The 52,590-nt window shown below is 59.3% G+C and carries 41 protein-coding genes and 1 pseudogene; 14 read left to right on the forward strand and 28 right to left on the reverse strand.

From position 1 onward, the window contains the following. Positions 1 to 73 precede the first annotated feature (73 nt). The 5 genes from ACFVSI_RS18950 to ACFVSI_RS18970 all read right to left on the reverse strand — a co-directional run bounded on the left by ACFVSI_RS18950 (position 74) and on the right by ACFVSI_RS18970 (position 5,808). A complete protein-coding gene (locus ACFVSI_RS18950; RefSeq protein ID WP_387827076.1) occupies positions 74 to 1,693 on the reverse strand; it encodes a tannase/feruloyl esterase family alpha/beta hydrolase in 1,620 nt (539 codons plus the stop codon). 946 nt (positions 1,694 to 2,639) lie between these two features. Next, the gene (locus ACFVSI_RS18955; RefSeq protein ID WP_387827078.1) at positions 2,640 to 3,401 is read right to left on the reverse strand and encodes an SDR family NAD(P)-dependent oxidoreductase; all 762 of its coding nucleotides are present in this window, start codon (positions 3,399 to 3,401) and stop codon (positions 2,640 to 2,642) included. A gap of 4 nt (positions 3,402 to 3,405) precedes the next feature. Beyond that, on the reverse strand, positions 3,406 to 3,894 hold the full coding sequence (locus ACFVSI_RS18960) for a hypothetical protein (RefSeq protein ID WP_387827080.1): 489 nt from the start codon (positions 3,892 to 3,894) through the stop codon (positions 3,406 to 3,408). An 85-nt stretch (positions 3,895 to 3,979) separates the two neighbouring features. Next, positions 3,980 to 4,147 (reverse strand): hypothetical protein, encoded by a 168-nt coding sequence (locus tag ACFVSI_RS18965; RefSeq protein WP_387827083.1) that lies wholly within the window; start codon positions 4,145 to 4,147, stop codon positions 3,980 to 3,982. Continuing rightward, a complete protein-coding gene (locus ACFVSI_RS18970; RefSeq protein ID WP_387827086.1) occupies positions 4,144 to 5,808 on the reverse strand; it encodes an AMP-binding protein in 1,665 nt (554 codons plus the stop codon). Before ACFVSI_RS18970 ends, ACFVSI_RS18965 begins: the two co-directional genes overlap by 4 nt. 408 nt (positions 5,809 to 6,216) lie before the next feature. On the opposite strand from ACFVSI_RS18970, the gene ACFVSI_RS18975 reads away from it, so the two are divergent. Beyond that, a complete protein-coding gene (locus ACFVSI_RS18975; protein ID WP_387827089.1) occupies positions 6,217 to 7,077 on the forward strand; it encodes a LuxR C-terminal-related transcriptional regulator in 861 nt (286 codons plus the stop codon). 322 nt (positions 7,078 to 7,399) lie between these two features. Here the strand turns inward: ACFVSI_RS18975 and ACFVSI_RS18980 are convergent, their stop codons facing one another. Then, the gene (locus tag ACFVSI_RS18980; RefSeq protein ID WP_387827092.1) at positions 7,400 to 8,014 is read right to left on the reverse strand and encodes a TetR/AcrR family transcriptional regulator; all 615 of its coding nucleotides are present in this window, start codon (positions 8,012 to 8,014) and stop codon (positions 7,400 to 7,402) included. A 105-nt stretch (positions 8,015 to 8,119) separates the two neighbouring features. Between ACFVSI_RS18980 and ACFVSI_RS18985 the strand changes: the two genes are divergently transcribed. The 6 genes from ACFVSI_RS18985 to ACFVSI_RS19010 all read left to right on the forward strand — a co-directional run bounded on the left by ACFVSI_RS18985 (position 8,120) and on the right by ACFVSI_RS19010 (position 15,681). Next, positions 8,120 to 9,079 carry an alpha/beta hydrolase gene (locus tag ACFVSI_RS18985; protein WP_387827094.1) on the forward strand — a complete coding sequence of 320 codons (960 nt, stop codon included), beginning with the start codon at positions 8,120 to 8,122 and terminating at the stop codon, positions 9,077 to 9,079. Between the two features lie 299 nt (positions 9,080 to 9,378). After that, complete coding sequence (locus ACFVSI_RS18990) at positions 9,379 to 10,944, forward strand: alpha/beta hydrolase domain-containing protein (RefSeq protein WP_387827097.1); 1,566 nt, start codon at positions 9,379 to 9,381, stop codon at positions 10,942 to 10,944. 4 nt (positions 10,945 to 10,948) lie between these two features. Beyond that, positions 10,949 to 11,938 carry a hypothetical protein gene (locus ACFVSI_RS18995; protein WP_387827099.1) on the forward strand — a complete coding sequence of 330 codons (990 nt, stop codon included), beginning with the start codon at positions 10,949 to 10,951 and terminating at the stop codon, positions 11,936 to 11,938. Positions 11,939 to 12,438: 500 nt separating this feature from the next. Continuing rightward, positions 12,439 to 13,464 (forward strand): hypothetical protein, encoded by a 1,026-nt coding sequence (locus ACFVSI_RS19000; RefSeq protein WP_387827102.1) that lies wholly within the window; start codon positions 12,439 to 12,441, stop codon positions 13,462 to 13,464. A gap of 354 nt (positions 13,465 to 13,818) precedes the next feature. Then, on the forward strand, positions 13,819 to 14,718 hold the full coding sequence (locus ACFVSI_RS19005) for an SMP-30/gluconolactonase/LRE family protein (RefSeq protein ID WP_387827105.1): 900 nt from the start codon (positions 13,819 to 13,821) through the stop codon (positions 14,716 to 14,718). Between the two features lie 165 nt (positions 14,719 to 14,883). Then, positions 14,884 to 15,681 (forward strand): SDR family NAD(P)-dependent oxidoreductase, encoded by a 798-nt coding sequence (locus ACFVSI_RS19010; RefSeq protein ID WP_387827108.1) that lies wholly within the window; start codon positions 14,884 to 14,886, stop codon positions 15,679 to 15,681. Between the two features lie 223 nt (positions 15,682 to 15,904). Here ACFVSI_RS19010 and ACFVSI_RS19015 read toward each other — a convergent pair. From ACFVSI_RS19015 to ACFVSI_RS19055, 9 genes and pseudogenes are all read right to left on the reverse strand, one after another. Continuing rightward, a pseudogene (locus ACFVSI_RS19015) lies at positions 15,905 to 16,412 on the reverse strand (putative PEP-binding protein); the annotation flags it as partial. Between the two features lie 166 nt (positions 16,413 to 16,578). After that, positions 16,579 to 17,580 (reverse strand): muconolactone Delta-isomerase family protein, encoded by a 1,002-nt coding sequence (locus tag ACFVSI_RS19020; RefSeq protein WP_387827111.1) that lies wholly within the window; start codon positions 17,578 to 17,580, stop codon positions 16,579 to 16,581. Beyond that, positions 17,577 to 19,580 (reverse strand): thiamine pyrophosphate-dependent enzyme, encoded by a 2,004-nt coding sequence (locus ACFVSI_RS19025; protein WP_387827113.1) that lies wholly within the window; start codon positions 19,578 to 19,580, stop codon positions 17,577 to 17,579. Before ACFVSI_RS19025 ends, ACFVSI_RS19020 begins: the two co-directional genes overlap by 4 nt. Before the next feature lie 553 nt (positions 19,581 to 20,133). Next, positions 20,134 to 20,991, reverse strand: a complete 858-nt coding sequence (locus ACFVSI_RS19030; protein ID WP_387827116.1) for a carbohydrate ABC transporter permease — start codon at positions 20,989 to 20,991, stop codon at positions 20,134 to 20,136. Next, positions 20,988 to 21,815 (reverse strand): carbohydrate ABC transporter permease, encoded by an 828-nt coding sequence (locus tag ACFVSI_RS19035; RefSeq protein WP_387827179.1) that lies wholly within the window; start codon positions 21,813 to 21,815, stop codon positions 20,988 to 20,990. The genes ACFVSI_RS19030 and ACFVSI_RS19035 overlap by 4 nt, the downstream gene beginning before the upstream one ends. Before the next feature lie 239 nt (positions 21,816 to 22,054). Continuing rightward, positions 22,055 to 23,221, reverse strand: coding sequence for an ABC transporter substrate-binding protein (locus ACFVSI_RS19040; RefSeq protein ID WP_387827119.1), 1,167 nt, complete (start codon positions 23,219 to 23,221; stop codon positions 22,055 to 22,057). Positions 23,222 to 23,962: 741 nt separating this feature from the next. After that, positions 23,963 to 24,739 carry an IclR family transcriptional regulator gene (locus ACFVSI_RS19045; RefSeq protein ID WP_387827122.1) on the reverse strand — a complete coding sequence of 259 codons (777 nt, stop codon included), beginning with the start codon at positions 24,737 to 24,739 and terminating at the stop codon, positions 23,963 to 23,965. 268 nt (positions 24,740 to 25,007) lie between these two features. Further along, the gene (locus ACFVSI_RS19050) at positions 25,008 to 26,078 is read right to left on the reverse strand and encodes a hypothetical protein (protein ID WP_387827125.1); all 1,071 of its coding nucleotides are present in this window, start codon (positions 26,076 to 26,078) and stop codon (positions 25,008 to 25,010) included. Positions 26,079 to 26,173: 95 nt separating this feature from the next. After that, positions 26,174 to 26,950, reverse strand: a complete 777-nt coding sequence (locus tag ACFVSI_RS19055) for an SDR family NAD(P)-dependent oxidoreductase (RefSeq protein ID WP_387827128.1) — start codon at positions 26,948 to 26,950, stop codon at positions 26,174 to 26,176. Between the two features lie 661 nt (positions 26,951 to 27,611). Here ACFVSI_RS19055 and ACFVSI_RS19060 point away from each other — a divergent pair. Continuing rightward, on the forward strand, positions 27,612 to 27,974 hold the full coding sequence (locus ACFVSI_RS19060; protein ID WP_387827130.1) for a hypothetical protein: 363 nt from the start codon (positions 27,612 to 27,614) through the stop codon (positions 27,972 to 27,974). 104 nt (positions 27,975 to 28,078) lie between these two features. Here ACFVSI_RS19060 and ACFVSI_RS19065 read toward each other — a convergent pair whose 3' ends face one another. Then, entirely contained in the window at positions 28,079 to 29,251 is a 1,173-nt protein-coding gene (locus ACFVSI_RS19065) for a mandelate racemase/muconate lactonizing enzyme family protein (RefSeq protein ID WP_387827133.1), read from the reverse strand. A 132-nt stretch (positions 29,252 to 29,383) separates the two neighbouring features. Here ACFVSI_RS19065 and ACFVSI_RS19070 point away from each other — a divergent pair, with 132 nt between their 5' ends. Together ACFVSI_RS19070 and ACFVSI_RS19075 are read left to right on the forward strand one after the other, a co-directional pair. After that, positions 29,384 to 29,818 (forward strand): VOC family protein, encoded by a 435-nt coding sequence (locus ACFVSI_RS19070; protein ID WP_387827135.1) that lies wholly within the window; start codon positions 29,384 to 29,386, stop codon positions 29,816 to 29,818. Continuing rightward, entirely contained in the window at positions 29,815 to 30,621 is an 807-nt protein-coding gene (locus ACFVSI_RS19075; RefSeq protein WP_387827137.1) for an SDR family NAD(P)-dependent oxidoreductase, read from the forward strand. Before ACFVSI_RS19070 ends, ACFVSI_RS19075 begins: the two co-directional genes overlap by 4 nt. A gap of 509 nt (positions 30,622 to 31,130) precedes the next feature. Here ACFVSI_RS19075 and ACFVSI_RS19080 read toward each other — a convergent pair. The 8 genes from ACFVSI_RS19080 to ACFVSI_RS19115 form a co-directional block, all read right to left on the reverse strand. Beyond that, positions 31,131 to 32,018, reverse strand: a complete 888-nt coding sequence (locus tag ACFVSI_RS19080; protein WP_387827140.1) for an SMP-30/gluconolactonase/LRE family protein — start codon at positions 32,016 to 32,018, stop codon at positions 31,131 to 31,133. Between the two features lie 191 nt (positions 32,019 to 32,209). Then, positions 32,210 to 33,715 (reverse strand): ABC transporter substrate-binding protein, encoded by a 1,506-nt coding sequence (locus ACFVSI_RS19085; RefSeq protein WP_387827143.1) that lies wholly within the window; start codon positions 33,713 to 33,715, stop codon positions 32,210 to 32,212. Between the two features lie 183 nt (positions 33,716 to 33,898). Continuing rightward, complete coding sequence (locus ACFVSI_RS19090) at positions 33,899 to 34,756, reverse strand: ATP-binding cassette domain-containing protein (protein ID WP_387827146.1); 858 nt, start codon at positions 34,754 to 34,756, stop codon at positions 33,899 to 33,901. Positions 34,757 to 34,758: 2 nt separating this feature from the next. Continuing rightward, positions 34,759 to 36,543: an ATP-binding cassette domain-containing protein gene (locus ACFVSI_RS19095; RefSeq protein ID WP_387827149.1), complete on the reverse strand. Its 1,785-nt coding sequence runs from the start codon at positions 36,541 to 36,543 to the stop codon at positions 34,759 to 34,761. Further along, positions 36,543 to 37,481 carry an ABC transporter permease gene (locus tag ACFVSI_RS19100; RefSeq protein ID WP_387827151.1) on the reverse strand — a complete coding sequence of 313 codons (939 nt, stop codon included), beginning with the start codon at positions 37,479 to 37,481 and terminating at the stop codon, positions 36,543 to 36,545. Before ACFVSI_RS19100 ends, ACFVSI_RS19095 begins: the two co-directional genes overlap by 1 nt. 813 nt (positions 37,482 to 38,294) lie before the next feature. After that, positions 38,295 to 39,047, reverse strand: a complete 753-nt coding sequence (locus ACFVSI_RS19105; RefSeq protein WP_387827153.1) for an SDR family NAD(P)-dependent oxidoreductase — start codon at positions 39,045 to 39,047, stop codon at positions 38,295 to 38,297. A 32-nt stretch (positions 39,048 to 39,079) separates the two neighbouring features. Then, the gene (locus ACFVSI_RS19110; protein ID WP_387827155.1) at positions 39,080 to 39,940 is read right to left on the reverse strand and encodes a fumarylacetoacetate hydrolase family protein; all 861 of its coding nucleotides are present in this window, start codon (positions 39,938 to 39,940) and stop codon (positions 39,080 to 39,082) included. Between the two features lie 53 nt (positions 39,941 to 39,993). Further along, positions 39,994 to 40,833 (reverse strand): IclR family transcriptional regulator, encoded by an 840-nt coding sequence (locus ACFVSI_RS19115; RefSeq protein ID WP_387827157.1) that lies wholly within the window; start codon positions 40,831 to 40,833, stop codon positions 39,994 to 39,996. 190 nt (positions 40,834 to 41,023) lie between these two features. On the opposite strand from ACFVSI_RS19115, the gene ACFVSI_RS19120 reads away from it, so the two are divergent. Beyond that, the gene (locus tag ACFVSI_RS19120; protein WP_387827181.1) at positions 41,024 to 43,711 is read left to right on the forward strand and encodes an FAD-binding and (Fe-S)-binding domain-containing protein; all 2,688 of its coding nucleotides are present in this window, start codon (positions 41,024 to 41,026) and stop codon (positions 43,709 to 43,711) included. Positions 43,712 to 43,782: 71 nt separating this feature from the next. On the opposite strand, the gene ACFVSI_RS19125 is transcribed toward ACFVSI_RS19120, so the two are convergent. Then, on the reverse strand, positions 43,783 to 44,715 hold the full coding sequence (locus ACFVSI_RS19125) for a LysR family transcriptional regulator (protein WP_387827160.1): 933 nt from the start codon (positions 44,713 to 44,715) through the stop codon (positions 43,783 to 43,785). A gap of 299 nt (positions 44,716 to 45,014) precedes the next feature. Here ACFVSI_RS19125 and ACFVSI_RS19130 point away from each other — a divergent pair, with 299 nt between their 5' ends. The 3 genes from ACFVSI_RS19130 to pntB all read left to right on the forward strand — a co-directional run bounded on the left by ACFVSI_RS19130 (position 45,015) and on the right by pntB (position 49,722). After that, positions 45,015 to 46,199 (forward strand): mandelate racemase/muconate lactonizing enzyme family protein, encoded by a 1,185-nt coding sequence (locus ACFVSI_RS19130; RefSeq protein WP_387827163.1) that lies wholly within the window; start codon positions 45,015 to 45,017, stop codon positions 46,197 to 46,199. A gap of 491 nt (positions 46,200 to 46,690) precedes the next feature. Then, a complete protein-coding gene (locus ACFVSI_RS19135) occupies positions 46,691 to 48,253 on the forward strand; it encodes a Re/Si-specific NAD(P)(+) transhydrogenase subunit alpha (RefSeq protein ID WP_387827165.1) in 1,563 nt (520 codons plus the stop codon). A gap of 29 nt (positions 48,254 to 48,282) precedes the next feature. Then, the gene (gene pntB / locus ACFVSI_RS19140) at positions 48,283 to 49,722 is read left to right on the forward strand and encodes a Re/Si-specific NAD(P)(+) transhydrogenase subunit beta (RefSeq protein ID WP_387827168.1); all 1,440 of its coding nucleotides are present in this window, start codon (positions 48,283 to 48,285) and stop codon (positions 49,720 to 49,722) included. Positions 49,723 to 50,398: 676 nt separating this feature from the next. Here pntB and ACFVSI_RS19145 read toward each other — a convergent pair. The 3 genes from ACFVSI_RS19145 to ACFVSI_RS19155 all read right to left on the reverse strand — a co-directional run. Continuing rightward, positions 50,399 to 51,481, reverse strand: coding sequence for an NADH:flavin oxidoreductase/NADH oxidase (locus ACFVSI_RS19145; RefSeq protein ID WP_387827171.1), 1,083 nt, complete (start codon positions 51,479 to 51,481; stop codon positions 50,399 to 50,401). Between the two features lie 48 nt (positions 51,482 to 51,529). Then, positions 51,530 to 52,195 carry a 3-oxoacid CoA-transferase subunit B gene (locus tag ACFVSI_RS19150; RefSeq protein ID WP_387827174.1) on the reverse strand — a complete coding sequence of 222 codons (666 nt, stop codon included), beginning with the start codon at positions 52,193 to 52,195 and terminating at the stop codon, positions 51,530 to 51,532. Positions 52,196 to 52,197: 2 nt separating this feature from the next. Continuing rightward, the coding region (locus ACFVSI_RS19155) for a 3-oxoacid CoA-transferase subunit A (RefSeq protein WP_387827176.1) at positions 52,198 to 52,590 on the reverse strand (393 nt) is incomplete at its 5' end.

The following is a 52,590-nucleotide window of genomic DNA, read 5'->3' on the forward strand; positions in this document are numbered from 1 at the left end:
GTAATCGGGGGCTTCTTTACTCAGCGCGAGTTCCCCTGTGTCATTGTCCCCAAGAGCCGAATCGCTCTCGGCGTCACTGGCTGGCGATATCAACTTGAACGTGGCCAGGGACTTTTCGACCCGTTGGGTCGTACTCACGCACGGTGAAGGTCTCCATTAACTCTCCGTTGCCGGCAAATCGTCGCGCAACGAGGGATTCTGGGCCGATTGCATGCTCGACCCAGTTCATCAAGGCCGCCATGCCCGTTGCGAGGTCCGGTCCGACACCGTGGTAGGCAGCAGCACCGTGTCCGTCTCCAGGGAACAAGAAAAGCCGTGCGAACTGCCTGGTCTCCTCGCGGCCGCCGTTGCTTGCTGTGACTCGGTTGTAGTAGTGCTGGATCCCCTCGGGGAAGACGAGTTCGTCGTCGAGGCCCTGGGTGAAGAGGATCTTTCCGCCTTCAGTCGAAAACGGTTGGAGGTCGGGGTTGTCCATCGAGATATGTCCGAACTTCTCCTTTCCGATCTCAAATAGTCGTGCGAAATCGGCGCGGTCCAGAACGGTCCAGTCCCATTCAGGGTCCTGCAGGATCCATGTCTGAAACCAGGAAAGGGCGACAGGACTGATGATGGGGCGCAAACGGCCCTCCTCGTCGTACGCGGTTAGGCACGCGCCCATTCCGGCCCCGTTGTGGCCCCAGCTCTCGGCGCCGGGACGCAATCCATACCAGAGCCTCTCACCGCTCGGGCTGTGCGGCCCCTCCCAGATAAGCTGCATCACTTTCGCGTCTCGCGATGTGATCACGCCTGATTCGGTCATGGTGCCGACGACCCGCGAAGCCTCGAACTCGTGTGCTTCCTCGTGCGTGATGTATGTGCGGGAGCCGCCTTCTTGTTCATTGAAATCTGCGATCGCTGCACGCCGGAATGCCTCAAGCTTCGAGGGCGCGAGAGAGCCGAGCTCGTTCATAACGACCGCTGCCCAGCCCATGGAGGGGATGAAGCGTGTCCAGTTGATCGCGGGAGCATCAGACCAGATTCCGTCATAGTCCTGCGGGTGATACATCGCCTCCGCCAGTGCCTGGCGCCCGCCTCCCGAACAGCCCTGAAAATAGGAGAATCGAGGCTCCTGCCCGTAGAGGGCAGCGGTTACGGCCTTCCCGATGAGTGTCATCTGGTGGGTGCTGCGGTGCGCCCAATTCTCTATAAGCTCGGCGTCTAGTTCGCGCGTGGTGGGGTCTAGCTGCCAATCGCAGAACCGCGGATCCGCCCCGTAGCCTCCGTCGGTACTTGCAGTGGCGAATCCGTTACGCATCGCTGTGGCGATGGTTGATGATCGAAAGGACGGAAAGCCTAGTACTCCCACGGTGAGACGATTGCCGCCTCCACCGGTACCCATGAATCGACCGTTCCAGGCGAGTGGAACCCACACCCGCACCTCGGCGACCTGTCCCCCGTCCCCGTGCTGGTGAAGTACCACGTCACAAAAGTGAGGGAGATCCTCCACACGATGCGGCGGCATGCCAAAGACTGGGTCAGCTGGGACATCCAGATAGCTGTCTCGCCGGATTGCTACCGACTCGACCGTCACACCAGAGAGATGCGACAGAGCGGACGTCAGGAAATCCACGCTGCATCGGCTCTCATCCTGGAGGTGGTAAGCCAACTCCTCGTCGGGAACCCACCGATTTGCCACTATCCGTTCAAATGCCATCTCGCTCCTTTGCGTAGTTGCCGACCGGCACCGACTTCTGCGTTCGCCTGTGTCAGCGGTGCTGGCACGAGCCACGGTACCAAGGTCGAATGGCTGCCCATACCCTCCTGAGAGGGGGCGGGTGACTGCCTGTGCTCATCCCGTCGAGCAGGGTAAACGCACTCTTCGTTCCGAGCAGCTGCGTGGTTTCAGTTCACGAAGTCGGCGGTGGAATGTCGTGCACGTTGCCGTGGAGACGTTTGTATAGTGCCAGCGTACCTAGCCCAAAGTCGCCAGCTTGAGGTCCTCGAGTTCTTCCATCGCGTCCGCCCACGCCACTGTGGTAGCTGTCGCCACCGGTGATGATGAGAAGTTGTCGATATAGAGATGGAGGGGGACGACTTGAATATCGCGTCAGCTTCCCGGGGAGAGCTTCCGCACTAGTATTCTCGGGGACGCGGATAATTCACCACCCAGTCAAGGGGTCGCTTTTCGGCGAATGCGGCAGCACCTTCGGCGGCCTCCTTGCTCAAAACACTTGCCGCCCCGCTGCGCGGATACGTTCCCAAGCGTGCTGGCCCCAGCTGTCGTCGTGCACTGTTGGTGCGCGAGCCGTTTCGTGGTGCACACGCCGAGTGGAGCATTTTGGGCGATCTGCGTACCGATCAGGATGGCATCTTACAGCGAAGCCCCGGGTTCGCTGACTTCATTGATCAGTCCCCCAGGCCTTTGCCTCCTGAGCGGAGAAAAGCTGTGCCGGTGAGCAGCTTTTCCCCGCGCAGAATGCGCAGCCCGCGCCGGTGAGGATGATCACCCGTGTTCCAAGATGTTGCTCAGCGTGGGCAACCGCTTCGGCTATGCCGTTGCCAAATCATCGTCGATGGCGTTGAGCGCATCCGGACAGTTCAGTGTGATGACTTGGACGTAGCCCCCTGTTTGGTCAGGACGAGAGATTTGTCGTCAGCAATCACCGTGGTGCCATTCTGATCGCACCATCGAGACGAATGACCTCACCGTTGAGCATCGGATTCTCAACGATGTGCTGGACAAGCGCTGCGAATTCCGCGGGCCTCCCCAACCGACTAGGGTGCGGCACCTGAGCGCCGAGTGAGGACCGGACGTCCTCACTCATAGCCGTCGTCATCGGAGTTTCGAAGAAGCCTGGAGCGATTGCCACGACTCGGATGCGAGACTCTGCGAGTTCTCTTGCCGCAGGCAGGGTGAGCCCGGCAACCGCGGCCTTCGAGGAGGCGTAGGCGGTTTGGCCGATCTGTCCGTCGAAGGCTGCCACCGAAGCGGTGTTCACTATGACGCCCCGTTCCTCGCTGTCGATAGGCTTGCAATGTATCGCCTCGGCAGCCAGCCGCATCACGTTGACAGTGCCGAGGAGGTTGATTCCAACGACCCGTTCGAAGTCCTGCAGTGGGATCGGGCCGCTTCGGCCAATGAGCTTCTTGCCGATCACGACTCCGGCACAGTTCACGACTATACGGAGGTCTCCGAACGACTGGGCGACGTCGATGGCGGCGCGAATATCGCCCTCGCTGGTGACGTCGGCTGGTGCGAATCGTGCTCCTCCACCAAGAATGGCGGCAGCTTGGAGCCCGTCAGACTGTGAAAGATCGACGAGCACCACTTTCGCGCCCGCTGCCACAAACTGTGTTGCGGTCGCCAGTCCAAGCCCGGAGGCCCCGCCAGTGACCAGAGCGACCTTTCCTTCTATGTTCATAATTTCATAGCCTTTCGATGATGAGTGCGTTTGCCATCCCTTGGCCTTCACAGATCGTCTCGAGTCCGTATCGGCCGCCGGATTCTTCGAGTTGGCTGAGCAGGGTGGCCAGAAGTCGGGTTCCAGATGAACCAAGGGGCGATTGCCCCTCCTCGCTGGTTGAGCAGTGAGGGTAAGCGTTTGTCTCTCGCGTCCACGCGATTGGGACCGGGCGAACACCTGGTATGAGGACATGTCCTTTATCTCTAGGCCGGCGCGTGCCAACACGCATTGTGTGGCCGGTGTTTTGATCGAGGTCCCATCGCTGTGCGACGATCTCTGCTGAGATGCGTTGGCCGACGAGGCCGGCGGGGAACCGTTCAGCAATCGTCTGCCCAAAGGGATCGCGACCGAGAACGGCTTGGTTAATCGGAACCTTGCTCATCATCTCAACGCCGCCGGCGATTACGACGTCGTAAAGACCCGCCGCCACACCCGCTGCGGCGAAGCTCACAGCCTGGAGGCTGGAGCCGCGCTGCCTGTCGATTGTCGCACCGGGGGTCGTGACCGGAGTCCGGCCGCGAGGGCCGCATTGCGCGCTACATCAGGACATCCTCGACCAGCACAGGGTCGAAACCGTTGCGGGACACGAGCGCAGCTATTGTCTCTACCAGCAGCTCGACCGGGTGGAAGGTAGAGAGAGCTCCTCCAGTCTTACCCTTTCCTGAAACCGTTCGGACGATGTCGACGACGACGGGAACGCTCATCGGCCGCCGCCTCCAACCGTTGAAATTGACGAGGTCCCGAGATCGAACTCGGGCGAGCGTAAGATGAAACGCTGGACTTTGCCGCTCGGGGTCTTGGGAAGGTTTTCAATGAAGTGCACCCGGCGGGGGTATGCGTGCGCACCATACTGCTCTCGGACGAGTTGTTGCAACGCCGTAGCCAGCTGGTTCGTGCCCTGTCTGCCGGCCCGGAGAACGACAAACGCCTCAACGATTTCACCACGGATCGTGTCGGGACGGCCTACAACAACCGCCTCGACAACGTCAGGGTGCTGGGTGAGAATGCTCTCGATGTCGAACGGTCCGATCCTATAGCCGGCCGCGAGGATGACGTCGTCGTCTCGGGATGCGAAATAGAAACGCCCGTCCTCCTGGCGACCGATGTCGCCGGTGAAGTACCAGGCACCGTCTCCGGTAAAGCGTTCCCTGTTCTTCTCTGGGGCGTTGAGATAGCCGGTGAACCACATCAGCGGGCTGCGGTCGACCGATAGCGCGATTCGAGGTCCGACGGTTCCGGCGACATAGCCGGGCAGTCCCTGCCCCATCGAGCCGGGCCGCACTTCGGTCTGCAAGAGCGGATGCCACGAGTTGCAGATCACCATGCCCTGTTCGGTCTGCCCGAAGTGGTCACGGACCTCGCATCCCAGCGCTTCTGGTGCCCAGGAGCTGATGTCAGGGGTAAGTGGCTCACCGGCTGAGGAGGCCCTGCGAAGCGGTAAATCAAGACGCACACCGTTGGCTTTCAGGCTCCGGTAGACGGTTGGCGCGGCAGCGAAGTTGGTCACGCCGATGCGCCTTATTACTCGCTCGGTGAGTTCAGCGGAGAATCCCGCTCTCAGCAGGACATTCGGTCGACCGATCGCAAGCGGTCCAACGACACCGAAGAAAAGCCCATATGCCCAGCCAGGATCCGCGGCGTTCCACAGCACGTCGTCGTCACGGACATCGAGGCCATAGCGCATGTAGGAGATGAAGGCGCCGATGGCCCGCGCCGGAACGACGACGGCTTTCGGTATGCCGGTCGTACCCGATGTGTAGAGCTGAATGATCGGGCCGTCACCGCCGACCGAGACAGCGGGCTCGAAAACTGAGGGGCCGATAACTAGGGAGTCGAATTCCTCCCCGGCTTCCAGGACGTCGATGTCGAGTCCTTCCGTCTTCGCGCGCTGGGCCGGTTCGGTGATAATCAACTTCGCCCTCGCATCCCGGACCCGCATCTCCACAGCGGGGCCAGCGAAGGCAGTGAACAGCGGGACGTAGACCGCCCCGAGTCGCCAGATCGCCAGCATTGCCACAGGCAGTTCCAACCGTTTGCTAAGCAGCACCGCGACGCGATCCCCTGCGCCGATTCCACGGGCGCTGAGGGACGCTGCGAGGCGCCTCGAAGCGTATGCAAGCTCTCCGAAAGTAAGCGGGACCGCTTCCGTGTTGCCATCGACGAGGGTGAACGCAACACACTCAGCCGGATGTTCGTCGCAGAGCACAGCCGCCACGTTCAACGACGAATTGGTGAAGTCCTCTTGGAGTTTCTCGATGTCGGCGACGATTGATGGCACTCGCGTCCACGGCGCATCCGCCACGAGGGCGGCATCCGCATTAGAGACGGCGAGCGTATACGTGCTCGCGACTCGTTCTGTTTCCATTGCGATCTCTCCTTTGAGTTGGCGTCTCGGTCTGCCGTTTGAAAGCAGCCGATCGGGAGACAGGCTGCCACCATCAAGGGCTTGACTCTCCAGAATCCTGCCCTGACCAGGCCGGGGAGGATACCCGCCAATGAGGGGTCTGGAACTAGAGATGTTCCACGATGATTTCCGATGCAATTCGAAGGAGTGAGAGCGTGCGACGCTAGGCCTTCACCTAGCTTCCACAACGCTCGGCGTTTTCAACCCATCAGCCCAGCGCCACCCTCGTTGCCGGCACACAGAACTGATGAGTAAAGGGCTGTTTTCCTAGACGTCCATTGACATGCCTAGATACTGTATCCACACCGCCTAGGTCCAGTCGGAGGTCCGAAGACGCGCCTCCGACGTCACGTACAAGGAAGTACATTCATGACGCCCACTCAGTCTGGCGATTTTCGATTAGCAGCGCACGCACTCCATCAACCGATGAAACGTGCCCTCGAGCAGATCCGATCCGAGGCCGGGGTGTCGTTGGCTTTCGGTGGCCCTGTCAATGAGCGGGGGGCGGTCATCCTCTCATCCTTCGCCGGTCCAACTGTCGGCGCGTTGCCGGGTACCGAACTTGCCGCAGGAGAGGGACTCGGAGGCAAAGCCGCCGCGCTTCAACGAGGAATCACCCTCAACGACTACTTTGACGCGCAGGTCATCACCCACAGATACGACGCGATCATCCGGGCTGAAGGTCTAAAGTCACTCGTTGCCGTACCGGTGATCGTGCAGCGGCAGGTGGTCGCGATTATTTACGGGGCTTTTCGAAACAGTGAGGTAATCGGTGGCCGGATTGAGCGCGCCGTGGAGCTTGAGGCTCGTGCGTTGGAGCAGGCGATCGTGGTCCGAGAGTTCGCCGCGCCCGCAGTGACTGACGGGGCGCTGGAATCGACGCGTCTCCGTGAGCAACTTCGTGATGCCTGTCGCACGATCCGAACTGTTGCGGGTCGGACTTCAGAACCGGAGACTCGCGAGACACTGACACGCGTCGCGGAGCGGATGCTCACTGCCGAAGAGTCGGCACACGGATTTGTTGTGGCGCCCCTTTATTCGCTTACAACTAGAGAAAAGGACGTTCTGGGTCTCGCTGGCGCGGGTCTATCGAACCGCGCCATCGCTGACACGCTTGGCCTAACCGTGTACACGGTGAAAGGCTATATGAAATCAGCGATGGCCAAGGTTGGCGGTCGCACGCGGCTGGAGGCCGTGGTTACCGCACGCTCCAAGGGACTGATTCCCTAGGCATCAGCTCAGTTCGCGCTGCGGATGAACTAGTCTTCCTCTTGTCCATCAGGGTCGCGGATCCGAGTTGGCACTGCGATCAGTGCGTTGTGAGCCCTCCACGATGGTGATAAATAAGCGCAAGTCACCGGAAGTCTCTTGGCTCAGACGCCCGAGGACCCAAATCTGGGCGACTTCAGCTTGCGCAACTGGCGACCAGTTGGAGCGGTGCTGTGTGCAAGACGACGGACGCAGATCAGGAGTGGACAGATCTGCGATTCCGGAGGCACCTCGCCGTTCATTGCTTGCTTTGGGTCTTGAGGCCGGCTGTAAGGCTTGGTCCTTAGGTACATTCATCCGTCCCCGCAGCTCTGCGAAGTATCTCCACTATGGCTGGAATGCGTTCCGGGTTGGCGCGGGTTGTGCCGATGAACACAATCATCGCCCAGGCAATGTCAACTATCGGTTCGAGTGCCGCACCCGGTTGCACGTCTCCTTTAGCAATGCCCCGTCGCAGGTAGGACAGTAGGACTTGTCTGGCCGGCTCAGAATAGGCCACCAGGATTTCTTCGCCGAGCACAGCGTCCGTCGCAATAATTGCGGTGGTTGCACGCATCAACTCGCCGTAAGGCCCACTGATGCGTTCGGCCAGGATCCGCAGCCAACGCTCAATACCGTCCCACGTGCCATTCGCTTGCTCGTCTAGCTCGATCTGCGGTGAGGCTAGGAATCCGCTAAGCAGTGCGTCGGTAATCACCGCAGCTTTGTTCGGCCACCATCGATAGATGGTGGGCTTCCCAACACCTGCCTCGGCGGCCAGTCCCTCAAGTGTGATCCGGTCAAATCCCGTGTCGTAGAGCTGGCGGGCCGCTGTCTTCAGCACCGCCTCCCGCAGTTTGGGGTCGCGGGGACGACCGCGTCCCTTCGGCGATGTGGGGGCCCAGTCCGATGATTTCACTTTGCCAGACTAACAAGGCATCCACGATTCGAACTTTTATATATTCCGTTACGGAACGTAAACATATAAAATAATGCGATATTACCCACCGCACGAAGGAGTGCCATGTCTCAGGAATCAATCCTCATCGTCCCGCCACCCGCGCCAGCATTCCTTAGCGAAGTCGCAGCAACCAACGCAGCCCAATCGAGCGCGCCCCTACCCGTCTCATCACTTAACGGCATTAATGAGTGGGAACAGCACATAGACGAATTCAACGCAGTCATTCGAACCAGCATCATCGACAACCTCCACAGAGGGAACCACGACGTAACGACGGCTCGGCGCGAGATCAACGGTGTGCAGGCATTCGTAGTCACCCCCGACGGGGTGGATGAAAAAGGTCCTGTACTTTTCGAGGTACACGGCGGCGGCCTAGTCTACTGCGGCGGCGATATCACGCGAGCAATGTCGGAGGTGAAGGCCTCACATACAGGTTGGATTCATTGGGCCACTGACTATCGCATGCCGCCACGCTACCCATTCCCTGTTGCTCTTGACGACCTGGTCTCCACGTACCGTGCCTTGCTGGAAGAGCGAGAGCCCGAGCGAATCGTGGTAGGAGGCGAGTCGGCGGGTGGCAACCTGGCGGCGGCCTTAATGCTTCGTCTCAAACAAGAGGGACTTCCCCTGCCGGCGGGGCTACTGTTGTTGACTCCCGAAGTCGACCTTACGGAGTCGGGCGACACGTTTGCCACGCTCGCCCACGCAAGCCCGGGACTACAGAGTCTCATGAAGATCAACCTGCTGTACGCAGCTGGGCGCGATTTGTCCGACCCCCTGATCTCGCCGCTGTTCGGTAACCTTGAAGGCCTTCCCCCTACGTTGCTGATCGCGGGTACTCGCGATCTCTTCCTCTCCAACACCGTCCGAATGCATAGAGCGTTGCGGGAGGCGGAAGTAGCCGCCGATCTGCACATCTTCGATGCGCGACCGCACGCCGGGTATGGCAATGCACCGGAAGAAGAAGCGGTTCACCAGCTCATTCGGGACTTCCTGAATGAGCGGGTACCTGTGACCTTATAACCGCCGCCGCGTGCGTCGAGAGTTAGGCGCGACTTCGCGGTCGAAAACTGACAAGTGTTGATGGTGTCCTTAACGGCAACCGCGTCCACTGAAGGCACCGCGTGCACTTGCGGCCTTCGTTAAAGGCTACATCCTAGTTTGGTGCTCGGAACGAGTGCAAACCTCGGGTCCGCACCCGAGGTCTTGCGCATAGTTCAAATAGGACTCCATTCGACGTGGACGATCCGCGTCCTGGCTCTATTGAATGCCTGCTGATATTGCACGTCATGCTACCCTCGCATTCATAGTATGAAATCTACTTGCACAATGTTGTGGACGGTGATTTGACGATGGCTTTGACGCCGAATGGTTTAGATGCTCCAAGGCAGGGAATGATGGACTCATCGGCGGAGTTGGTAGCAGGTTCGGTGAACCCGATCTCGGCAGTTGCCTGGGAGCGACGCACCGCCACGCCTCCGCTGATCACCGCCCTGCCGGGCAATCCGGTGTTGCCGCTGGGTGAATTTGACTACGAAAAGCGCGACTATCAAGTCGACGAGTTTATCGTCTCAGGCGCGGCGACGTCGTTCACCTTGTGTAAGCCGGCCAGGGCGGACGGCCAGCTTGTGGCAGCCGCCAATGACAGCGCCAAGTACGTCACGCGATATGTGGTGGTACGCCCTAGTGCTTCTGAGTCCTTCAACGGCACGGTGTTCGTTGAATGGCTCAATGTAACCTCCGGGGCGGACGCCCCTGTTACTTGGATGGGCGCCCATCGAGAGATCCTGCGGAGTGGGTCTGCTTGGGTCGGGGTTTCAGCGCAGAAGGCTGGGATCGTCGGTGACGAGTCGGTACCAGGCATGGCCTTGCCGCTGACAAAAGTCGATTCTGGGCGTTACGGCAAGCTGTTGCATCCTGGTGACAGCTTCGCATTCGATATGTTTTCGCAGGCCGCCGAGGCGCTGAAGTCCGACGACCTGAGTAATCAGCTGCTCGGCGATCTGGTTGCACAGCGAGTGATTGGAGTTGGACAATCTCAGTCGGCTGTGTATCTCACGACGTACGTCAATGCCGTAGATCCACGGGCATGTGCTTACGACGGGTTTCTCGTCCACTCGCGCATGGGGCCGGGAGCGTCACTATCGGCGAATCAGCAAAGCGATGCACTGAAGTTCATGCCGAAGTACATGCCCTTTCGGGCGGACCTTAGAGTCCCGGTGCTATGCCTCGTGACGGAGACGGACCTTGTTGGTTCAACGCTCTCAGGCTACGCAGGGGCCCGACGGTCGGACACACCCACCTTGCGCGTATGGGAGGTGCCCGGAACGGCCCATGTCGATGGGTATCTTCTAAATGGAGCCCTTGTTGATAACGGCAAGGTGCCATATGAACAGTTCGCTCGGCTCTTCCGGCCTTCGACGACTGTGCCATCCATCGGTGTGGATTTAGCTAAACCCTACAACTCTGGCGAAGCACACCATTATGTGCTCCAGGCGGGCGTGCGAGCCATTGACTTGTGGTTGCGTACAGGCCAGGCTCCAGTGTCGACGCTTCCGATTAAATTGACCCACGATGGTGGGGAATTCACCTTCGACGCCGATGACATTGGCATCGCCAAAGGCGGGGTTCGCACCCCGTGGACGGACGTACCGACAACGCGGCTATCCGGCGTGGGCAACTCGGGCGGATTTATTGGCTCACTCGTTGGTGTAAGCGAGCTCTTGACGTCAGTCGAACTTGAGGCGCTATATCCAGGCGGTAAGGCGGACTACCTTATGCGGTTCACCGCGAGCACGCACACGGCGATCACTATGGGGCATCTCTTGGTCGAGGATCGCGCCGAAATTTTGGCTATTGCGGACATAAATTATCAAGGAGTCCCGTAACGAGATGCTTGAAATATCAGACGAAGCATTATCAGTCACCATCAACGTTGAGCGTGGGGGTGAGATCGTAGGACTTCGCCGGCAGGGCGAGGAAGTCAATGCCCTTGCGTATGAAAACTGGAGCAGCCCGCTTCCGGCAGGAGGCATGACGAACTACTACGACCCCACGCTGGACTGGCTGTCCGGGTACCGGGGCGGATGGCAGGAAACCCTTCCTAACGCAGGCGTAGCATCCGAGCTGGACGGAATGCCTCTGCCCATGCACGGAGAAGGCTCGGTTATTCCTTGGCGGATACTCGACGTGGATGGTAGCTATTGCGTGCTCGAAACGAACCTCCGACCAACACTTCGGGCAACCCGCAGGATGACGTTGAATGGAGGAGTGCTGCAGCTGGAGAGTGCAGTGACAAACACGGGCATTCTGCCGGTGCCCATGGTTTGGGGGCACCATCCGGCCTTTGCGGCCAATTCCGAAACTTTGCTGCATTTGCCGGAGACAAGTTATGTGGTCGAAGAGTCGATGAGCGACAGGATCGATTCGCAGAAGGGCACCTGGCCAGCGGCAACCGCCGATGGCTTGGAAGTAAACCTGTCCCAGTTTGGTTCGGACGCGGGCCAGAGGCTTGTGTACTGCAGTGGACACGCTGAAGGCTGGGCAGTTATCCAGCAGGGTGCCGGGTTGCCGCACGTTGCAATGTCTTGGGACGCTAACGCCTACCCTGCTATATGGGTTTGGCAGAATCGTGGGGAGCCTGGTTTTCCCTGGTTTGGCCGCCTTCAATGTCTGGGCGTCGAACCTCAGCGAGCGTGGCCCTTTGACGGGCTTGCCGGAGCGCGGTCGCGCGGACAGGAATTGGTTGTACAGCCTGGTGCAACGGAAAAGGCGTGGCTGACACTGGCACTCCCCCTCACGGTCCCGGCACGCGTTCGTGGCGTTAGTCGTGCTGGGCAGGTCTCAGGGGACGAAGCTGGAGGGTCCACGGAACCACCTTAGGCTCAGGGGAAATGAGTCGACCCCAACGCCCAGACGGCCCTTCGCGGCACACCAGTAGCGCGGTCCGATGGTCGTAGTCGCTGGTAGCACAACTATCATCATATGGAAAACCTTTCATAAAATGAAAAAAATCCGAAGAAACTGTTGCTTCGTTCCACCCACTCTGGGATGCTCCATAGTATGTCGTATGCCGTACCTGGTGGCTTCAAGGAAGAGGCCCTGACCCCGCCGGGGGCATTCTGCGAGTGGGCCGCAAGGCTGGGAACTGCTGTATCTCGGGTGTCTCCAAGACGGGGCCAGTCTCGGAGGACGGTACTGCTGGCTCGCCACGAGTCGACGTCACCAGCCCTGCTCACGACTCCCAGACCACTGTCGTGTGGTCTGCCAAACCAGCGCACTGGTCGGCACTCCCCCAAGCGCTCGTTGTTCGCGGTACCTGACGCAGTCAACTGCGTGCAGCATCCAAGCTTGAAAACACTCAGATTGAGAGGATCTAATAAATGTTCAAAATCCCTGTTGGCCAAGTTCGCGGCTTCTACTATGCCGGCTCTTGGGGAACGAGCGGCCTCGATCTCTGGCAACATCACGACCGTGATGCTATGGCCGTGGAGATCGCGCGCGGAAAAGAATACTTCCCGGGGTGGAACGTCGCACGTTGGTTCCTGTCCCATGAGGCCTACAAGAGGGATCCAGAGAAGTTCCTGGCCAACTTCGAAGCTGGCGTGGCGACTTTCGACCGGCATGGAATCCAGGTCCAGCCAACTCTCTTCAACCGTTGGAGGGACCCGATCTGTGATTTCGGCGGGGTGTCCCTCGAACACATCATTCCTGGAGTGGGCAACTGTCAGCCTGACTTCTTCACGTCCACGGAATGGGCGGATCCGGACCCGTACAGTGTCCAGCAGCTCTTTGGCGACTTCATCAACGCAGTCGTCGGCACCTACGCAACAGACGACCGAATTCACTCCTGGGACATCTGCAACGAGCCACTCATGATCGTTGCAGACCCTGAAAGCCCCCTCCGCCAAGCCGAATTGCGATGGCTTTCCTGGTGTGCAGACATGTGCCGGGCCGCCGGCGCCACCCAACCACTCACTATCGGGTGCAACCCCAACCTGAGCAACATGGAAGCAACAGAACCTTTCGTCGATTTCCTCACGTTCCACCCCTACTACATCCCGACACCCCGGCCCGGGCGGCCAGTAGTTCGTGTCGGCACAAGAGAAGGCTTCGAAGGTTTCCTCGACGAAGCAGTTGAACTCGCCCAGCGAACCGGAAAGGATCTGCTGGCAAACGAAACTGTCTGGGGAGCCACCGAGGATGCTGAACATGTTGAAATCATGCGTTACACACTCGGTGAGCTCACCAAACGAGGTCTCGGCTTCCTCTGCGTGGGTCTTCACCATAGTCTGACCGCCGATCTGCACTCCTCCGAATACGGACCGGTCGGGTGGCCGGGACGGCTCGAATTCATCAACGCGGATGGCTCTCTGCGAAAGGGCCACGAGGCGTTCAACGAGTTCTAATGAGCCATTCACCTGTATCAGTTCCAGCCCCGGGCAAACTGCCTGAGCACGTGAGCGCTAATCGTTTGACGCGCTTGCCTGCACTCTTGAAGGTCCCATGTTCCAGCCGGTACAGGACGTCGGCGTGGGCAACCCACTTTCGCCGGATTGCGGCCACAAACCTGAAGCGCTGGTCGCAAGTCCGGCGATACGGTGCAAGTATCGCCTGCGTTACTCGCACCATTCCGCAAGATCATATGAGGAGTTCAGCAATGACCAATGCCTGGCTTGCAGGGAGTCATGAAAGTGCCGGCGCACCAGCGTACAAGCGGGCAGGAAACACAACCTCACCCGGGCCGAAAGAAGGCGACGTCCATGCGTGATGTCAAGAGTTGGCATGTACGCCAGGTGACCGCTCCTGTCGCCGACCACGGCGAAGGACCTGTTTGGGACGAAGAACGTGGACGGCTGCTTTGGGTCGACATGCTCGCAGGTGACCTATTGGATACAAATCCTTTGACCGGCGAAACTGTGCGTCACCAGGGCCCTGAAGACGTAGCCGCGATCCTTTGCCGAGATGAGAAAGAGTGGCTGCTCACGGGAAGACATCACATCTGGCGAGGCGATCTGGACAACTGGGACAAGTGTGCCAGCCTGCCCCTTTCCCGTGACGAACGAGCCAATGAGGGAGGGTGTTCAGAAAAGGGAGAACTCTACATTGGAACCATGCGTGAAGACGAGGCTACTGGAACAGGAGCCATTTACCGCTATGACGGTCAAACGGTGACAGCCTCCCTGGCCGGCACGACCATCAGCAATGGTGTGGCTTTCACTGCCGGCGGCTGTTGGTTCATAGATTCGCCGACGCGGAGCATTCGCTGGTACAAGATCTCTGAGGACGGTCGATGGGAAGCGTCCGAAAAGGCTTTTTCTACAGAAGAGTTCCCTGGCATCCCCGACGGCATGTGCCGCGACTCCGAGGGCGGATTTTGGGTTGCCATGTACGGGGGCGGATCAGTTATCCGCTTCACCGCCTCCGGTGAACCTGATGCAGTCATCAAAATTCCCGCAGAGTGCCCGACATCGTGCTGTTTCGGTGGAGACGGTGGCGCCGAGCTGTTTGTGACCACCTCCCGCTATAAGCGCGATCAAAGCCTAGACCCGCAGGCAGGATCTCTCTTCGCTGTGACAACTGGTTTCCAAGGAGCGAAACGTCATGCTTTCGCTCCCGTGGAATTCGCCCAGGAGATACCATCTGCGGATCATTCGCTGTAACCCACATCTCGTTTAGCAACTCGGGACCGACGGAGTGGAAGGAAAAGGCAGGTCTTCTCGATTCCAGTATCGGTAGAGTCGCCGAAGCCCTTCAACACAAGGAATCAAGATTGGCCTGTACCCCGGCCACGACTTGGGGCTACCAAACAAAGATTAGGAGAAGTTTTGACGGATTTCATTGAGCCCGTTGCATACGACGCTGTTCAACGGTTTGATCTTCGCGATCGCGTCGCGCTGGTCACCGGCGGAGCTCACGGACTTGGGCTGGCTATTGTTACGGCCTTTCTGGGCGCTGGCGCTAAAGTCGGGGTCTTAGACTTGGACGGCGAGGCTCTCGAAGCTCGAATGCCTGAAATGGCAGCCCGCGGAAAAGTGGTGGCCCGCGCAGTCGACACACGTGATGACGACGCTGTGCGTGCCGCGATTGACGACATCGCTCGGGAACTAGGTGGCATCGACATCCTTGTCAACGATGCAGCAACCTTCCCCAGCGCACCTCTGGCAGAAACCGACTCAAAAACGCTGACCGCTGCCTTGGACGTCAACGTCGTGGGTTACTTGCGGACAGTGACGGCCGCGTTGCCATACCTTCGAGCCAGCGGTCGCGGCCGCATCATCAATTTCGGCTCGGTTACCTTCTTCCTCGGCCACCCAGACGGACTCGGAGCCTACATTGCAACCAAGGGAGCAGTCACAGGACTCACAAGGGCCCTCGCCCGAGAGGTTGGAGTGGACGGCATTACAGCCAACATCCTGGCACCTGGCGCCTTCCCGACCAGAGCGGAATACGGCCTTTATGAAGACCAAGCAGCCTTCGACCGGCAGGTCATTGAAGTACAGTCAGTGAAAAGGCGCGGCGATGTCAGCGACATTGCATCCGCAGCCCTATTCCTTGCCAGCGACGCGGCCTCTTTCATCACTGGGCAAACTCTCCTCGTTGATGGAGGATGGACGTTCAACTAACCGATCCACACGGGACCGGTTCGGACGCGCAGCTGCGAACGGCCCAACCCCGCCTAGCGGCGCGGTTGGGCCATTCGCTTTCGCTGGCCTCGAAAATTCCTAAAACCAGATACGCTGCCCATTTTCTCCCGCGGCATGACCACGTCAATTGACCGCCGGGCGTCGTCAGTTTTGATGGAACGATCCGTAACCTTAGAAAACCCGGGACTATCTGCCGGACAGGTTAGTGCTCATAAGCCAGGATCTCGGGCTGCACGTGCTGGATCGTAAGAACGCTACGGGGCAGGAGTGCCGTCGGTCCCCACAGCGACACAGCAGTGTTAGAGACACCACTAAGGCTGCCGGTGCCAGGCAGGCGCAGCCAGGTTTCCGTCACAGCGTCCGGGTTCAGTGAGATGGAGCTGATCCCATGCGCCAGGAGCCCTGCGGCGAAGTCCGGGGGTTGCTGGGGTCTTGGCCGCAGATGCCGACGTAGCGGCCCTTGCGCGGCATGCGGTGATGGCCATTTCCAGCAGCTTGGTCACGGCAGGGTTGCGCTCATCGAAGCCCTCGGCAACCAGTGCCGAGTCACGGTCCAGGCCCAGGGTGAGCTGGGTGAGGTCGTTGGAACCGTTCGAGAACCCGTCAAAGTACTCCAGGAACTCATCAGCGAGGAGCGCGTTCGCGGGGAGTTCGCACATCATGACGATCTCCAGACCGCTCTTACCCCGGCGCAGACCGTTATTAGAGATTGCCGCTGCGATCTCTGGTCAGCGTACTTCCAGTCAACTGCCCGTTTCCTTAGCCGTGATCGCTTGCGGCGGCGTGATTCCACAACTTGCAGGCATTCATTAGACACAGTCCGGTCGTGTATTTCAGTGGGCCACTCTCCCACCGAATAGGGGCAAGCGGCGCAGTCTAATCAGAAGCAGGCAGATGGGAGACTTTGGCGGCGAGTGACGACAGGAAAGCGCTGGCGATCATTGGCGACGCCGAAGCAGCCCTGGCGCTGAGGACCAAACGGGTCAGCGTGCGTATCTGTATCCCTTCGCCACCAGTGGGCAGGTTTTTGACTACAGGAGTTCGCAGGAGCGGCCCCACATCAAGCTGGATTGGCACGTCACACGCTCCGGCTACATACCCACCGATCCCCAACGAACCTGAGTCGGTGATGTTGACAACAGACGCAGTGGTGTCGGACGTTGAAAGCGGATCGGCGACTATACTCCCAATTTGGAATTGCTGGCCTTTACCGCGGACCAAGCGTAGGCCTGTCTCACCAGGTGCCGTCCAACCAAGGAGTGCGGGCCACTCCTCTAGAGTCGATAACGTAAGTGAAGATATGGAATCCCTGATTGATTCCTGTGCAGACTCAACGGATCCCTTAGCGAAGCTCGTCACGTCAGCATCGACCCAAATGGTGAAGTCGTGACGATCCCTCTCTTGAGTGCCGGCGTCCTCGGGCAGGGGTCGCCTTTGGACATTCAGCCCAGGAAGTGGGGCCAATTCATGTTGGGGGTGTCGGGCAACACGCGCTGGCCGCGGTCGGCCTCGGAGTTTGAGTTCAGCTAGAGGTGAAAGGACGTGGAGACTTCCACCTTGATCCGCTCGGTCCAGAGGTGACGGAGTTCCGCCGCCCGGGCTGCTTGGGTGGGACTCCAAGGACTTCACTTGGACGGACATGTACGGCCGAAGGGGAAGGCTGTTGATAAGTTCCAGAAGGGCAGGTTCGCTCGGCGCCTTCCATACTCCCACGTTCGCCCAACGCCCTGACACCCTCCATAACGACACGATGCAGCCCAGATTGATGAGTTCACGGGCCCGTTCGGCCTCTGCCGACCGCAAAGCCTGGACAACAGCCGTCTCGAGATCACCCGTATCGATCTCAATTTCGACTAGGAACTCGGACGATTCGCTCATCGCCCGACCACGCGCCTGACCCCATCCACAATGTGGTCGGCCGAGGGAAGTACACTGGCTTGGAGCGCTGGAGCCGAAGGCATCCTGATGTCCGGAGTGCCCACTCGAACTACCGGATTAGCCAACTGATCAAAATGGCGCTCTGTGATTCGGGCGGACACTTCGGCGCCGAATCCGCCATTGGTAAACGCTTCGTGGGCGATGACGATCCGACCGCCACTTGCAGCAACCACTTTTGCAATAGCGGCCTCGTCCAAGGGACGCAGCCACCGCAGGTCAAGGACAGCCACATCAAGGCCCTCTGCTGCAAGCCGATCAGCAGCTGCAATGGACTCGGAGACCATCGAACCCCACGTTATGATTGCCGCGTCTTTGCCGGTGCGGCGCTCTGTTGCGCCGCCGACGATTTCTGAGACTCCCTCCAACCGCACCGGACCTGAGTCCTGGTACATCGAACGGTGTTCGATCAGTACAACTGGATCCGGATCTTCGATGGCCGCAAGCGTCATCGCATATGCGTCTTGCGGCGTTGCGGGCATGCCAACCTTAATACCAGGGATGTGGGCGAGGATAGCCTCAATACTCTGCGAATGCTGGGCGCAGGAGCCCGGCGTGACACCTTGTTGCATTCTGATCACAAGGGGGGCATGCAGTTTGGAACGGTTGATGTACCGCACGTTGGAGGCTTGGTTGATGATCTGGTCCAAAGCGACAAATACGAAGTCAGCCCACATGATTTCAACGACAGGGCGCATTCCGCCTATTGCTGCTCCGACTGCCGACCCGAGGATGGCTGCCTCCGCAATTGGAGTATCGAAAACCCTGGCTTCGCCGAATTCCTTCTGCAGACCGCGTGTGACGCCGAAAATACCGCCTGCATAACCGACATCTTCACCGTAGACCAGAACCTCCTCACGCCGACGAAGAGAGTCCTTCAGCGCCTCGTTGATCGCCCTGAAGAAGGGAATCTCCTTGATTTCACCTTCCTCGTGTACGGTTGGCTGTGAAAGCTCCTGAGCATAAAGGTGCTCGAAAACGCCCTCGGTGGTGGGTGCCGGCAACTGCCGCACCCGATCCGCAAGAGCGCCGATTTCCTCACTGACTTCGGACTCGACCCGACGAACAAAGTTCTCACTCAGGTCTTCAAGTTCACGGAAGCGCAGCAACGGGTCGGCGACGCTGGCCGCTTCGATATCTTCAGCTGGGCGGTAATGCTGAATGTCCTTGTTGTAGTGACCGGACAGACGCGTCGTTTTGAACTCAAGAAGGACGGGTCCATCACCGGAACGGCACACGGCGGCTGCCTCGCCAATTGCGGCGGCGACTGCCACGGGATCGCCGCCGTCAACAACGTGGCTCTCAATGCCCAATCCCTGGCCCCGTCGGGCGAGGTGCTCTCCCCGAGTAGTGGCCGAGATAGGAGTCATCTCGGACCAGCCGTTGTTTTCGCATACGAAGATGACCGGTAGACGTCGAGCGGCTGCGAACACCATGGCCTCTGTTGTTGCACCTTGATTCATTGCACCGTCTCCGAGAGACACAAGGACGATATTGCCGCTTTCGCTGGCTAGCTCGGACATCGCGACGCCTGCGGCGTGGGGAAGGCCGGCGCCAATGATGGAATTCTCACCGAGGAAGTTCACCTCCGGAGCGCTGAGCATCGGAGATCCGGCCCGCCCGCCGTTAGTCCCATCAGCGCGTTGGGCGATCTCAGCCATGAGCGCGAGAGGATCCGCGCCGCAGGCGAGTGCCCAACCGTGCCCGCGGTAGGTTCCCAAAACCTTGTCGCCTGGTTGAAGGGCCGAAAGCGCACCGACCGGGATCGCTTCCTGGCCAAGGCACAAGTGCACAGACCCTGCGACGTGTCCTTCGCGTCCAAGTTCGAGCACTTGCTCCTCGAACTTCCGAATAAATACCATGCGGCGGTACATTTCGGCAGGGCTCTGTGCCTCCCGTACTCCGTCAAGTGCGAGTGCGGCCGTGCTTGTTGAATTGGTCATGGTTACTCCAGTTTTCGGTGACATCAGGCGGCCGCTTCTCGGGTCGGCTTCCACCGCGAGAAGAGCACCTCGCTCTCAAAGCTAAATTATATGAAAAACTATTCATATAGTACAAGCACGGAGCTTGTAGATGGGATGGCGTTGGTTTCAGACACTGCCAAGTTCGTGGCGTACGGGTTGCTACTTCCGGGTGGTTCAGATTCGTCAGTGCATACCGATATTTCCGATGCCAAAGTAGACAGGTTCACCACGACGTCGGCCACCATGCCCGGTAGAGGACTGTGTTCTGCTGGCGCTCCGCCAACTGGAACGGCAATTGCGCTCTGTCGGAGAAGGTTCCTGGTCCAAAAGAGTGCTGGCCTTCCTGGCCAACCACTGAGCAGCGCTCCCATAAGAAGTGGACCAAGCCACCAGGTTTCGTGACCTGTTTAATATCCGACGGAGTAGCGGGAACAGCAACAGGACTCCGTGGTGTGAGGACTCCTAGGAGTAGGAATTTGTAGAGGCCGCTCCAGGTGCCCCCTGTACGTTGGAGCGGGCCCTACAAGAATGCCTAGCGGCCAGCCAAAGACCCGCCGATTCCGCCGACGCTGAAGTACTTGTTCAGGAAGATGAAGAGCAGAATAGGAGGCGCCATCATGACAACAGCGACCGCCATCACTGGCCCCCACTCTGTCGAGTTTTGCTGGAAGAAGGTCTGCAGTCCCACGGGCAGCGTGTAGTTGGAGGCGCCCCGGAGGAAGATGACGGCGATAAGGTAGTCGTTCCAAGCAACGATGAAAGCAAAGATCGAAGTTGAAAGTATTCCTGGCAAGGAATTGCGAAGGACGATGCGCGTAAAGCTCCCGAATACGCTGGCACCATCGACCCACGCCGCTTCTTCGAGGGCAATTGGTATGGAATCGAAGTACGCGGCCAGCATCCAGATCGCCACCGACATCGTTGCACCGACATAGATGATTCCTACGCCCAGAAGGTTGTCCACGAGGTTGAGGCCGGCAAAGAGGATGAACAGCGGGATCACAGCAGTGATGACGGGCAGAGACTGGATCACAAACAGTGTCAAGGAAAAAGCCGATACCAGCCGGTTGCGCCCACGCGAGAGCACGTAGGCTGCGGGCGCCGCGACGGTTACGGAGAAGATGACCGTACCTACGGTGACCACGAGGCTGTTTGTCAGCCAGGTGGAGACGCCCGTTTCACTGAATACGCGCGTGAAGTTTTCGAAGCTGAAACCCGAGCCTGAGCTGTCCGTCGTGGCGAGGACGAAGACCGCACCAATCGGGATAAGTACTACCGCGGAGGCGATGAGCAAGGCGGCGAAGCGCCACCATTGATTGCGGTTCTCGGCTTCCTGTGGACGTTGCTTTGCGTTTACGCGCCCGGGAGCTCCTGTGATTTTCAAGCTCATTGGAAGTCCACCTTCTTGATCTGCCGAAATAGTGCTGTTGCCACAATGACGAGCACCACCGTCATGAGGAAGGCGATGGCTATGCCGGGGCCTGTCTGGAAATTCTGAAATACGGTTTGGTACGCCAGAACGATGAGAGTGGTAGTTGAGTTCAAGGGTCCGCCCTGGGTGAGGAGGAACACTGTGGGGAAGTCGTTCACACAGAAAATCGTCATCAGGATCCAGCTCACGTACGTGGGACGGGCAATGAGCGGAAGGGTGATGCTGCGGAATGTTTGCCATTTGGTAGCCCCGTCCATCTTCGCCGCTTCATACACATTGACGTCTACTGAAGCCAGCGCCGAGGAGGTCATCATCATCATGAACGGAAAACTAACCCAGACCTTGAACACGCAAACCAGGACTTGAGCAGTAGCCGGGTCAGCCAAGAAGTAGGTGTTGGGAAAGCCCAAGGCGCTGGCGATAGTGGGAAGGATGCTCTGCGGCGTGGCCACAAGGAAGTTCCACGATGTGGTGGAGACGACGATCGGGACAACCCATGGAAGCAACAGCAGCGTCTTGAATGCCGCACCTCCGGGGACCTTCCCGTTCAGGAGCAAAGCGAAGCCAAGCCCGACGAGCCAACTTCCGAACACACCCACGACCGTAAAGACGAGGGTGAAGGAGGCGGCCTGCCAGAACACCGGGTCCGAGAGCACGTTTACATAGTTCGCCAGCCCGACGAAAATGCCTGGACTGATCAGGTCGCCGTCGCGGATCGACTGCATGCCGGCGTAGCCCAGCGGGTAAAGATTAATGAGCAACAGCAGCACTACGGCCGGCAGGGCGAACCATAGGAAGTAGGTTTTCCTCGACTGGTCTCGCCTAACGCTGTCCGTCGGCCTGGGGTCCGAAGACCGGCGGGCCCTCGGGGGCCTGGCATCGACAACACCAAGGCCTTGTTGCGGTCTCGAGCTCTGGCCATCAAGGTCATTGGTGCTGCCCTCGATGGTCTCAAGGCTCAGGTCTCCGTGTCTGCGTTTCCCTGACACGATTGCCTCCTCACGCAGGTCGTTACTTGCACTCACGATGCTTTAGGAAGCGTGGACTTCAGCTCACTCTGAAGGGCCGTGAGGGCATCTTTCGCATTCGTCTGATTGCTGAGAATCTTCTGTGCGAAATTATTCATTGCCTTGGTTCCGTCGGAGGCGACGACGTTAAGGAAGACGCCCTTGGCAGGAGCACCCTGCGTCTTCGCGATGGGCAGCCACTTCTCGAGCGCCCGTGTCGCGTACTTATTGGCTTGATACTCCTTGGTCGCGGCAATGGACTTCAGAACGGGGAGGAGGCCGATGCCAGTATCCTGGGTCCACAATTTGGACATGTTCTGGAGATAGTAGGTGAGGAACGCTTCGCTGTTTTCCTGGCTGGGCGTGTTCTTGTACATCATGAGGTTTGCGATGAACATGATGGTTCCCTTATCCCCCCGGGCGCCGGTGAGGGGCTCGCCGATTTCAAGCGCCCGTCCCACGTCCGTGTTCACGTCGTTGACCACGCCGCCCGGCAGGCAAACGAACCAGCCCATGCCGAACCGGCCCGCGGCCCATTGCGATTTCACGTTCTCAGTGGTGTAGCTGATGCTGGCCGGATCGGCGTAGCCCTTGCTGACAAGCTCAAGTACAAAATCGACAGCTTCGATATTTTCCTGTGTTACGCAGTTCGGCTGCTGCTCGTCATCGAAAAGTCCGCCGCTGTTGTTGATCAGCAGGCTATGGATGGTTTGTGCCGCCAACGAACTGCCGGCACCACCTCCGGTGCCGAAGCCGTAAACGTCGATTTTCTTGAGTGCCTGGCACGCATTCAGGTATGACTGCCAGTCCGTCGGAGTCTCAGCGCCGGCCTTCTCCATGAGCTGCTTGTTCTGCCAAAGCAAACGCATATCGATCATGTAAGGAACCGCGGCATATCCCTCCTTGACTTTCAGGGCCTCCACCAGGCCAGGCTGAAAATCGTCATAGAGGCCGTTGCTCTTCATGCTTTCAACAAGGCGGTCAGCATAGGCAATCTTTCCCTGAGCGGCGTACTGAAATGCCTGCGTGCCGCTGCCGGATGACACGGCCGGGCCCGTGTTCGAAGAGATTGCTGTGGCGAAGGTTTGAGTGAACGTAGCCCATTGCACGTTCTGGTAGGCGGCCTTTCCCATGCCGTTTGCGGGCTGATAGCTCTCAGCGAGCTTCTGATCAGCAGCCATGAAGGCGGGACCGCCCCAGGGCATGTTCCAGAACTTTAGGGGACCGCTGTTATTGGCGGTCGTTGACTGCTGGGGAGAACACCCGGCAACGGCTGCGGCTGCAGCTGCTCCGGCTCCGAGCGCTAGGAATGACCGGCGGCTGAGTGATGAGCCGATGGGGAGCGGGGTCATTGGAAATCCTTCCGAAAAGACATCGTTGTCGTGCGTAGTCAGTGTGGCTGAAATCACGACAACAGTCAACATATGAAGGAAATTCAGGACTATGAAAGTCGGGTATCTTTCGGCAGTGGTAGACGAGCGCCTGAGGGAGGGGGGCGCGATCGTCCACACGTCGGCCCCGCAGAAGGCTGGGAACTGCTGAACGCTCAATGTCCGATCGCGAGGCTGTCTTGTGCGGGCTCCTACCCCTGCAGGGTATCGGCCGGGCTTCGGATGCCCTGGCTATCATGCCGGTGGTGAACGGGCGGAATGTCCAGAAGTTGGGCATCGTTGCTTGTAAATGAAGTAAAGCCCGGGAACTTGTCCCGGGCTTTGCGTTGGTTCCTTGAATCAAGGCTCCGGCACCCTATTCAAGAATTCACTCGCAGGAGTTGGGAGGACTGCCGTCGACGTCAACTCTCTTCAGTTAAGCCGTGGAGATTTGTCCGGCCGAAAGGGCGCGCTGAAGACCAATCGCCTTAGGTGGCAGCGCGGTGGCCCGACCGGCGGAACTGGTCGCTTGTCCCGTCGAGCCCTGTACGTTTACGCGTTGCCGGAAGAACCTGTTGCCAGCGACAGCGCGCGGATGATGCTGTCTTCATTGTCAACGTATCGATGGGTCGGGGCTGAAATGGTGAGACAGGCCGCCACCGTATCGCCACGCCAAATCGGCGCGCTGACGCATGTTACGCCGACTTGGAACTCTTCTCGATCAAATGCGAGTTTGGACTCCCTGACCTCGGAGAGCTCCGACAGGAGGTCGTTTTTCCTGGTTATGGTGTTTGGCGTCAGTCGGCGAAGGCGCATCCCTTCGAGAACTGCGGCCCGCAGGTCCTCTGGAGCGAAAGCAAGAAAAAGTTTGGCGCTTGCTCTGGCGTGCATATCTTCGGCGAATCCGACATCCAGTCCAACTACGCGGACTGCGTGGGAACCCTCCGCCCTATCGATCACCTGAACTCCGCCGTTGCGCCATACGCCTAAGTAGGCGGTTTCTCCTGTTTCCCGTGCGACCGTCTGCAAAGCGTGCCGATAGGCTGCCGGTACGGAGTCCAGTTGCTGAAAGGCGTCTGCCAATATGCCGATCCGAGGGCCAAGGCGAAAGACCCGCAGGTCGTCCTTCGTTAGCATGCCGTCGGCCCAAAGTGTGGTCAGAAGGTGGTATGCCGTAGCCAGCGGTAGTTGGGCGCGGGTGGCCAGACGTTTGGCCGTGTCACCGTCCGGACTTTCAGCGACGGCCAAGAGGAGCGCGACCGCACGGCTGACCGATTGAATACGGGTCTGGCTCCGGGGTTCCTCGGCATTCAAATCCAGATCCTTCATGGCGATATCCTAGCATTCAGTATTTGAAATACGCTGTAGTTTTTTCATCAACCCAGCTTGAACGATTGATCGGGCCGGGTTCGGTTCAGCGGGCCAAGGGAGCCGCCTGCAGCTGCTCCGCCGGCGTCCCGCCAGGTGCCGGAACCCGGGTTCAGGCACTTCAGAACCGAGAGGAAGCCCGCACCCATCCAGAGCAAAACCCTGAGGCAGAGACGTCAACGGACGCGATGGCTCATCCTCCATCTCTGCCTCAGGTCACAGGGCGGGGCTAGTGCACTCGTGCGGATTGCTTCGAGAAAAAGTCAGCCGCGCTGTAGAAGGCCTCTTTACGCTCCCAGGGCGGCATCGCCTCTGAACGGGGGTCTTCAGCCGGCGGGAACTTGACAAGGCCGAACGCCACCATGTCCAGGTCCTTCGCCCCCTCGCCTGCCGGGTACGCCGGGTGATTGAACTGGTAAACGAAGGCGTGGTCGAATCCGGCCTGATCGAGGAGTTCAAGCTGTTCGGCGACGTAATCAGCTTGTTCCTTCTCTTTACGGACCGGTACGACGTCGTCCACGAAGTTGCCGCTGCCGTCCGGGTTTCGGCCAAGCAGAACGGCGAAACCAGCATCCCCCTTCGCTGCAGCGCCTTCATATGCGCAGCTGCCGAACTCCAGGGCTCCGATGGGCTTGCCTTCCTCCTTGAAACGCTTGAGCGTGGCTACGTACTGATCAGCCGGCTCGCCCCGCCGGTATGCGTCCAGGCCGATGAAATCGAACGGCGTCCAGTCCACCCCTTCCCAGGTACCTGCCGAATAGGTGACGGGTCCAGAAAATTCCGCACGGACGGCCGCCACGAACTTCCGGAGGGCTTCGTTCAGGACAACGGATTTTTCCTTAAGAGTGTCCGGCATCACATGTGCGGACATCGCTTCCAAGGGCATGCTGGCAAACTGCGAGCCGAGCCATGCACCGCGCTCAAAGTAGGTCTCACCGGGATAAACACCGTGAGTGAATATCGAGATCTCGCAGCTGGTGACGAAGACGAGGTCGACGCCTTCTTGGCGAAGCTGCTCGGCTATCTTCGCTGCCTCCGCCATGTACGTGGTGGTTTCCTCCACATTGGCTTCCATCTTCCAAGGGTTGAACCAAACCGCCAGACCATTGGCATGCGCGATACGTGTGGCCGCTGTCAGCCGCTCCAGGTCTTCGCCCTCGATGCGAACCGCATTGGCGCGCATCTCTTCGGAAATGACCTTCATGTCATACTCCACGAGCTGAGGGTCAAAGGGATCGATAGTGTTCCGGCCTGGAATGTAGGGCAGTCCGGTATCGTAAACGACGCCAAAGTAGCGCATGTGTCTCCTTATTGTTTGTGGGCATTTTTATTGGATGTTCGCCCTGGGGTCCAGGAACATAACGGTTGGTCGAGCCCGCGAGGGAACCCTTAGTACTAGAGATGGGCGAGCATGCCACCATCGGCGACGTAGCACGAGCCGGTGACGGCGCTGGCGTCGCTGCTGAGCAGAAACTCAATGACCTTGGCGATTTCCTCGGGTTCGATGATGCGTCCGAGAGGATGCCCCTTCCCCAGTGTCTCCACCGTCTCTTCGATGTCATCAAGCGGTGCAATCTCTCCGGCCAGACCTCGTGCCATAGGGGTGCGCACGGTTCCTGGGGCAACGCTGTTGACGCGGATGTTGTCCGCGGCAAGCTCGACCGCCAGTGACCTCGTCAACGACACGACCGCGCCCTTAGAAGCAGAATAAAGTGCAGCTCCCGGAGAACTGGCGAAAGCCATAACGGACGCAGCCATCACAATCGCCCCTCCCCCGCTTTCACGAAGGTGAGGAATGACTGACCTTGCGAAGAGGAATGGCCCACGCACATTGGTCTCCATGACGGCCCGCCAATGCTCATCGGGGGAGTCGACAGTAGGGGTTACCCTGAGCACCCCGGCGATTGCGGCCAGCCCATCCAACCTATGGAATTCGAGCACCGTCTTTTCAACGGCGTCACGTACATCGGAAGGCTCCCGGGCGTCGCCACACAGTGCGATCGCGTGTCCGCTGGCAGCTCGTATCTTTTCCACCGTGGCGTTTACGGCGTCTTTGTCGATGTCAAAGGCAGCGACTGAAGCGCCTTCTGCGGCTAACGCCTCCGCAACGGCGGCACCGATGCCCATCGCCGCTCCAGTTACTATCACGGCTTTGCCGTCAAACCTAGGCATTACTGGCGCCCCTTCCGTTTGTGAAATATTGCTTTGCTCGCTTTTGTCCGGAGCGTGTACCGGCCCTGCTGACGTTCCGATTCAACCGGGAGATCCGGGTTAAGGGAGGACGCGGTCCTCCTCCGAGTTAGGTATGAAATGCTCGAGCACTGCTGACGCCGTGGGGACATGGCGCCAAGGGGCGCGGCCCTCGCGTTGGCGTGGGTGGCCGCCGCAATATGGGCTTCTACGCCCATGACTGCCCGCAAGCGCGGGTTGCTCCGCTGCTTGTCTAACGAGACCACCGCAACGACGGCATTTCCCGGTTGGAGGTTGATGTTGCGAGGAAGGCCCCATTGCATCCCAAGATTTCAAAGTATGAAATACTATCGACTATCTGAATACTCTCTATTGCTAAAGAGTTTGTCAAGGTCCAGAGGCCTGGACCGGCGGACTCCCTTGATCCTCCGGCGCAGTCCATTCGGTAGTCAACCTGAGCTGGGCGGGACGCCAGAAAGCGTCACTCCGGCAGGGGATAAAACGGCTCCCGGTGCTGCAAGTGGGCGTGGACAGCTACTGCGACGAGATGTGTACATTGAAGGCTCATGGAAGGGGCTCCGCGTCCGCTACCTTCGCTCTCGCGCCTCGCGGATCGTTCGACTGCTATCGAAGGGGTTAGACAATGAACCGAAGCGTAAGGGATCGTGTTTTCTCGGCAGCGGAAATCATCAGTTTCGAATGCATCCCAACTGTCCCGATGGTTCGGGCGGCAACTGGGATCGGCGAACTTGAAGCAAGCCTCTACCTTGCCGAGTGGACTGCAGAACATAGGCTCCGGTCGGGGCAGTCGCCCTATGGGGCGGGCCCAGCTGACTCCCCGTCGCTTCTCGGGGAGTCAGGGGAAGCCGATGCCGCGAAGTACATCGGGGAAATCCCAGGCGACCGAGACGCCGAGGCGTTGCAAAGAATTGAGCGGCTGGAAAGCGAAATCAAACTTCTTGAAGATCGGGTCCGCGATTTAGAAACTCGCGAGAAGACACTCTGAGACCGTCATTCCGGCCTGGCCGCCGCATGGTTCACTGCATTTCCCGGCCGACCACAGTTAGCAGGAGGTGGCAAGCAAGATGTCGAATGTGAACAGAACGTCGACTACTCACTAACTGTCGTCGTGTTACCCCGGAATGCGGCCAGGCGATCCCAATCCAGCCCCACGCCTGCTCCCGGCATCTGGTCGACAAGTACGTGCCCATTGGAAACCCTGAGCGGGCGCTCAAAAAACTGGTCGATGGGATCAGACTGGCTTTCTGTGGGGATATGCTCCACGCATGCCACCGCCGTGTAGGCCGACCCCAGCTGAGCGGACAGCTGTGTGAAGACATGCGGAATGACCGCGGTTCCCCTAATGCCGGCAGCCTCAATGCCACTAATCGCCGCTCTGACTCCCCCACAGGTTGTGGGATCCACGCGAAGCACTGTCGCATGCTCAAGGAGGTCGAGAAACTGAGACGGTTCCGAGACATCCTCCCCAATGGCTATGCCAGGCGCTCCCACTGAAGCCAGCGCTGCCATTCGCCTCCACTCTGAGGGAAGAAAGGGATCCTCCAAGATCCAAACCCCAAGGTCGGCCAAAGACCGCATCGCGCGCACGCTTGCTTCAACGGAGGGCAGCGAGTAATGCGCATCCACGGCAAGTCGGGTCCTGGGGTTTAGCGATTCGCGGGCTTGGGCCAGAAAGCCCATTGCCTCCGGTGTATCGAGCGAACCAACCATGATCTTAATCTGGTCATAACCGGATTCTTCGAGCTTCAAAAGCTCTCCGATCACAGCCTCGTCCCCGCGAACATCACGGAAGTAGCCGGCAACGGGCAAGACGGGAACCTCATTCCTGACGGCCCCCAGCATCTGGGAGAGGGACAGCCCTACTTGCTTTCCCAGCAGATCCCACAGAGCGACCTCCAAAAGGCTGGTGGCGCGCACAAGGGTGGATCTGGCGCTGGGTGTTGCCTCGGTCATTTTCTGAACGGTCCTGCCGCGATCGCGCGGATCGGTACCAACAACCCCTCTTGAGGCCTTTTCAAGGAGAGGAAGCAGAGGAAGGCCTCGTGTGTACCCGTAGGCAAACCCGTGACGTCCTTGCCCGTCAGATACGCGGACAACCACGTATTCGCGTTCAGAGTAGTAGGCATGCCCGAGCTTCACAGGATGCGGGAGCTCAAGCGGGCAGTAGGCGATCTCGACGGCAGCCACAAGGTTGTCGGCAGCCGCTCCGCCGGAAATCCGCGTTGCTTCACGGCGAGTGGAGGGCGATAGTGGTGAAGTCATGCGTAGACTCTAGCGGGATCGCAGCCGATACGGTACTTTCATCAAGTGACATTAATTTCTAATGGTCAAAGTACATTTGAAGTGGGGCGGCCGTCCCCAACTCTTGCAACTTTTCGCCACGTTGGCCTCACAGTGGCAGATATCGATCGCTCTCTGGAATTCTGGCAGGACGCCATGGGCTTGTCCCTGGTTGCGCGGCAGGAGGTTCGCGGCGGATACCTGGAAAGAATCACAGGTGAACCGGGAGCGCACACATTGCAAGCTCACCTACGCTTTCCGGGAACTGAAAACTTCATCGAGCTCCTGCAGTACCTTGCACCCGCAGGGCGGCAACTTCAGCTGCGGCCCCGGGATTCCGGCGGAGGGCATGTTGCCGTAACCTGTCACGACCTCACCGGGCTGCTCGAACGACTTGTGAAGGCCGGAGGTGTGCCCTTCGGTGAGCCGGTCGCTCTTGATCATGGAATAAATCGCGGCGGGGTTGCCCTCTACCTGAGGGACCCGGACCAGCATATTGTCGAGTTGGTGCAACCGCCCGCTAGCAGCGTTGGAGAGAAAAGCAATTGAATACGTTTGACCACACTGGGGTGGGTTTCATCATTGGTGGCGGTAGCGGTATAGGCGAAGCAACAGCCGATACGCTCGCCTCGCGAGGCTGGCGGGTCGCTGTTGGCGACCGTGACCTGCCGGCGGCGCAGCGGGTGGCCAGCAGGCTTGCAGAGACCGGCGCCCAGTCCATCGCCCTTCCCGTCGACATCACTGACACTGGAAGTGTCGACGACGCGACTGCTGCCGCTGCGAAAGAGTGGGGCCAGCTGGATGCCGTCATACCATGCGCCGGCATCATAGCTCCGTCACCATCCGAGGACATCGAGGATGACGCCCTTTTTGGAATGATTGACATTCACCTGTTGGGCACCATTCGCGCAGTCCGGGCCGCGTTCCCCTACCTCAAGCAGTCCTCCAATCCCTCTATTATCGCCCTGTCGTCGGTGGCCGCGCACATGGGTCTCCCCCACAGGCTCTCCTACGCGGCGGCAAAGGGCGGAGTCGAAGCCGTGGTAAAGACTCTCGCGGTCGAGTGGGCTGCTTACGGCATACGTGCCAACGCCGTAGCCCCAGGCTGGGTCCGCACTCCTATGATTAAACGCGCAGTCGCCGAGGGTCGGCTTGATATCACCACATTGGAACATCTCAGCCCCTTGGAGAGGCTCGCAGAGCCTATTGAAATCGCGGAAGCAATTGCCTTTCTTGCTTCGTCTGGCTCAGGTTATGTCACAGGGACAACCCTCATGGTCGACGGGGCGCTCACCATCAAGGGTCCTTGGCCACAGGGTGTCGTTCCTCCAACGGCTTCGCAGAGCGACTGAGGACCCGACGCAGGGATTTTGCAGACGCTGAGGAACAAAGGATCCATGCAGCCCCTCGTACTGACGCTGGCCCCCAAAGCAGATCCGAACACAGGTACAGGCGTGTCCCAGAGCTGTATTCGCGCCCAAGCTTCTGACTATTGTCCTCGACAAACAGCAGCCACGACGCTGGACAGCCGCCAATCGGCAAACGACACCTTCCCTGCTCAGCTCAGACGGCTGAGCTGGCCAGGAAAACTGGGTTGCCGAGTCCCCCGCCAGCTGAGATGGCCCGTTCGGGTCGTCTTAGGTCTAAGCACGGACGCTGATCGCAGTCACAATCATCAGTTTCTATAACTGACGTGAGGAGGGGAGGTCACCGCCGGTGGCCTCCCCTCCTCACGTCAAGTCCTGTTCCGGCCGTCAGCGCGAGAACGCATAGTCTCTGCAATCCTCTGTCCGATCCTTGGAAGGTTTCGTGTATGCACCACTGCGTTGCTTCCCCCGGATCGCGATGGCACTAAAACGCCTCACGCGCCGGGAACGTTGACTTTGACGGCAAGGAGCTCACTTTGACGTTCGATCTCCAGATTGACGTCACTGCCCATTTTTGGGCCGGCGCACATGTAGAGCGTCTTTTTGTCTTCTCCTCCAAGCGCCACGGCAAATACCGAGAGGTTGGCACTGTTGATCTTGATGTCATCAACTACCTGTCCTCCTGGGGCGACCCTTAGGGCGGCGTTGCCCCGAGGATCCGCGACCCACAGGCACCCTTCGGCGTCCAGGCATATGCCATCTGGGGCCACGAAGACTTTGCTTCCCACCGCGGCGGGCTGAACTATTTCAGGGGTCTCTTGAAAGGCGGCCCAGTCCCGGCGGTTAATCAAGTGCCCAGGCGCGGTGATGTCGAATGCGGAGATCCTGGAGGCAAAAGTTTCTGCAACCAGGAGCGTTCGTCCATCCGGAGTAATAGCCATTCCGTTGGGAAACACGAGGTCGTCGGCAGCAGTCGTAACAGTTCCGTCTTCGGAGATGTGCACCAGCTGAGTCGGAACCAGGTCTTCTGCCGGCCCAAATCCGAAGCTCCCCAGATACACGCCGCCGTGGCCGTCGGAGATCATGTCATTGACGTCGCCGCGAACAGTTCCCGACAAATCAGCGAAGACTTCCAAATCTCCGTCCTGAAGGCGAAGGACACGCTGGTCCCCCATCGAAGAAACCAAAAGGTTCCCATTGGCATCCCATGCCAATCCGGAGGGCCGTGAAGAGACCTCACATATGCGTTCTGCCTGCCCGTCTTCCGTGAACTTCAGTACCTCGCGCCCGAATATATCGGAGACGTAAAGGAAGCCGTCGCGCCATCTGGGTGCTTCAAGAAACGCATATCCAGAGGCGATGGTTCTGGCTTCGGTTGTCATACTTTGTGTCCTTCGGTTGTGAAGTGATGGTGTGGCCGGCGTGTTCAGCGGGGGAATGGTCAGGTCTGGCTGGCAGGCTTGCAGCCTTGATGGACTGGCAACTCCACATCTTCGGCTAAGGAAGCATACGCAAATGAAGGTGGGCTGACGGAGAAGACATCGCCGCCGTCAGCCCACCGCTGTTCCAATTGTTATTGAGCGGGGCTCCAGGGCAACAGAGAATCGCCCCAGACCGCAGGTGCCTTGTAGTTCACGCCTTTAGAGTAGGCGTAGTTGGAGACGTTGTAGGAGAGCGGAGCGGCCCAGGCATTGTCGACCAAGTACTTATTCACTTTTTCGAAGGCGTTGGGTGCCGTAGAAGAGTTTGCTTCCTTCAGGAGCGTCTTCAGTTCCTCGGGCATGGTTTGGAATGGATTGAACACTGCCCCCAATGCGTTGCTCACGTCCTGGGCGTCAGCTGTTTGCCATGCGCCCGGGAAGTAGAACATGGGGTAGGACTTCGCGATCATCTTGGAAACGACGTCCTGAATCGCGACTGTCTCCCATTTCACTGTGATACCGATGTCCGCCAGCGATTGGGTGATGATCGGTTCAAACTGAGCCGATGCGATGGTACTTGGCATCTTAACTTCGAAGCCGTTTTGATAGCCAGCCTCGGCCAACAGCTTGCGCGCGGCCTCAACGCTATACGGGTATTTTCCAGCCAGTTCCTTGCTGTAGGCGCCCCCTCGAGGATTTGCCAGCTGATTGGTGGCCTTGATGGCCCCCGGTGCAATGTTCTTTTCGATGGACTCTCGATCAAAAGCCATGTTGATGGCTTGGCGCACCCGGACGTCCTTAAGAGCCGGGAGCAATTCGCCGCCTCGATCTGCGATCCAAATCGCACCATAGATAGACGGATTGTCGACACCTGTAACGAACTGGGATTCGGGAAGCTGGCCCTTCTGGTCGGGAAGAATATTGGCGTAGTCGAGCTGTCCAGACTGCAGGCCATTAAATAGGGCTGAAGGGTCACTGATGACTGAGACTTCTACCCGTTTGAACGGGTAGAAGGAGGAGTTCCAGTATCCGTCCTTTTTCTCAAGAACGTACTTGGAACCAATCTGCGACTCAGAGGAGCTCATCTTGTAGGGTCCTGACCCCACAGGCTCAGTCGCTTCTGTAGATGTCCCCAGAGTTGATGGCGCGGCAACTACACCGTACACACCTGAGAGATTGGGCACGAGGGCTCCGTCGGGTTCGGCCAGAGTGATAAGCACCGTTCGGGCGTCCTTGGCCTCGATAGTGGACACCTTGGTGAACTGCGACGATGTAGCGGCCCCGTTCTTGGAAGCGTTCAACGACGCAGCTACGGCTTTTGCGTCCAGGACTTCACCGTTGGAGAAGGTAACCCCTTCACGCAGGGTGAGGGTTAGCTGGGTGAGGGAATCGTTGTATTTCCAGGACTCTGCAAGTCCGGCCACGATCTTTCCATCCGTATCCACACCCAGCACGGTGTCGAAGATGGCTTTCTGAATAAAGACGTCGCCGCCGCCGTACAACCCAACGGCGAAGGTGGTGGGTGCAGCGTACGTTGCCAGATGCAGTGCCTCCTTAGTACTGCCCTGGCTAGGCTCGTTGCCTGAGCAGGAACTCAGTGCCAAGGCAGCGGTGAGGGCTGCCACCAAGGCCTTGATTGGACGGCTACGTAAGTGCATTGGGACTCCTTTGTCTGGTGGATAAACGGAATAGCGGCGACCATTTTGGCTGTCTATGGGCCCTAGGTCTGGTTTGTTGCGACGGAAACTGGGTTCGGCCAAGAAACATGTGACCGTTTTGGTGCCGGCCGGGGCCTTCCTTAGTGCTTGCAGGGTGGAGGCTCTCAAGCCTCGCAGCGCTGTTCAGCCAACCCTGGCCGTGGGTTCCGGAGCAGATCTTTGCTTTGAGAATGCCTTCCAGGCGTCCCTGCGCTTTGCCTGCAGGTCCGGGTCCGCGGTTGGCGCGGCGAGCAGGAGCCGTTTGGTGTATGGGTGCTCGGGCTGCTCGGTGACAACGGAGGTGGCCCCGGTTTCCACGATTTCACCGCGGTACATCACGGCCACTCGGTGACTGATGTGTCTGACCACCGCGAGATCATGCGTGATGAACAGATAAGCCGTCTTGGTTGCCCGTTGGATCTCGATGAAGAGGTCAAGCACCAGTGCTTGGGTTGTCAAGTCCAACGCAGAGACGGGCTCATCGCAAACAATAAGGCGAGGCTTCAGCGCCAAGGCCCGCGCTATGGCAATTCTTTGACGCTGTCCGCCGCTGAACTCGCGCGGATATCTCTCGGCAGCGTTCGCGGGAAGCCCGACGCGGTCCAGGAGTTGCCGGGCTTGATTGCGGGCGCTGCGGGCTTCAACCCCTTGTGCAATAAGGGGTTCCGCGAGGATGTCCGAAATCTGCAAAGAAGGGTTCAGCGAGGTATACGGATCTTGAAAGACTACCTGGATGTCACGGGAGAGGTGTCGCCGTTGGCGGCCGCGCAGGTGGGTGATGTCACGCCCGTCAAACGAAATGCTCCCCTGCGTGGGTTGAGCCAGCCCCAGGACTGCACGACCGATTGTTGACTTTCCCGACCCGGACTCCCCTACCAGGCCTACCGTCTCCCCGGGCGCGATATTCAGTGAGATCCCTTTGAGAATTTCTGGGCTTTTGCTCCTAAACCCCGTGCCCGGATAGCTCAGCCGGAGATCTTTGATTTCCAGAAGATTGGTCATTGTTACTCTCCCTGCCCCAGCAGTATCGGTTGGTCGCTTCGCACGGTTTGTTCGTCGAGGATTGCGCTGATGAGTTGGCGGGTATAGGGATGGCTGGGGCTATGGAAGATGTCGCGTACGGCCCCTGCTTCTACGGTTTCTCCCTTGCGCATGACGACCACTCGGTCGCACAGATCTGCGACGACGCCAAAGTTATGAGTGACAATAAGTACCCCCATATTTAGTTCTCGACGCAACTCCCTCAACAGGTCAAGGATTTCCGCCTGGACAGTGACGTCGAGGGCCGTGGTGGGTTCATCGGCAATGAGCAGCTTCGGACGCGACGCGATGGCTCCGGCAATGAGTGCCCTTTGGGCCATACCGCCCGAGACTTGGTGCGGGTAGGACTTGAAAGTACGTTCAGGGTCGGGAATCCCGACTTTTCCGAGGAGTTCAAGGACTGTTGCTTTGGCTTCGCTCCGAGGCATGGCGCGGCGCAGTCCTTCTGTGAGTTGCGCCCCGATCGTGAATGAGGGATCGAGATTCGACATAGGTTCCTGCGGGACGTATGCGATGTCCTCCCGGCGCAATTTCCGTGCTTCTTTGGAGTCGTCTAAGAGCGAGATGCCGTTGTAGGTAAGTGCGGTGGCATTCACCGCGGCGTTCTTAGGCAGCAGGCCAAGAACCGAGAACGCTGTTTGGGATTTACCGGACCCGGATTCACCAACCAAGCCCACAATTTCCCCGGGCCTGACTTCAAGTGAGACGTCATGGACCACGGGGATCTCCACGCCTTTTTCAGTCACGTAGGAAACTGACAGGTCCTGCACGCGCAAGAGTAGGTCGGATGAACCAGTGCCTGTACTGCTGGGGACAGTGCGTACGGTGGCGTCACCCTTGGCTGTCCGTTCTTTCCGGGCTGACCGGCCTTTTCGGGTTCCGCGCTGGCCGAGCACATCCCTGTAGGCATTGCCGAAGAGCACGAGGGCTCCTGTCAGGAGACTCAACCCGATCGTTGGCCAAACAAGTTGGATGGGCTGGGAGTACATGGTTTGGAAGGCTTGGCTGATCATTGAACCGAAGCTCGGCGTGCGTGCGCCGATCCCTATGAACGCGAGTCCAGCTTGCATGTTTATGCACACGGTGGCGAGAAAAGCAGCTTGGATGATAATCGGCCCACGGATCACGTAGAAAACGTGGCGCGAGAGGATGCGCAGGTCGGAAAGCCCCGATACGCGAGCTGCGTCCACGTAGAGTTCGTTCCGCACACCTACCACCAGGTTGCGGACGAGGCGGAAAACGCCGGGTGACAAAAACACGCCCAATATGGCCATCGTGACCTTGTAGTCACCGCCGATCACCGGGGCAATCACGATAAGCATCACAAGGGTGGGCAAGGCCATCAGCAGGTCAAAGACCCAGGAGGTGATGATGTCGGTGGTTTTGCTAAGGTATCCGGAGACTAGGCCTATGCTGACCCCCAGAACCATCGCCACGGCAGTCCCAATGAGCGCCGATGTTAGTGAGACGTTGATTGAGGCAAGCAGTCTGGCCCAAACGTCGTGTCCTGCTCCATCGCCACCAAGAGGCCACCCGGGGGTGCCGGCCGGTGCGTTTATGTTGGAAAGTGAAATGAACTCCGGATCGTGGGTCGCCAACAGCGGTTCGAGAACGCCCAGAATGACAATAGTCGCCAGGACGCCTAGGGAACTTGCTCCCATAGGATGACGGAGCAATTGTCCCCAGATGCCGGCACGCGTGCCAGCAACCGATGAAACTCCGGGAGCCGACATGGTGTTTTCTGCCATCAGATTCTCACTTTCGGGTTCAGCAAGCCCTGGATAATGTCAATGACCATGTTGACGACGACGACAAGCACGATGCTGAACAGGGTGACACCAAGCATTGCCGGAGGATCACCCTGAATCGAAGCGTTAAGAGCAAAGCTGCCGTACCCAGGTAGTGCGAATACTTTTTCGATGAAGAATGAGGCGCCGAATAGGCCAATAAACAAGAGTGAGAATGTGGTCAGGGCAGGGGAAGCAGCGTTTCGGAGAGCGTGCTTGAAGAGAATGGAGGCCGAGGTTATACCCCGGCTTCTTAAAGTTCGAACGTAGTCGCGTTCCAGCTCGTCGATCATGGACCCCCGGATCTGGGCAGCGAGGGAAGCAATTCCACCGAATGCCAGTGTTATCGACGGCAGGATGATCGAGGCAAACCAGCCAATGGGCGAACGTGCAAAGGATACGAAACCAATGGCCGGTACCCACTTGAGCGTAACGGCGAAAAGGTACACCATGCCGATTGCAAATATGATCACAGGGAAAACGTACGAAACCGTTACGGTGCTTTGTATTGCCCGGTCCAGCCAACCCCCGCGGGCTGCCGCGGCGATTCCCAATGCAGTGCTGATGACGAGCGTCAGCAGGAGGGCGACCAGAACAACCGAAAAGGTAATGGGAAGGCGGCTTGCGAGGGCGTTTGTGATCGGCTCCCCGGTAAAGAAGGATTTGCCCAAATTTCCCTGGACAGCGCCGACCAGCCATGTCCAGTATTGCTCGACAAGCGGCCGGTTCAATCCCAGGCTCACTGTCAGGGCATCGACCTTTTCCTGTGTAGCGCCTTGTCCGAGGATATTGCGCGCGATTGATGAGCCCGTACTGTACATAAGGAAGAAAACGACAGCAGTTACCACGAAAATGAGCAGAACTCCATTGAAGAGTCTTTTGGCAAGAAATCTAACCACGCGGGGGCCATCCCTTCTCGGATGAGGCCCCTGTGGTGAGGCCTGTGGGGCGTTGGCTGCACGCCATAGCGACACACTCCTTTGTGCGGGCGGTGTAGTGGCTGGGATGTCGAGCGGGGGCCGATGGCCGGAGAGATCTGCTCGATTGTGAGTTCGATCATACCCATTTTTCAATATGATGCAAGCAGCTTGCGCAATGTGAAATCGAGTTCGGGGCCGAGTGCCCTCGTAGTGGCAGGTTCGCCGTACCCACAACGTCGTTGAGTGGGTTCAGCAGTGGCGTCAATTCCGGGTAAGCGCCAGCCTGCTGGCCAGGTCTAGATGAGGAAGCCCATCCCAGTGCGCCAGCCGGGGCCTATGCGCGGGCGTGGGGACGAAGTGGCGATGATCGGAACCCGGAGCCAGGGTTCGTGCGGATCGGCACAAACCCTGGCTCCGGCAGTGGGACAGGCTTCCCGAAAGCGACATCAAGTTTCGGCGGGAGTTGGTTGACCGGGCGGTCAAGGGCCTTCCATCGGAAATAGCTCGGACGCTGTCATGCGGTATGCGAAAGAACCTTCCAGCTCGCTGGGCTCGAGCCAGACTTCGTAGCCCTCGCAGGCTGAGTACATTGTGCGTGTGCCTTGGTGATCGGATGCCAGCCAGAGTAAGGAGCAGTCTGGCATGGCATCTTCTACAGTGCCCGAGCGGACCAGCCGGTCCCCGAGCCGAATCTCTACAGGTACATTGATGAGCCGGCTCCACTCATCGTGACGGTACTTAGTCAAGGCCGAAATCTCTCATGTGCGACGGCCTGGTCTGTGCAGCGCACAGTTAGGAGACCGTGGGAGTGCGAAGACTAGCCATTCCACCGTCCACGGTCAGGACGGTGCCGGTTGTGGAACCGGAGGCAGGCGACGCGAGGAAAGCAATGGACCGGGCGACTTCGTCAGATGTCACCAATCTTCCGAGGGGTTGGCGTCGACGAAGTGCTTCCGCGGCCTGGTTCGGATCTGCGGCTTCATCGAGCAGCCTATTGACCCAAGGCGTGTCGGCCGTGCCTGGAGCGACGGCGTTGACGCGGATTCCCGTCCCCACATGGTCGGCGGCCATACTGAGTGTGAGAGCGGCAATCGCTCCTTTGCTGGCCGAATAGAGGGCCCTGTTCGGGACGCCGACGAAGGCTATCGTCGAGCACGTGTTTACGACCGCGGCATGGGGGCTCCGGCTCAAGTAGGGAAGCGCCGCGCGGCTCATCCGCGCAGTTCCGACAACATTGACATCCAGGACGCGGTGCCATTCTTCATCGGTATTGGCAGCCACGTCGCCGCTTGCGCCAATGCCGGCATTGTTGATCAGGACATCAAGTCGACCGAAGGTGCTGATGACTTCCTCAACAGCGCTGGTGACGTCCTCGGTGGACGTAATGTCACAAACAATTCCGTGGATGCCTTCCGTCGGCTCACTGATGCTTCGATCGATGACGACAACGCTTGCTCCGCGGTCCGAGAGGAGTTGTGCTGTTGCAGCGCCGATACCACTTGCCCCACCCGTGACAATGGCTACTAAGCCTTGAAAGTCCTTCATGAGTGTCTCCTGCTGTGTCAGCGTTTCTTGCTTCATCGCGGAGCGAGAACGTTCTGGCGTTGGGTGCCCAGACCGTCGATGCCGAGTTCCATCACGTCTCCTGCCTGGAGCCAGACTGGCGGGTTAAAGCCCATTCCCACCCCGGGGGGCGTGCCGGTGTTAATTAGGTCACCGGGTTCCAACACAAGGAACTGGCTCAGATAGTGGACGATGTAGTACGGGTCAAAAATCATTGTCGACGTGGAACCGGTTTGTCGCCTATCACCGTTGATATCGAGCCACATTCCCAAGGATTTAACGTCGTCAATCTCATCCGGAGTGACCAACCATGGGCCCGCCGGGTTGAACGTCTCGCTTGACTTGCCTTTGGACCATTGCCCGCCGCGTTCCAACTGGAAGCCTCGTTCGCTGACGTCGTTCACCACAACAAAACCCGCGATGGCATCAGCTGCTTCTTCCACAGTGTTGAGGTAGCTCGTGCGCTTGCCAATGACGATGCCGAGCTCTACTTCCCAGTCGGGTTTGGTGGCGCCTCTGGGGATCCGAACGTCATCGTTGGGGCCGATAAGAGTGTTCGGCGCCTTCGTGAACAGAATCGGCTCAGCCGGCACGGCTTGGCCCGTCTCTGCGGCGTGGTCACTATAGTTCAGTCCGATGCACAGAATTTGATGCGGCCGTGCGAAAGGCGCCCCGATCCGCTCGCCATCAAAGGTCTGCAGTTTATTGGCGGCTGCCCTCTCCGCCACGATCGGCGCAATTCTCGCGATCCCGTTGGTGGTAAAGAATTCTTCGTTGAAGTCGTCAACGACGTCGGACAGGTCGACATAATGTTCATCGTCGATGCGGGCCGCAGGCTTTTCCGAGCCCGCAGCACCGAGGCGCATGAGATACATGAATACTCCAATGGATAGTCAAAATGGGGGTACAGGACAGATGAGGATCTTCGCTAAATCCTGTCGAAGTCTCCGCCGAGGATTTTTTGAATCGCGGGGATGCTGTCGACAAGCACTTTAAGGGGGGTGCGGTGAGCGATGGCGCTGATACTGATTCCTCCGGTCGGCCTTGAAGGCGAACCGAAGAAGGCGGGGAAAGCGATGCAGTTGACGTCAGACTCGTTTTCACGGTCATCGATGCTGTAGCCCTGCCGGCGGATCATGTTCAGTTCCGTATGGAGTTCTTGGGCCGTCACCACTGTCCGGTCGGTTCGCTTGGTGAGCGTGCGCTTCCCTATCCACTCTGTGACAGAATCTTCGGTCAGTAAGTCATAGGAGAGCATCAACTTGCCCACGCCAGTTGAGTGGGCCGGATTACGTCCCCCTACCGTGGACGTGAGTTTCATCGCGCCCACGGACGGATCAACTTTTCCCCGGTAAACGATGGATTCGCCCTCCAAGACCGCATAATGCGCGGTCTCACCGAACCGGGCCGTTAGTGCTTCAAGGATGGGCCGGACACGTACATGATCAGGGCGTGCCTCATGGTTGGCGAATGCCATCCGGAGGAATTCATCCCCAAGAACATATCTACCGCGGTCCAACTGACCCGCGAGACCTGCCCGTCGGAGTGATGCAAGCGCGCGGTGGACCGTCGCCTTCGGACTATTGACGGTCCGCGCCATCTCTTCCAGGCCAATCCCATCAGGATGGTTGGCCAGTTCGACCAGCACGGCCAGGACCCGATCAGAACCAACGACGCGTTCTTCGGGAGCCTTATCAGGGAGCGACCCCACAGGAGTCGAGTTAGTGGTAATCTTCATCGCAATCCAAATAATAGACTGCTGGTCCATCAAATGGAAAGCAGTGTTGGTTTCAGACTCGGAGAAGCAATTGGCCCATAACACCCCACGGACTCTTCAACCGCTCGACAGTGGCCTCTTCGCTGCCCTGGAAAAGGCGGTCCCAGGCAGAATCAAGTCCCGGGCCAGTGACCGGTTGGGTTCTGCCCACGATGCCTCTCACTACTTGCTGACCCCTCAGATGGTTGCGACACCCATGGACGCCGGCGACATCTCGCGCTTGCTTGCTGCAGTTGCGGAAAGCGGTTCGTCTCTGACATTTCGTTCCGGCGGAACAAGCCTGAGCGGGCAAGCCTCAAGTTCCGCAGTTCTGGTGGACACGCGGCGGAATTTTCGGGCTATCGAGGTGCTGAGCGGTGGAGACCGGGTCAGAGTTCAGCCAGGGGCAACTGTAAGGTCTGTAAATGCCCGTTTGGCGCCGTACAAGCGAAAACTCGGTCCGGATCCGGCCAGCGAGTCGGCGTGCACCATCGGTGGTGTGGTAGCCAACAACTCCAGCGGAATGGCGTGCGGAACTGAGTTCAACACCTACCGGACGCTTGAGTCCGCTGTATTGATCCTGCCCAGTGGCACGGTCCTTGATACAGCCGACAGCGATGCCGATGAGCAACTCAAGGCCAAGGAACCACTGCTATACGAAGGTCTGATTCGCCTGCGGGAGCGCATTCGGTCCAATCCAACCTCCCTCCGCACCATCAAAAAGTTGTTCTCCATTAAGAACACGATGGGATACGGGCTTAATTCTTTTGTGGACTTTGACTCTGCTACTGAGATCCTTCTTCACCTCGTTGTCGGCAGCGAAGGCACCTTGGCGTTCATCGGCTCAGCAACATTTCGCACCGTCCCGGTTTTCCCGCACACAGCAACGGGGATGCTGTATTTTCCGGATCTCACCCATGCCACGGGAGCGTTACCGGCACTGGTCGCAGCTGGCTTCGCCACTGTCGAGCTGCTGGACGCCACGTCACTTCGTGTCGCGCAACGCGATCCCAAGGCCACCACTTCACTGCTGAACCTCGAGATATCGAAGCACGCTGCCCTTTTGGTAGAACACCAGGCAGATACACCCGAAGAGGTGGCTGCGGCAGTCCAGGACAGCGCGTCCCTGCTGGAACAGCTTTCCCTATCCGTGCCTGCGGTGCTTAGCTCAGAACCGGGTGTCCGTGCTGCACTTTGGCATATTCGGAAGGGCTTGTACGCTACGGTCGCCGGCAATCGGCCATCGGGCACGACCGCCCTCCTGGAGGACATCGCGGTTCCTGTGCCCGCCCTCTTGGACACCTGCGAACAGCTGGTCGAACTTTTTGATCGCCACGGTTATGAAGACAGCGTTATTTTCGGGCATGCCAAAGATGGCAACATCCACTTCCTGCTCAATGAGCGCTTCAGCGAGAGCCGGCAGGTTGACCGGTACATGGCATTCACCAACGCTATGGTCGACTTGGTGCTGGCTAACGACGGAACGCTGAAGGCCGAGCATGGAACAGGCCGGATCATGGCACCCTTTGTCCGGAAACAGTATGGCGACGAGCTTTACGAAGTCATGTGCGAAGTCAAGCGCCTTTTTGACCCGAGGGGTTTGCTCAGCCCGGGGATCTTACTCAACGAGGATGAAACTTCCTACGTCTCGGACCTCAAGATCACTCCAACGGTGGAGGAGGAAGTTGACCGCTGCGTCGAATGTGGCTATTGCGAACCGGTCTGTCCCAGTAAGGATCTGACGCTGACGCCCCGGCAACGAATCGCTCTGCGCCGGGAGCGCGCCGCGGCTGAATTAGCGGGTGACACTGCGCTAGTCGAGCAGTTGGACCGTGAGTACCAGTACGATGGCGTCGATACTTGCGCTGTTGATGGGATGTGTCAGACTGCCTGCCCTGTTCTCATCGATACAGGTGACTTGGTACGTCGGCTACGTGCAGACCAGCGCAATAGTGTTGAGCAGGCGGGATGGAAACAGGCATCGAAGCACTGGGATTTTGTATCCAGGACCGGTGGTCTGGCTCTCAGCGGGGCAAAGAAGGTGCCAGCACCGCTGGTCACTGGCGCCACCTCGGTGGCTCGTGCCCTTGTCGGCAGCGAAACTATGCCGCTTTGGACGAAGGACCTCCCTGCGGGAGGAACGAGGCGCAACCCCAAAGCCAATTCTAGGGCAGAAATCGTGTACTTCGCCGCCTGCATCGGAACCATGTTTGGTGCGGCCGGTGACGGCGGAGGTGTCGGGTCGGCCTTCCTCAAGTTATGCGAGCGGGCCGGAGTTGAGGTCATGATCCCGGACGATATTGCGAGCATGTGCTGCGGCACGCCATGGAAGTCCAAAGGCCTCACGGACGGGTACCAGGATATGCGCGAACGGGTTCTTCCAGCGCTCTGGTCGGCGAGCCGCCAAGGTGAACTCCCCATAGTTGTCGACGCTGCCTCGTGCACCGAAGGCGTCGAAAAGCTTCTGGCAGATGATAAACGCTTCCCGGGCCTTACGATTATTGACGCGGTCAGCTTCACCGACAGTCGCATCCTTCCAGCGCTCAACGTACCGAACAAGATCGGTTCACTGGCCCTGCACCCCACGTGTTCCTCCACCCACCTAGGTACCAACGAAGCCCTCCTGCGCATTGGCACTTCACTTGCCACCGAAGTCGTTGTACCGGAAGGATGGGGCTGCTGCGGTTTCGCCGGAGACCGTGGCATGCTTCACCCGGAACTGACCGCCTCGGCGACGGCCAGCGAAGCGGCTGCCGTCGCTTCGAGGGACTTCGACGTCTACGCATCCACCAACCGCACTTGCGAACTGGGCCTCACCCGCGCAACCGGACATAGCTATCAGCACTTGCTCGAGGTTCTTGAATCTCTGACCCGCCCGACGACAACCTGACACGGCGACTGCCGGGCTAGTCGATCTGTCCGAGTCATGGGCAGCGCAGAAAGAAGCTATGGCCGGGACAGTTACCTCCGGGGAACGAGAGAGGTTCCCCTTGGGCGCTGTGCGTCAAGAACCGTACGGATAAACACCTGGTCAGCGCGGCTCAGAGGTCTCTCGGCGTGCCACCAAATGCCGACGTCCCGGTAGAGGTCCTGCCTATCGATTGACCGGATAACCAGCCCTGGACGCTTGATCATGCGGGCTGCCAGCAGATTCACGATACCGACGCCAAGACCGGCCCGGACCATGGCGGCCAGGGTCGTCGGCTGATGCAGCACTGCTCCCACCGCCACGTCGGGTGCCTGGGCCTTCAAGTACGTTGCCGTCTCGTAGCCCAGGAGTGAATCAGACAAAGGATTGCCGACGGTAAGTACCCGAAATGCGGCAAGGTCCTTCACCCGGACAACCTTGGTCGCGAGAAGCGGGTGACCGTCCGGGAGAACAACAACGAATCGCTCTCGCCACAAGGGCCGGACCTCAAGTACCTGCGGGTCCTTTGGCTCCGGTCGCAAGGGCCGGAGGGCCACGGCCACACGGCGTTCCACCAACGCGGACTCGAGGAGCTCCACGTCTCCGTCCAGTACCCGGAGTTCGACTTCTTCGTATCTGGAAGCGAATTCGGAAAGTATGTTCGGGAGAAACTCCGAACTGACACTAGCGACGCTGCCCACTTTCACCAAACCGGACAGGACGTCGTTGTTCGGGTTCCATGTGACCAACTCGTCAGCCGCCGCCACAGCGGCCCTCGCCTTCGGAAGCAGACTGTAACCTGCGTCAGTCAGCGTCAACGGCCTCACCCGACGCTCTATCAGGACGTGGCCAAGGGTCCGCTCGAGATTTGCAACATGCGCTGAAACCCTGGGCTGCGAAAGATGCAAGTGCTCTGCCGCCCGCGCAAAGCCTCCAACGTCAACAACTCCCAGCCACGTGCGAAGCCATGCCAGCTCAATCGACATTCAGGTCCTAGTTTCATCGACTTCGAATAATCTTGCCCAGCCAGAGACGTCCACGAATGCGTTCCGCTACTGATCCTAGAGAGGACTTGGCGACCACTTCCGTGAACACAGTTCGCAGTTTAGGGCGAAGAACGGACCAGCCGAGCCCCGCACAGGCCCTCCCATTGTATCCGTATTGCGAATAACTCGTATCCGAAAATCGGCGTTGTGCCACGCAAACTTCTGCGTCCTAATGGAAGTAGTTACCGCGATGGCCTTCCGCCGGGCCACGCATCTCAGACAAGAACAGAGGAACACAATTGCCTGCTATCGACGCTGCCACGGAGCGCGCGGCCTCAGTATTCGGTGCCTCAGAGGACGGCACGAAAATCATCAGTGTGGAGACCTACGCTCTCTCGGTCCCACTGGAGAAGCCGATCGCTGACTCCAACGCCGCCCTTACGCACTGGATTGTGCCTGTTGTGGAGGTAAAGACCTCTGACGGTTTCGTCGGCACGGGGATCTCTGGAGTGCACAATGCACCTGAGTTGTTGTGCGACATTGTCCAAAAGTACTATGCCCCGGCCTTGTTGGGTGCACCGGCCGATGACATCGTCGGGACCTGGAACCGTATGTACTGGCAGCCGACGCACTGGATGGGACGAGCCGGCACCGTTCATATGGCCCTGGCCATGGTGGACATCGCACTGTGGGATATCGCGGCGCAGCGGGCCGGTATGCCTTTGTGGAAGCTCCTGGGCGGGTCTGCCGCTCCCGTCGAGGCTTACAACACAAACGGCGGTTGGTTGAACTTCTCTGATTCGGAGCTCGTAGCGGACCTTCTTGATCTCGTTGATCAAGGATGGAAGCGAGTTAAGATCAAGGTCGGCAGTGCCGACTGGCGAGAGGACGTTCGCCGCGTACGCGCCGTCCGTGCCGCCATCGGAGACGAGGTCACCCTGATGTGCGATGCGAACCAGAAGTGGGATTTCTCCACTGCTGCTCGTATTCTGCCCTATCTTGAGGAAGCTCGAATGGACTGGGTGGAAGAGCCGCTGCACCCTGAGGACGTTGACGGTCACGCACGCCTGCAGTCGCTAACCACGCTGGACATTGCCGGCGGCGAAGCCATCTACTCATACCAGCAGTTTTCGACGTTCATGTCCCGCAACGCGTACCGAGTCGTGCAGCCGGACGTTACCCGGCTCGGAGGAATTACCGAATGGCGCAACGTGGCCACGCAGGCTGGTGCTATGGGCATTAGGATGGCGCCTCATGCAGGCGACATGATGCAGGTGCATCAGCACCTCGTTGGGACGGTCCTTTCCGAGGCGAAACCGTTGGTGGAGTTCATTCCTTGGACAAGGGAGGCCTTCCTGGACAGGTCCCGAATCGAGGCTGGCATGATGACCCGGCCTCAGGTACCGGGAGCGTCAACAGCCATAAAGCCCGAAGCCCGACGCAATTGGCAGATTCGGGCAGTTGGAGCGAGCCAGTCCCTGTAAGGCAGCGCCGTCGGCTTCAAGCGTCAGCGAACTTTGGGCGGCCCCACCATTGCGTTGGGGACGGCGGCCCTGGAAATTTACACGGATAAATTCGTCGTCCGCACAGAGGGGCCAGCCCGAGCCGCAGGGCTGGCCCCTGTAGGCGCGTATTCGGGCTTTGGACCAGTCGACTCATTCCACGATCTTGGGCAGGTACGCGGCCTTAAGAGGGGCGGCGCGGGTTCAACGATCGGCCGGCCAGCGTCCCGCGCCACGACCTGCTTGGCAACAGTTGGCGCGAACAGCCCGTAATCTCCGCCGCGGCGCGCGAGGATCCGTCAGATCGTAGGCACATGAATTTCCATTGGACGGTAGTTGTAGTTCTTCGGGTCTGTGCGAACGGCGTCCCGCTGCGTCATTTGATCATGTTCGCCAGGGAGTCTCGAGCAACTATCGGCGGTCCCAAACACAGTTTGGCTTGGACACGTTTAACAACACAGAAGAGAGCAATCGTGACACGTATAGGAATAGTGGCGGAGTTAGGACAGGAAACGAGGGTCGCAGCCACGCCCACCACAGTGGGGCAGCTGACGGCGCTAGGTTACGACGTCGTGGTCGAAAAGGGTGCCGGGGAGTCCTCCTCTTTCCCTGACCATGCCTATGTCGAAGCAGGTGCACTTATTGCGGGTGCTGATGAGGCCTGGGGCAGCGAAGTCGTCCTGCGGGTTAATCCGCCCAGTGAGGAGGAGATCGGCCGACTGGCCGAGGGCGCGACGCTGATCGGTTCCCTAAGCCCGGGCTTGCGACCGGAACTCGTCGAAGCCTTGGCCGCGCGGCCCATCACTGCACTTGCCCTGGACGCAGTGCCACGGATTTCCCGGGCGCAGTCGATGGACGTGCTGAGTTCCATGGCCAACATTGCGGGATATCGGGCAGTCATCGAGGCTGCGCATGAGTTCGGCAGGTTCTTCACCGGGCAGGTGACTGCCGCAGGCAAGGTGCCACCGGCGAAGATCCTTGTCGCCGGAGCGGGTGTTGCAGGCTTGGCAGCCATCGGTGCCGCCAGCAGTCTGGGTGCCATCGTGCGTGCGACCGACCCGCGACCGGAAGTCGCGGACCAAGTCAAGTCGATCGGCGGGGAGTACCTGAAAGTCGAAGTCGACGAGGCAATGAAGTCCTCCGACGGCTATGCCAAAGCCACCAGCGAGGCCTACAACCAGCGAGCAGCCGAGATTTACTCCGAGCAGACGCGTGACGTCGACATCATCATCACCACCGCCCTCATCCCCGGCCGGCCGGCCCCGAGGTTGATCACGGCAGAGGACGTCGAGAGCATGAAACCCGGCAGCGTGATCGTCGACATGGCCGCTGGCCAGGGCGGAAACGTGGAGGGTTCTATTGCCGGGGAACGCGTGGTAACGGACAACGGTGTCGTGATCCTCGGATACACAGACCTACCAGGGCGGCTGCCCGCCCAGGCGTCACAGTTGTACGGGACCAATCTGCTGAACCTGCTCAAGCTGCTGACCCCGGGGAAGGACGGCCAGCTGAAGATCGATTTCGATGACGTAGTCCAGCGGTCGGTGACCGTTGTGCGGGACGGGGCGAAGACCTGGCCGCCGCCCGCCGTCCAAGTCTCAGCAGCACCAGTAAAAGCCGAGAGCACGCAAATCGTTGACGACTCCGGCGTCCTGGCTGCCAGCAAGAAGACAATCAGCCCTGTCGCCAAGGCAGGTCTCGTTGCAGCCGGCATCGCGGCTCTCTTCGGCATCAGCGCGGTCGCGCCTGCTCCCCTGCCGCAGCACTTCACAGTACTGGTGCTATCGGTCGTGGTGGGTTTCTACGTCATCGGGAAAGTGCATCACGCCTTGCACACGCCGCTGATGTCCGTCACCAACGCCATTTCGGGAATTATCGTCGTCGGCGCCCTGCTCCAGGTCACGTCGGACAACATCATCATGCAGATCGGCGCCGCCGTCGCGATCCTGCTGGCCAGCATCAACATCTTCGGCGGCTTCGCCGTCACCCGTCGCATGCTCGCTATGTTCTCCCGCGGAGACAAAGCCCGTGCCTGAACATCAGTTGCAAAGCCCCCTGAGCATCAATGAGGAGTTCACCCGTGTTTGATACCGCCTCCGGTCCGTTGACTGCCGATTCCATTGCTGGAGCGGCCTACATCGTTGCCGGCCTGCTGTTCATCCTAAGCCTCGCAGGTCTTAGCCAGCATGAGAGGGCACGCGGGGGCGTGATCTACGGTATCTCCGGCATGATCGTCGCCTTGGCCGCCACCATCTGGCTTACGCTGCAAAAGACCTGGGGAGGAGACCAAATGCTTACCGGTCTGATCTTCCTTCTTGTTGCGGTACTGATCGGCGGCGCAATCGGCCTGTGGCGCGCCCGCGTCGTTGAAATGACCGGCATGCCCGAGCTCATCGCGCTGCTGCACAGCTTCGTCGGCTTGGCAGCCGTACTGGTCGGCTGGAACGGCCACCTGGAAGAACCACACCTGCACGAAGACCTCCTGGCCATCCACCACGCCGAAGTCTTCATCGGAGTCTTTATCGGAGCCGTCACCTTCACCGGATCGATTGTGGCCTTCCTCAAGCTGTCCGCCAGAATGAAGTCGGCACCGCTGACCCTGCCGGGAAAAAACGCCATCAACTTGGGCGCGCTGGTCGGCTTCGTCGTCCTCACCGTCTGGTACGTCAACGACACCCAGCTGTGGCTGCTCATCGTCGTCACCCTGTTGGCCCTCGGGCTTGGATGGCATCTGGTGGCCTCCATCGGCGGCGGCGACATGCCCGTCGTCGTATCCATGCTCAACAGCTATTCCGGTTGGGCCGCAGCCGCCGCAGGCTTCCTGCTCAACAACGACCTCCTCATCATCACCGGCGCACTCGTCGGTTCCTCGGGCGCCTACCTCTCTTACATCATGTGCAAGGCCATGAACAGGTCTTTCATCTCGGTTATCGCCGGCGGCTTCGGCATCACCGCATCGGCAAAGAAGGACGCGGATTACGGGGAGCACCGGGAAATCACGGCGCAGGAAACGGCTGAACTCCTCGTAAGTGCCTCCACGGTTGTCATCACTCCTGGGTACGGCATGGCAGTCGCGCAGGCCCAGTACCCGGTCGCCGAGCTTGCCCACAAGCTGCGGGAACGCGGGGTGAACGTCAGATTCGGAATCCACCCCGTCGCCGGTCGCCTGCCCGGGCACATGAACGTGCTCCTTGCCGAAGCCAAAGTCCCGTACGATATCGTCCTCGAGATGGACGAAATCAACGACGATCTTGGTGATACCTCCGTGGTCCTGGTCATCGGAGCAAACGACACGGTCAACCCCGCCGCCGCCGAAGACCCCGGCAGCCCCATCGCGGGCATGCCAGTCCTCAAAGTATGGGAGGCGGAGAATGTCGTGGTGTTCAAGCGCTCCATGGCATCCGGTTACGCCGGCGTGCAGAATCCGCTGTTCTACCGGGAAAACTCCCAGATGCTCTTCGGCGATGCCAAGCAACGCGTGGAAGATATTCTCCGAGCCTTCTAGCCCGAATATGACTCGCTCGCTAGTCCTGCAGGTAGGACTAGCGAGCGAGCTGTTGCAAATGGCGTCGCTCGATTGGCACTCAAGCGTAGAGCCCAACGGCGGGTGCTCCTACCGCACTAAGCACCCGCAGCCGGATGCGTTGTTTGAAACGATGAGCTTCGCGTCCCGCCTAGTCAGCGCGAACACGACGTCTCGCACAGCGCACGGAGTACTTTCACGTTCTTGAGGACATGTCGAGGAGCAGGTTGGGCAACACGCCGCAACTTTGGGCCGGCGGCACCATCAGCTTTGCCTCAGCAATCCCAGACGCGTGTACAACTCGTTTGAAACGGCTTATATGGCGGTCTGAATGGTCGTCGGCCGCTCCCCAACAAAACAAAACACCGATCTGCAACCTCACGGACAACGCGATGTTCTCAGGGGCAGTAAGGGGTTAGTGGAGCCTGGTGCTTTTTCGGTCTCAACACGATTCAAGTCCCCTTTACTAAGAATTGCCAAGTGAGTTCTCCTGGGGCAGTTGGCGCGCAGAACGCATACCACCGGGAGCAGGCCCTCCACTCATCCCATCAAAGCATCCCTTTTTGCGATGGCTGGCCGTCGGCTGTGTCGTGCTGCCGTGGCTCTGAAAGCACTGCCGCTTCACCTCGTTGGAGTATGGATAACCACGCGGCAGGCCTTAGTGAATGAAGGCTCGGTGATACGGTCGCGGAATCGGGGCGTCGCTGTACCGAACTGCGCGTGCAGCGTGAACGGGGAAGAGTGGGTTGCGCATCATTTCGCGGCCGATGAGCACTACATCGGCTTGACCAGTGACGAGGACTTGCTCTGCCTGAACTGGGTCAGTGATCAGCCCAACTGCTGCCGTAGGGATGCCGGCCTGCTCTCTTACGGCCGTCGCGAGCGGTACCTGATAGCCCGGCCCTGCCGGGATCGGCGCCAGTACGTTTCCTCCGCTGGACACATCGATCAAGTCGACTCCCTGCCCACGTAACCATTGGGCGAGCTGCACCGTCTCGTCTACTGTAATGCCGCCGTCTGCCCAGTCAGTTGCCGAGAGGCGCACGACCAGGGCGATTTCTTCACCAATTTCTTGGCGGACAGCATCGACAATGTCTCTAAGGAGACGGGAGCGGTTTTGGAGTGAGCCGCCGTATGCATCTGTCCGGTGATTACTTAGAGGTGAGAGGAACTCGTGCAAGAGATAGCCGTGCGCACCGTGGATCTCGATGAGTTCGAAGCCTGCCTCGACGGCTCGACCCGCTGCAGCGACAAATGCCGCTAGCGCTTCGTCGATCCCTTTCTGGTCAAGCTCCCTTGGCGTCGCCATTCCCTCGAAGGGGATGGCGGAGGGGGCGACAGTTTCCCAACCACCGGATTCCAGTGGCAGGCTACCGTCTGATTTCTCTGCGCCCCACTCGGGCCACGCACTTGCCTTCCGTCCGGCATGTGCGAGTTGGATACCGGCCACGGCACCTTGGGACTTGATGAAACGAACGATGGAGGCGAGGGCCTCCTTCTGCTCGTCATTCCATAGACCGAGGTCGCGCGGGGAGATCCGTCCTTCAGGCACGACACCCGTGGCTTCCACGATCACTGCGCCAGCCCCGCCAAGAGCCATGGCCCCCAAGTGCGCCGCGTGCCAGTCGGTGGCGACGCCGTCATGCTTCGCTACGGCGTACTGGCACATGGGCGGCACCCAGATCCGGTTGCGGAATTCAACGCCGCGGAGCTTCAGTGGTTCGAAGAGTTTCTGCGACAAAATTGGCTCCTCTGTCGAGCGATCGGTGGGTGGTGAACTGAAAAGGGGCTACGCCTGGCTGAGCGGCAGCGGGACGAGTTCCTGGATTTCCTCGAAGGTGCAGCCAAAGGTTTCGCGGACGGTGACACCTTCCGGTCCGGTGAGGAACACGGCTTTGTCGGTGTACACGCGGGTGACGCAGCCGACGCCGGTCAGCGGGTACGTGCAGTGTTCCACCAGCTTCGAGGCGCCGTCACGGGTCAGCAGGGTCATCATCACGAACACGTCCTTCGCGCCGGTGGCCAGGTCCATGGCACCTCCGACGGCGGGAATCGCGTCCGGTGCGCCGGTGTGCCAGTTCGCGAGGTCACCGGTCGCGGAGACCTGGAAGGCACCGAGGACGCAGATGTCCAGGTGCCCGCCGCGCATGATCGCGAACGAGTCGGCATGGTGGAAGTAGGACGCTCCGGGAAGCTCCGTGACGGGGATCTTACCGGCGTTGATCAGGTCACCATCAACAGCATCCCCCTCGGCGACAGGTCCCATGCCGAGCATCCCGTTTTCCGTGTGGAGGGTGATGTTCTGGTCCTCGGTGAGGTAGTTCGACACCAGCGTCGGCTGCCCGATCCCCAGGTTCACGAAAGAACCCGGGGCGATATCGCGGGCCACCAACTGGGCCAGCTCATCGCGGCCGAGCGGCTTCTCGGAAGTCTGGATGCTTGTCTGCGTGCCCATGCTCAGGCCACCTTTCCGTTCGAAGAATTAGCAGTTGCTTCAGAAACAGTGCCAACCCGGACCACCGAATTCACGTAAATCCCCGGCGTCACCACGTTCTCCGGGTCCAACGAACCCGTGGGCACGATCTCTGAGACCTGCACAATGGTGTGCTTCGCCGCGGCGGCCATAATGGGCCCGAAGTTCCGGGCGGTCTTGCGGTACACGAGGTTGCCCTTACCGTCAGCCTTCAACGCCTTGATGAGGGCGACGTCGGCGTGGATCGGCGTCTCAAACACCTGCCACTTCCCGTCGAGGAACCGGGTTTCCTTGCCCTCGGCCAGCGTCGTGCCATACCCGGTGGGAGTGAAGAAGCCACCGATACCGGCCCCGGCAGCACGGATGCGTTCGGCCAG

Source organism: Paenarthrobacter sp. NPDC057981 (assembly GCF_042886835.1).
Taxonomy (GTDB): Bacteria; Actinomycetota; Actinomycetes; order Actinomycetales; family Micrococcaceae; genus Arthrobacter.

Coding starts and splice junctions, on each gene's coding strand:
- ACFVSI_RS18950 (WP_387827076.1), bottom strand. CDS start 1,693: ATGGCATTTGAACGGATAGTGGCAAATCGGTGGGTTCCCGACGAGGAG.
- ACFVSI_RS18955 (WP_387827078.1), bottom strand. CDS start 3,401: ATGAACATAGAAGGAAAGGTCGCTCTGGTCACTGGCGGGGCCTCCGGG.
- ACFVSI_RS18965 (WP_387827083.1), bottom strand. CDS start 4,147: ATGAGCGTTCCCGTCGTCGTCGACATCGTCCGAACGGTTTCAGGAAAG.
- ACFVSI_RS18970 (WP_387827086.1), bottom strand. CDS start 5,808: ATGGAAACAGAACGAGTCGCGAGCACGTATACGCTCGCCGTCTCTAAT.
- ACFVSI_RS18975 (WP_387827089.1), top strand. CDS start 6,217: ATGACGCCCACTCAGTCTGGCGATTTTCGATTAGCAGCGCACGCACTC.
- ACFVSI_RS18985 (WP_387827094.1), top strand. CDS start 8,120: ATGTCTCAGGAATCAATCCTCATCGTCCCGCCACCCGCGCCAGCATTC.
- ACFVSI_RS18995 (WP_387827099.1), top strand. CDS start 10,949: ATGCTTGAAATATCAGACGAAGCATTATCAGTCACCATCAACGTTGAG.
- ACFVSI_RS19000 (WP_387827102.1), top strand. CDS start 12,439: ATGTTCAAAATCCCTGTTGGCCAAGTTCGCGGCTTCTACTATGCCGGC.
- ACFVSI_RS19005 (WP_387827105.1), top strand. CDS start 13,819: ATGCGTGATGTCAAGAGTTGGCATGTACGCCAGGTGACCGCTCCTGTC.
- ACFVSI_RS19020 (WP_387827111.1), bottom strand. CDS start 17,580: ATGAGCGAATCGTCCGAGTTCCTAGTCGAAATTGAGATCGATACGGGT.
- ACFVSI_RS19025 (WP_387827113.1), bottom strand. CDS start 19,580: ATGACCAATTCAACAAGCACGGCCGCACTCGCACTTGACGGAGTACGG.
- ACFVSI_RS19030 (WP_387827116.1), bottom strand. CDS start 20,991: ATGAGCTTGAAAATCACAGGAGCTCCCGGGCGCGTAAACGCAAAGCAA.
- ACFVSI_RS19040 (WP_387827119.1), bottom strand. CDS start 23,221: ATGGCTGCTGATCAGAAGCTCGCTGAGAGCTATCAGCCCGCAAACGGC.
- ACFVSI_RS19045 (WP_387827122.1), bottom strand. CDS start 24,739: ATGAAGGATCTGGATTTGAATGCCGAGGAACCCCGGAGCCAGACCCGT.
- ACFVSI_RS19050 (WP_387827125.1), bottom strand. CDS start 26,078: ATGCGCTACTTTGGCGTCGTTTACGATACCGGACTGCCCTACATTCCA.
- ACFVSI_RS19055 (WP_387827128.1), bottom strand. CDS start 26,950: ATGCCTAGGTTTGACGGCAAAGCCGTGATAGTAACTGGAGCGGCGATG.
- ACFVSI_RS19060 (WP_387827130.1), top strand. CDS start 27,612: ATGAACCGAAGCGTAAGGGATCGTGTTTTCTCGGCAGCGGAAATCATC.
- ACFVSI_RS19065 (WP_387827133.1), bottom strand. CDS start 29,251: ATGACTTCACCACTATCGCCCTCCACTCGCCGTGAAGCAACGCGGATT.
- ACFVSI_RS19080 (WP_387827140.1), bottom strand. CDS start 32,018: ATGACAACCGAAGCCAGAACCATCGCCTCTGGATATGCGTTTCTTGAA.
- ACFVSI_RS19085 (WP_387827143.1), bottom strand. CDS start 33,715: ATGCACTTACGTAGCCGTCCAATCAAGGCCTTGGTGGCAGCCCTCACC.
- ACFVSI_RS19090 (WP_387827146.1), bottom strand. CDS start 34,756: ATGACCAATCTTCTGGAAATCAAAGATCTCCGGCTGAGCTATCCGGGC.
- ACFVSI_RS19095 (WP_387827149.1), bottom strand. CDS start 36,543: ATGGCAGAAAACACCATGTCGGCTCCCGGAGTTTCATCGGTTGCTGGC.
- ACFVSI_RS19105 (WP_387827153.1), bottom strand. CDS start 39,047: ATGAAGGACTTTCAAGGCTTAGTAGCCATTGTCACGGGTGGGGCAAGT.
- ACFVSI_RS19110 (WP_387827155.1), bottom strand. CDS start 39,940: ATGTATCTCATGCGCCTCGGTGCTGCGGGCTCGGAAAAGCCTGCGGCC.
- ACFVSI_RS19115 (WP_387827157.1), bottom strand. CDS start 40,833: ATGGACCAGCAGTCTATTATTTGGATTGCGATGAAGATTACCACTAAC.
- ACFVSI_RS19120 (WP_387827181.1), top strand. CDS start 41,024: ATGGTTGCGACACCCATGGACGCCGGCGACATCTCGCGCTTGCTTGCT.
- ACFVSI_RS19125 (WP_387827160.1), bottom strand. CDS start 44,715: ATGTCGATTGAGCTGGCATGGCTTCGCACGTGGCTGGGAGTTGTTGAC.
- pntB (WP_387827168.1), top strand. CDS start 48,283: ATGAGGAGTTCACCCGTGTTTGATACCGCCTCCGGTCCGTTGACTGCC.
- ACFVSI_RS19150 (WP_387827174.1), bottom strand. CDS start 52,195: ATGGGCACGCAGACAAGCATCCAGACTTCCGAGAAGCCGCTCGGCCGC.